The following is a 54,490-nucleotide window of genomic DNA, read 5'->3' on the forward strand; positions in this document are numbered from 1 at the left end:
GTTTCATGGGTTTCATGGGTTTCATGGGTTTCATGGGTTTCATGGGTTTCATGGGTTGAAAGGGAGAAATGTATCACACAATACACACCCTGATTTTAAGAGGTGATTTTTGCAAATTGAATAAAGGCAAGGCAATCATCAGTAAGCATATCAAGCACATTTTGAAGAAGGCGAGCTAGTGAAGGATTCAATTGTTCGGTTTTATGGGGCAAATGCTATTGACGATAAAATTGCAGCCTTGCAAGGCATTATGGATTAACGCGCAAGCAGTCGTCGTGTTAGTAGTGATTGCATGTCCCGACGACCATCAACGATCAGGTAAATAATGACTTGCTGATTGATGATGCGATAAATCAGGCGGTAGGGTTTAAAAAAGACCTGTCGGTATTCTCTGATGCCCAGTGCGGCCAGCTCTTTTGGAAAGCTGCCTCGTTCTGGAAAGTGGCTCAGTTCACCCACAGCTTGCAGTAGTTGATCCAGTAGGTGATCAGCTTTCAGTGGGCTGTCGAACTCGGTAAGGTAGCCATGAATACTTTCGAGATCCTGTTCTGCTCCTTCGGTAAGCAGGATCTCATAAGAGCTGGTTGCCTTGGATGTTTTGTTATTCATCAACTGCTGAATTACGGGATTTCAGGCGACTGACCACATCTGCCAGTGGTCGGGTTTTACCTGCTTCCACCTGCTCATTTCCAAGTGCCAAAATTTTGAGCAATGCCAGGGTTTCCTGAGTTTCTTCCCAGGAGGCAACATCCTGTAAAACAGCTCTGGCTTCGCCATTCTGTGTAATCAGCAGCGGTTCACGCTGCTGAGCGAGTTGTGCAAGCACTTCGGCAGCATTGGCCTTGAGGTAACTGATGGGTTTGACCTGGGTTGAATAACGCATGCCCTGACTCCTGAATGATCAGGATTTAATTTAGTCCTTTTATGGTCTTTTTGCAAAAAAAGAGCCGGGGAGTTCCCGGCTCAAGAGGCTACTTCACCCACTATGCAAGCTTGTGATCCTTCAGGCTAGCAGGGCCTGAGGTTCGTGTGTATGGCAGTTTTTCGGGCAGACGCGGGCGCAGGAGCCGCAGCCGATGCAGTCGCTGGCATCAGCAATGACCATCACGCTGCGTACATCATCACTGTCATCGTCGTCATCGGGTTCACGTTCTTCGAGGTCAAAGACGTTGCGCGGGCAGACTTTAAAGCAGCGGCCACAGCCGATGCAGGTCTCTTCGTTGACAGCGGTGACAAAGGCGGGGGTCCACGCTTTGCCGCCCCGGGTCAGTCCGGTAATCAGGCTCATCAGGCGGTCTCCTGTTCTGCTGCTTCCAGTTGTTTGCGGGCATCGTCCCAGGCTTTGCAAGCTTCGTAGGTGGACTGTGCCATTTCGGGCAGTTTCTGGTATTCGCCGGGCAGGCCGTCTTCCACCAGATCGTGCAGTTGCATGGCCCACTCACCGGCAATGCGCTTGGCTTTGCGCATTTCCTTGTCGAGCTTTTTGAGTTCTTCGGGGGTCATGGGGTTCTCCTCATCTTTTTTTCTGAATCAGGCCGCTGCCGCATCCGGGTGGGCCTCAACCAGTGCCAGGGCACTGTTGATGATCTTGTCCGCATCGCTGCACATTTTTTCCAGCGATTCAAAACCGAAGCGGTGTACATCACGCAGTGAACGATCGACCACCAGCAGTTTGCCAACACTGATGATGACGCGGCCAAAACCTTCGTGAGTGATGCTGAACATGGGGGAGGCCATCTTTCCGCAGTCGGCTTCGACGCGCATGGCCATGGCGCTGTAATAAGCCTTCAGGCGGGCAATCAGTTCTTCATCGGGGTCACCGATGACCGGGATTTCGCGGCGCTGCTCTTTGGTGACCACATAGGGTTGCAGCAGCTCGGCAGGGGTCAGGCCATCGTTGACACCGTAGCTGTCAAAGGCGCGGGTCTGGCGCACCATTTCCGGAATGAAGGGGTGATCCGGTAAGGTGAGGGTTTCAGCAGTGACTGTCATGGGGTTGCTCCGTGAAAGGTGACAGGAAAACCTGGGGTGGACGGCGGCGGGCCAGCAGGCTGCTGAGGCAAACACCCAGTGCCAGCCCCAGGGCACCACCCAGCGCGGTGGCCAGATCCCCGAAAGGTGAGGCAGCCAGTGCCAGGCCAATCAACAGCAGGCAGGGCAGGGTGTAAGCCAGCAGGGTGACACGCAGCAGTTCTTCTTCAGCCACGTCGACATGCAGTCGCTGGCCTTCTTCAAAACGCATCTGTTGTTCTTCATCCAGGCTCAGCATCAGGCTGCGACGGCTGCCGCCACAAACCTTCTGCACGCCGCAGCTTTTGCATTGGGTCTGGCAGGTGGCCTGCATCATCAGTTCACCCTGTGCGTTGCGAATCACTTCACCTTCGGTGCGGATCATCTTCAGCCCTCCTCGCTCCAGCTTTCAGCGGCCATGTCGGCAAAACGGTTGTTGTGGCCGGAACGCTGCTGCTGGCGCAGGGAGCGTTGCATCCACACCGGTGGTTCCTGCTGCCATTCTTCGGTCAGCAGGCGTAACTGGGATTCGATGCTGAGGCCTTCATCCACCTTCAGTGGCTGGATATTGGCGGCCAGCAACTGACGGATGGCAGAGGCACCCACGGCGTTGCAATAAACGGCAGCACAGCCTTGCAGCAGGGCCACCTTGGCTTCCAGCTTGCCTTCATGGCCATCACGAGCAGTATCGCGGCCATGGAACTCGGCCACTTCGGCCAGTTGAAAGCTGTTCTGGCGCAGTTCGAAGATGACAAAGGCTTCGGCGGCACCAAAATGCTGGTTGATGGTCTGGCGATCGCTGCTGGCAAAGGCAATGCGCAGCACCGGTTGCTGGCTGAGCGGGGTCTGGTTGCTGACCAGTTTCAGGTGACGCATGATGTTTCTCCGCGGGCGTAGATGGAGGTGCGGGGCGCAATTTCGTGTTTGTGATGTTCGGACAACAGCAGATTCGCCAGTTCGGTCAGGGTGTTGCGGCTGCCGGAGTAACCGATCCAGAGGCGATGTTGGGCACCGAGGCGGTCATAAATTGGCCAGCCTGCCCGCAGCAGTGGCAAATCCAGTCGGCGTGAGGTTTCAGCGGCATGGGCGTTGCTGATCAACAGCTGGGCATGGCTGGCTGCGGCTTGTTGCTCCAGGTCTTCCAGATCACCGATCAACACCTCCTGGCAGTCCACTTCGGCCAGCAGTGCTGCATTGTGGGGTGCCACGGCAGCCACCACTTCTCCGCCCATTTCCCGTACCAGCCCGGTGAAGGAGTAGAGCAGGTCCGGGTCGGAGGCGATGGCGATGCGGGCAAAACCCAGCATGAAGTGGGTGTCCAACTGGGCATCCTGCAACTGGCTGCGCTGGCGCTCCAGACGAGCCGGAACCGGCTGACCGCTGATCCGGTGCAGGGTGTCGACCAGTTGATCCATGGCTTTTAATCCCATCAGGCTGCTGAAGCGGGTATCCGGTACACCGGTGCGCTGTTGCAACAGGTCGGCAGCCTTGTGCAGGGAGTGACCGACCACCAGGGTGTGTGTTGCCTGCCCCAGGGTTTTGAAGGCGGCCACGGGCGTGCCGCCCACGGTGACCGGTGAAAAATCCACATCCACCAGATGCCCGTCCAGCGAGTCGCTCAGGTCCGGCAGGATCACCGGCGTCAGTCCAAAACTTTCAATCAGGTCGCGCAGGTATTCCAGATCCGCCGCCGTCAGCATGGCTGAAGCCAGTACATTGATCTGCCGGGGTTGCTGGCCGACCTGGGTGGCATTGTCCGGTACCAGATAACGGATCATGGCTTCCACCGCCAGGGCATAACCACTTTCCAGACCGCCGCTGTAATCCGGGGTGATCACCGGCACCACCGGGGTGTCGGCCAGTTGTGGTTGCTGCTGATAAAAGCGTTTCACCAGGCCTTGAATGTCACTGCCCTGGGTTTCTGAAAGGCCGGTGGTGGGCAGGCCGACCAGTGCCGGCTGGCGCTTGCTGATGACGGTTTCCAGCCCTTTGAAGACGTTGTCGTCGGCTCCCATCACCGTGGTGGTCTGATCCATGGCGGTGGTTTGCAAGGGGATGGGTTCACGGAAGTGGCGCACAAAAAACACCTTGGCAAAGGCGCTGCAACCCTGTGAGCCGTGCAGCATCGGCAGGCTGTTGCTGATGCCGAGAAAGGCCAGAATGGCGCCCACTGGCTGGCTGACCTTCAGCGGGTTCACCGCCAGGGGTTTGTTGCGCTTGATGATTTCAGCCATGTTGCACCTCTCCCTGGTTATCTCCAGTGTCAGCGCTATCTGAATGCCAGGGTGCCGGTTGGCGCAGGCCTTCCCAGATCGGGGATTCCATGGTCAGGCAGAGCTGGCGGGCCAGCTCCAGCATGCCGTCGTAACCGGCATAACCGAATTCACGCTCCTGGTTGATGTCCAGAAAAGGAATGCGTGCCTTCAGGGCGGTGTACATGTTGCGCCCTCCGGCAATCAGCAGGTCGGCGCGGTAATCGCGGATGGTGTCCAGCAGCGCACGGGGGCTGCCATCATCAATCATGCGGGCCTCTTCACCCATGATTTCACGGATGCGCTGTTTGTCTTCTTCGGTGGATTTTTTGGTGCCGGTGGCAACCACGGTCATGCCCAGATCCTGTAAGGCAGAAACAATCGACCAGGATTTCACGCCGCCGGTGTAGAGCAGTACCCGTTTGCCTTGCAGGCGCTGCCGCCAGGGTTCCAGCAACTGGTGAATGCGGGCTTCTTCACGGCTGATCAGTTGTTCGGTGCGCTGGGTCAGGCTGTCATCCTTCAGCAGGCGGGCAAAGGAGCGCAGGGCTTCGGAGGTGTCTTCCACACCGTAAAAGCTGCCTTCAAACCAGGGAATGCCGTACTGGTCACTCATCTTGCGGGCCACATTCAGCAGCGCCTTGGCGCAGACCACCATGTTGACTTCAGCATGGTGCATGGCCTGCACCTGATGGAAACGGGCATCACCGGACAGGGTGCAGATGATCCGCAGTCCCAGTTCATCCAGCAGCGGTAATACCTGCCAGAATTCACCGGCGATGTTGTATTCACCGATCAGGTTGATGTCGTGCACCTGGATGCCGGTGCGCTGGGCCGAGGCGGGAATGGGTTCCGGTTCACCGGTGCCGATCACGTATTTGAACATGGCTTCACCGGCCAGCCGGTTGCCAAGGTTTTTGGTGCCGTAAAAACCGGCGGAATCCACCGGCACCACGGCCAGTCCGAAGTGTTCACTGGCCGCCCGGCAGACGGCTTCAAAATCATCACCGATCAGTGCCGGAACACAGGTGTTGTAAACAAACACTGCTGCCGGGTTGTAGGATTCAATGGCCTGACGGATGCTGTGGAACAGGCGCTTTTCACCCCGCCCCATGATCACATCCTGCTCGTTCAGGTCGGTGGTCATGCCAATGCGGTACAGGCGCGGGCCGGAAGAGCGGGTGCCGCGGTTATCCCAGGAACTGCCGGCACAGGCAATCGGGCCGTGTACGATGTGGGCAACATCGGCAATGGGCAGCAGGGCAATCTGGGCGCCGTCAAAGGCGCAGCCACCATCGGAAGCACCGGGTTTGGCAGGGGCGCAGCCACTCTTGGCTTTGGTGTTGTGGTCGCAGGCGGGCTCGTCCATCAGCGCGGCCAGTTCTTTTGCTTGCATGGGCATCCCCCTGAGGTTGCGAGTCAGTGGGGGTGTTGCAAAGCCTGTGCCACGCCCTGGCCCTGCCGCAGAGGCAGGATGGATGCAGTGATCAGCGGTGTGTCAGGGCAGGTGGTTGTGTCGCAGTTGCAACAGCTGCAACAACCGGGTTGGTGATTGTCGGATACCTGACAATCAGCAGGCAGCCTGCTGCCAGAGCTGATCCAGCCCTTCCAGCCACTGCCCCAGTGTTTCCCAGGGGTTGTGATGCGGCAAGGAAGGCAGGTATGCCTGCAATTGCTGCTTTTCGGTTGATGTCAGGTGCAGGAAACGATCCAGGGATACCGCATCAATCCAGGGGTTGCCGGGGGCGGCGTATTCCCAGTCCAGCAGGGTCCAGTCATTTTCATGCAATAGCAGGTTGCCGCCATGCAGGTCATGGTGAGTCAGGCGGAAAGTCGACACCGGCCAGTTGGTTGTGGTCTGTATCAGTGATTCCAGCAGGGGTTGCAGCTCAGGCCGGGCACCTGCCTGTTGCCAGTAGTGCAGCAGCAGTACCGGGTAATCCAGCGGTGTTTCGTGTTCACAGGGGTGTTGCCAGAGTTGTGTCACCAGTTGCAGCAGTTGTTGCCGTTGCAGGCTGCTGAGGTGCTTGGCAAGGGGATGCTGGCCGCTGGCCTGTTGCATCAGCAAGCCCTGGCTGCTTTTCAGCGGCAGCAGACGGGGTGCCCAGCGATGATGTTGCAGGCTGGATAAGAGTCGCACTTCACGCGGGTGGTTGCTGCCGGGTGCCGCACCGAACTGGCGCCAGACCAGCGGACCTGACGCAGTGTGCAGTAACCAGTGACTGTTGCCGGTGCCGCGGGCCAGAAATGCCGGTGGCTGCAAAGGTTGCCAGGCAACTGGCAGGGGTGGCAATTGCAGCAGTGGCGAAGTGATTTTTGCGTTAGAATGCCCTGGTCTCATCGGGGTGCCCACGGTGATCTGCCGTGCGGCTGAGAAATTCTACCCGCTGAACCTGATCCGGTTAGCACCGGCGTAGGGAGTGGGATGGGCAAGGTCATTCTTATCATGAACAATCAAATCTCTGCTGTATTACAGCGCAGCCTGCTGTTGCTGGCGCTGTGTGTGTTTCCGGTCAGTTCACTGCTGGCTCAGTCATCCGGTGCATCGCTGCCGACATTGAATGTGTACACCTATTCATCCTTCACCAGTGAGTGGGGGCCGGGGCCGCAGTTGAAGGAGGCCTTTGAGTCGCACTGCAATTGTCGGGTGAATTATATCAGCAGTGATGATGGTGTCAGTCTGTTGAACCGGCTGCGTCTGGAGGGTGCCAATACTCGTGCCGATCTGGTGCTGGGGCTGGATGATGCGCTGATTGATGAAGCGCGTCAGTTGCGTCTGGTGCAGCCGCATGGGCTGGCGCTGGAGACCCTGGCATTAAAACCGGTGCTGAACTGGCAGGATCAGGATTTTCTGCCGTTTGATTACGGTTATTTTGCCTTCATTTATGATGCCCAGCGCACGCCTGAGCCGGTGGTATCAATGGCGGCATTGCTGGCCAGTGATGCACGGGTGATTTATCAGGATCCGCGCACCAGTACACCGGGGCAGGGGCTGCTGATCTGGATCAAGGCGGTGTACGGTGATCAGGCCGCACAGGCCTGGCGACAGATGCGCCCACGCACCGTGACGGTGACCAAAGGCTGGTCAGAGGCTTACACCCTGTTTCTGGAAGGGGAGGCCGACTATGTGCTGAGTTACACCACTTCGCCGGCTTATCACCTGCTGGTGGAAGAAGAAAGCCGCTACCAGGCTGCCCTGTTCAGTGAAGGCCACCCGATGCAGATCGAAGTGGCTGCCATCAGCCGTTACAGCCAACAGGCCGATCTGGCGCGGAATTTCCTGCAATTCCTGCTGAGTGAAGAAGCCCAGCAGATCATCCCGGTGACCAACTGGATGCTGCCGGTGCGTGAGGGTGTGGAGCTGCCCGAGGCTTTTGATCAGTTGATACAGCCGCAAGCCGTGGGTTTTTCACCACAACAGATCCGTCAGCAGCGCCAGACCTGGATTCGCGAGTGGCGCTCTGCCGTCAGCCAGTGAAACCTGATCGCGTTTTGTTGTGGCCAGTGTTGCTGCTGTTGTTTGGCAGCAGCGCGCTGGCGTTGTTGGCGCTGACTGGCTGGCAGCAACCCACCGATCTGCACTTGTGGCAGGACCCCTGGTTCTGGCAGGTGTTGCGTTTCACCTTCTGGCAGGCATTGCTGAGTGCCCTGTTTTCTGTGGTGCTGGCCTTGCCACTGGCTCGGGTGCTGGCGCTGGATTCAGGTTTACCGGGCAAGGCGGCTTTTCTGCGTTGGTGCCTGCTGTGTTTTGTGATGCCCAGCCTGATTTTGATCACTGGTCTGGTGGTGATGTTTGGGCATAGTGGTTGGCTGACGCCACTGCTGACAAGGCTGTTTCATTCCGGCTGGTCGCTCTATGGCCTGACCGGCATTCTGCTGGCTCATGTGTTTCTGAATCTGCCGCTGGCGGTGCGAGTGCTGAGTGCCCAGTGGAGCAGCATTCCATCGTCTGCCTGGAAAATGGCAGCCCAGTTGCAACTGACCGGTTTCAGGCGTTTTCTGCTGCTGGAGTGGCCCGCCCTGCGCGGGGTGTTACCGGCGCTGTCGGGTTTTATTTTCCTTTTGTGTTTCAACAGCTTTGCGGTGGTGTTGGCGTTGGGCGGTGGCCCTGGCGTTTCCACGTTGGAAGTGGCGATTTATCAGGCGCTGAAATACCAGTTCAATCCTTCTGAAGCCCTGTTTCTGGCGGGTGTGCAACTGCTGCTGGCCGGTGGTCTGTTCTGGCTGATCAGCCGCTGGGGCAAGCTGCAATGGCTGGCGGCACCCAGTGGTGAAACGGGTTGGCAACCGAGTCTGCCCGGTGTTGTTCGCTGGCTGGGTCGAGGGTACTACCTGCTGGTATTGCTGTTTCTGACCCTGCCGACCTTAAGCCTGGCACCGGCTGTGATCAGTCGTGGCTGGGCGCGTCTGCCCTGGTCTCAGCTGGGGCTGGCCAGTGGCTGGTCACTGATTTTTGCGCTGGCTGCCAGTTTGCTGGCACTGTTGATGGCTTTGCTGCTGGCCTGGGTGGCGGCAGAGCCTGCTCGGCGTGGCTGGTCAAAACTGGCTGAGCTGGCAGCGCTGCATCATCTGGTGGTGCCGGGTATGGTGCTGAGTGTGGGGCTGTACATCTTTTTCATGGCGCAGATCAACTGGCTGGACTGGGGCTGGGTGGCGGTGATCTGGTTGAATGCACTGGTGGCGCTGCCTTTTGCCTTTTCCCAGTTGAAACCGGCGGTATTTGTTTATCGCAGCAGTTATCAGAAACTGGCTGCCAGCTTGCAACTTGCGCCCTGGCTGCACTGGCAACGGGTGATTTTGCCCAGCCTGCAACCGGCCCTGTTGCGCGTGACCGGTTTGTGTCTGGTGCTGACGCTGGGTGATTTTGCCATCTTTGGCATCTTCGGACAGGCCGAACACCGCACCCTGCCCTGGCTGATTCACGAACTCGCCGGTGCTTATCGCTTGGGTGAAGCGGCACTGGCCTCCCTGTGGTTACTGGCACTGGCGTTTACGGGACTGTGGTTGCTGGAAAAAAAGCCCGGCAGGTGCCGGGCGGAGTGGGGAAGATGAGAGCAAAACAAAACACTGAATCAGTCGATCAGGGTGCTGGTTGGTGATGCTGGTGGAATACGGACTGACAGTGTTTTTTTTGAGTTCAGGATTCAGTGAGAGTTCCAATGATTGCTGAAATTGCACTAAGCTGGAGTTTTTCCTGACCCGCTTTGAAGTCAGGTTGTTATGTGGACTGGAGTTGCCCTTTTGTCTGAACTGAATACATCGCCCTTGCTGTACGTCAATAATCTGCGGTTGCGGGTGGGTGGCCATGACTGGCATCACCATTTGCAGGTGTTGCCGGGTGAGCTGGTGGTGGTGATGGGTGCCAGTGGCAGTGGCAAAACCTCTTTGCTGGAAGCCCTGGCTGGTTTTTTGCCCATTCAGTCCGGCAGCATTCTGATTGAGGGGCAGGCTATGGAGCAGTTACCACCCGAGCAGCGCCCGATCTCGCTGTTGTTCCAGCAGCAGAATTTTTTTGAGCACCTGCCAGTGATCGAAAACCTTCAGCTGGGCTTTCCGAAAGCCAGACCGAATGCTGCTCAATGGCAGGCGGTACTGGATGCCTGTCAGCTGTTGCAGGTGGAGGGTCTGCTGCAACGCCTGCCTTCGGAACTGTCCGGTGGGCAGAAACAGCGGCTGGCACTGATCCGCACGGTGCTGCGTCCACAGCCGGTGGTGTTGCTGGATGAACCCTTCAGTGCACTGGATGATGCCATGCGCCAAACCGCTGGGCAGTGGCTGAAACAGACCATCAAAGTTGCCGGACAGGTGGCCCTGCTGGTCAGTCACCGGCAAGAAGATGCCGACACCCTGGCAGATCAGTTGCTGCTGATCTGAAGCCAGGGGTCCGGAGCAGGCGACAAGTCACTTTTTACTGTATCATTAGCCCCATTTATTTTGCCTTATTCAGTCGTTTATCTATTCAAGAGTCTGATCCATGAGCCGTAAATTCAATTTCTGCGCCGGTCCTGCGGCGCTGCCGGAAGCCGTGTTGCAGCGTGCGCGCGATGAAATCCTTGATTGGCAAGGCCGCGGCCTGTCGGTGATGGAAATGAGCCACCGCAGTGATGAATTTGTCGGCATTGCCGAGCAGGCTGAAGCGGACCTGCGTGAACTGTTGAAAGTGCCTGCCAACTACAAGGTGCTGTTCATGCAGGGTGGGGCTTCCAGCCAGTTTGCCATGGTGCCGCTGAATCTGGGTGGCAAGGGTGGCACCGCCAACTACCTCTACAACGGCATCTGGGGCAAGAAGGCCATTGAAGAAGGTCAGCGTTATCTGCCCACGCACATTGCTGCCAGCAGCGAAGCCACCGGCCTGAGCCGTGTACCCTTTCAGAGTGAAATCCAGTTGAGTGCGGATGCTGCTTACCTGCACTACACCAGCAACGAAACCATCGGTGGACTGGAGTTTGATTACATTCCGGACGTTGCAGTGCCGCTGGTCTGTGACATGTCTTCGGACATTCTCAGCACCCCGCTGGATGTCAGCCGGTTCGGGCTGATTTATGCCGGTGCTCAGAAGAACATCGGCCCGGCCGGTCTGACGCTGGTGATTGTGCGGGATGACCTGCTGGATCAGGCGCAGGCCCAGATGCCGACCATGTTCAGCTACAAGACCTTTGCTGACAATGGCTCGATGTACAACACCCCGCCCACCTATGCCTGGTACCTGTCCGGTCTGGTATTCGACTGGCTGAAAAATGAGGTCGGTGGTCTGGACAAGATGGCGGAAATCAACCGCCGTAAAGCGCAGAAGCTCTATGCCACCATTGATGGCAACGATTTTTACAGCAACCCGATTGAGCCACAACACCGCTCCATCATGAACGTGCCTTTCCGTCTGGCCGATGCCAGCCTGGACAAGCTGTTCCTGCAACAGGCCGAGGCTGCCGGGCTGCTGAATCTGGCTGGTCACCGCAGTGTTGGTGGCATGCGGGCCAGCATTTACAATGCCGTGCCGGAAGCGGCGGTGGATGCCTTGATCGAATTCATGACCGACTTTGCCAGGAATAGAGGCTGAACCCAGATGAGTCAGGATAAATCACTGCCGGATCTGGCAGCAGTCAGAAAAGAAATTGATGCCATTGATCAGCAGTTGCAACTGCTGATCAATCAGCGTGCGGCCTGTGCTCAGAAAGTGGCTCAGGTGAAAATTGCCGAAGAAGGCGAAAATGCCTTCTTTTACCGCCCGGAGCGTGAAGCCCAGGTGTTGCGTAACATCATGGAGCGCAATCAGGGGCCTCTCTCCAATGAGGAGATTGCCCGACTGTTCCGCGAGATCATGTCGGCTTGTCTGGCGCTGGAGCGTCCGGTCAAGGTGGCATATCTGGGCCCGGAAGGTACTTTCACTCAGCAGGCCACCATCAAGCATTTTGGTCATTCAGCGGTTTGTGTGCCGATGGCCGCCATTGATGAAGTGTTCCGTGAAGTGGAAGCCGGCAGTGCCGATTACGGTGTGGTGCCGATTGAAAACTCCACAGAAGGGGTGATCAGCCACACGCTGGACAGCTTCATGGATTCCGGTCTGAAAATCAGTGGTGAAGTGGTGTTGCGCATTCATCAGCACCTGCTGGTGGGTGAAAACACCCGCCCGGAAAAAATCTCCACCATCTACTCCCATGCTTCTTCACTGGCGCAATGCCGCAAGTGGCTGGATGCTCACTATCCCGGTATCGAGCGGGTGCCCATGCCATCCAATGCCGAAGCAGCGCGCAAGGTGAAGGGTGAGTGGCACTCGGCAGCCATTGCCGGTGATATGGCCGCTGAACTCTACAACCTCAAGCGCCTGGCCGAAAACATTGAAGATACCCCGGACAATTCCACCCGCTTCCTGATCATCGGTCGTCAGACCGTACCGGCCTCCGGTGATGACAAGACCTCCCTGATGGTGTCGATGCGCAACCAGCCGGGTGCCTTGCACCAGATCCTGGAGCCCTTCAATCGCCATAACATCGACATGACCCGCATTGAAAGCCGTCCCAGCCGCTCCGGTGCCTGGAACTACGTGTTTTTCATCGACTTTTCCGGGCATGTGGATGATGCACGGGTGCAACCGGTGCTGAAGGAAATCGGTGAACGAGCAGCCGACATGAAGGTGCTGGGTTCTTATCCCAGAGGTGTTCTCTGATTCATTCGGGAGTGATGTGATGAGCTGTGATTTTTTAAAACTGGCCAATGCCGGTATTCAGGGGTTGATGCCTTACCAGCCGGGTAAACCGGTGGAAGAAGTGGCGCGTGAGCTGAATCTTGATCCGGACAGCATTGTGAAGCTTGCCAGCAATGAGAATCCTCATGGGCCGGGACAGCAGGCACTGAACGCCATTCAGCGTGAACTGACTGAGCTGGCACGTTACCCGGATGGCAGTGGTTATCGCCTGAAAGCGGCGCTGGCGCAGAAACTGGGATTAAGCCCTCGCCAGATCACCCTGGGTAACGGCTCCAATGACCTGCTGGATCTGGTCGGTCGTTGCTGGCTGGCACCGGGCCGCAATGCGGTGTACAGCGAATACGCCTTTGCCGTTTACCCGATTACCACCCAGGCGGCTGGTGCGGCACACAAGGTGGTGCCTGCCAGAGACTGGGGCCATGATTTGAATGCCATGGCACAGGCGATAGATGAAAACACCGGGGTGGTGTTCATTGCCAACCCGAACAACCCGACCGGTACCTGGTTGTCGGAAAAGCAGCTGCGTGAATTCATGGCGCAGGTGCCGGAACAGGTGCTGGTGGTGCTGGATGAAGCCTACTTCGAATATGTCGAGGAAAGTGTTTATCCGGATGGTGTGGCGCTGCTGCAGGATTATCCTAACCTGCTGGTCTGCCGTACCTTCTCCAAGGCTTATGGTCTGGCGTCACTGCGGGTGGGTTACAGCCTTTCCTCGGTGGGCATCGCTGAAACCCTCAACCGGGTGCGTCAGCCGTTCAACGTCAACTCACTGGCACTGGAAGCGGCACTGGCAGCGCTGGGTGATGAAGCGTACCTGCAACAGTCAGTGATCACCAACAAGGCAGGCATGCTGCAACTGGAAACCGCCTTTCGTGAGCTGGGCCTGAACTACATTCCTTCGGTCGGCAACTTCATCTGTGTGGATGTGGGTGATGCCGAGGCAGTGAATCAGGCGCTGTTGAAGGAAGGCGTGATTGTGCGCCCGTTGCGTCCTTACCGGATGAACAACCACCTGCGCATCAGCATTGGTCTGCCGGAAGAGAATCAGCGTTTTATTGATGCCCTGAAGAAGGTGCTCTGATTCGTGGTGCATAACAGGATCAATAAACTGCTGGTGGTGGGTCTGGGGCTGATTGGTGGTTCCGTGGCGCTGGCTGCACGTCGTGCCGGGTTTGCCGCTGAATACCTGGGGGTGGATCTGGCGCAGGATGAGCGTCAGGGTGCTCTCACTCTGGGGGTGGTGGATCGGGCCAGTGAATCCCTGGCCGAACTGGTGCCAGAAGCCGACCTGCTGGTGCTGGCGGTGCCGGTATTGGCCATGCAGCCGGTGTTGCAGGCCATCAAGCCGTTGTTAAAACCAACGGCGGTCATCACTGATGTGGGTTCCTGCAAGGCGGTGGTGCTGGATGCAGCAACGGCGGTGTTTGGCCAGTTGCCCCCCCGTTTTGTACTGGGCCACCCGATTGCCGGTGCGGAAAAAAGTGGTGTGCTGGCTGCGCGGGTGGAGCTGTTTGAACGCCGCAAGGTGATCCTGACTCCTGCCCCCGATAATGACCCTCAGGCACTTGAGCTGGTTCGCCAACTCTGGACAGCCTGTGGTGCCGAAGTGCTGGAAATGGATGTGACGCAGCACGATCAGGTGCTGGCACGCACCAGTCATTTGCCGCATCTGCTGGCTTTTTCACTGGTGGATACCCTGGCACGCCGGGACGAACGACTGGATATTTTCCGTTATGCCGCCGGGGGGTTTCGTGACTTCACCCGCGTGGCTGCCAGTGATCCGGTGATGTGGCGTGATATTTTCCTGGCCAACCGGGATGCCACCCTGGATGCACTGGACGAATTTCTCAACGGGGTGCAGCGACTGAAATCAGCCGTTGAATCCCGTGATGCGGAGGCGCTGGTGAGTATTTTCACCCGTGCCAAATCCGCCCGCGATTATTTTACTGCTTTGCTCAACGAGACGGGCTATCAGACCATGCAAAACAAGCGCATCAACTTTGTCACCCAGCCCGGCGGCGGTCCGGTTGCCGGTCAGATCCGGGTTCCCGGTGATAAATCCATTTCTCACCGCTCCATCATGCTGGGTGCTCTGGCCACCGGCATCACCCGGGTGAAGGGTTTTCTGGAAGGTGAAGACGCACTGGCAACCCTGCAGACCTTCCGCGATCTGGGGGTGCTGATTGAAGGCCCGCACAACGGCGAAGTGACCATTCACGGTGTTGGCATCAAGGGTCTGAAACAACCTCAGGGACCGCTGTATCTGGGCAACTCCGGTACTTCCATGCGCCTGCTGGCCGGTATTCTGGCAGCCCAGTCGTTTGATACCGAGCTGACCGGTGATGCATCCCTGAGCAAGCGTCCGATGGGGCGGGTGGCTGATCCGCTGCGCCTGATGGGTGCCGAGATCGAAACCGCTGAAGGCGGACGTCCGCCGTTGAAAATCAAGGGTGGTCAAAAACTCAAGGGCATCACCTATGACCTGCCAATGGCTTCGGCTCAGGTGAAGTCTTGCCTGTTGCTGGCGGGTTTGTGGGCTGAGGGTGAAACCCGTGTCACTGAACCCGCCCCGACCCGTGACCATACCGAACGCATGTTGCAGGGTTTTGGTTATCCGGTGTTCAAGCAGGGTGCCACTGCAGCCGTACAGGGTGGTGGTGAACTGACCGCCTGCGACATCGACATTCCGGCGGACATTTCCTCGGCAACCTTCTTTATGGTGGCCGCTGCCATCAGCCCCGGCAGTGATCTGACGCTGGAACACGTGGGCATCAACCCGACGCGTGATGGTGTGATCAATATCCTGCGCCTGATGGGCGCTGACCTGACCCTGTCCAATCAGCGTGAAGTGGGCGGTGAGCCGGTGGCCGACATCCGGGTGCGTTATGCGCCGCTGAAAGGCATCGATATTCCGGAAGATCAGGTACCGCTGGCGATTGATGAGTTCCCGGCATTGTTCATTGCTGCCGCCTGTGCCGAAGGCACCACCCGCCTGCGCGGTGCTGAAGAACTGCGGGTGAAGGAATCCGACCGCATTCAGGTGATGGCGGATGGTCTGCTGGCACTGGGTGTGGATTGCACCGTGGTGGATGATGGCATCGACATTCAGGGTAAGGGCAATGAAACCAATGTGTTTGGTTCGGCCAGCCTGCAATGCCACCACGACCACCGCATTGCCATGAGTTTTGCTGTGGCCGGTCTGCGGGCATCCGGCAGCATCACCATCGAAGACTGTGCCACTGTCAACACCTCCTTCCCCGGCTTTGCCGAACTGGCCCGCAGCGTGGGCCTGAAACTGGACGCCATCAGCGGCTGACCAGTCTGGCTGAGGCATCGAGTTGCTGGGCGGTCTGGTCGGTGAGTTTCAGCCAGACCACCAGCAGGGTGCCCAGTGCCACAAAACCTCCGGCAATCCATAGCCCCGTGTTGTAGTGACCGGACTGGGCCGCCAGCATGCCGGTTAGTGCCGGAGCAATCACCTGGGCACTGCCGTAAGACAGAGTCATTTTTCCCATCAGTTTGGCGGGTTTGGTGGGGTAAAGGCGACCGGCCATGGTCAGCACCAAGCTCACCGAACCAATAAAAGTGCCACCAAACAGCAGGGCACTGAACAGCACCACTGGCAGGCTGGGCTGGATCACCGGCAGCAGGATACCGGCAATCTGCAGCACCAGTGTCAGCAGCAGGGCATTCAGGTAACCGGTGAAACGGGCAATCAGATCCCACACCATCACGGCGGGTGCTGCTGCCAGCCCGATCAGTGCAAAAGCCATTGGCCCCATTCCCACCAGTTCCGGCTGTCGCTCCACAAAAGCCACAATAAAGGTGGCGGTGATCACATAACCGTAACCGGCACAAAAATAAGCCGCCAGCATCAGTCCCATAAAACGCCGGGTTGGCGGATTGTCAGTCAGGGTGCTGCCACTGCTGGTCAGGCTGGCATTTTCCGGGCGTGGCAGCCACCGCCAGGCGGGAATGGCCAGCAACAACCCCAGGGCGGATAACCACAACCACTGGGCATCCCATTGCTGGCTGAGGTGCATCATCAACTCCACTGACAAGGCCGCCACCACAATGCCAAAACCAACGCCGGCAAAGTGAATGCCCAGTTCACCACGATGATGGTGACGTATCAGCCAGTTGAGGATCAGACCGGAGGCAATCAGCATCGAACCGGCACTGGATAATCCGGACAGATAACGCAGAATCACCCACAGCCAGAGGTTTTCGGTGACTGCCATGGCCGCAGTGGTGATCACTGCCAGAATCAAACCAATGCGGTAGAGGGTGTCTTTTAATTTCAGGTCACTGATCGAGGCTGCCAGCAGGGCGCCACTCATGTAACCCAGATAATTCACGGCGGCCAGCCAGCCGCCCACGGCATCACCCATCCAGGTCTGGTCCTGCATCACGGGTAACAGTGGGGTGTAGGCAAAACGGGCAATGCCAATGCAGAGGATCTGACTGAAAACACCAGCCAGCAGTACCCGCAAACGGGGGGACGGAAGCATGTTGGTTATCCTTATTATGGACTTCGCAGTCTACACGTTAAACCACTGGATGCGTTCCGCCAAGAGAGGTGATTGACTGGTGAGTATCAGGAACACCCTGATTAATTACTTTGCTGGCTTATACCGTGTTGAAATTGGCTTCAAAATGCTCATTTACTCTGTGTAAACTCCACTTTTTCAGCCAATTTCGTCTTGCCTAACCTGCGCACGTGACATTAATCACAGGTTTCCTGGTATTACTTATTGGCTTTTCTGATTCTCATCAGTATTGGCGGCATGAAGTTTGGGATAGTCAAACTGCAATAGCTTGCCGCATCCGGCGGTCAGTGTCGACCAGTGCTCCAGATCCAGTGACAGGTGGGCAAAAGCCGAGGTGGGAAAATAATCCATCGGCTGTCCACTGATCAGTGCCGTCAGATCACTGAGACCGGGGTTGTGGCCGACCAGCACCAGATGGTTGATTGCATCGGGTGTGTCCTGGAGCAGTTGCAGCAGGGTTTCAGCTGTTGCTTCATAAGCCTGAGGAGCTGCCAGGCATTGATCATCCTGCAACTGCCAGGCGCGAACCAGCGGTTCACGGGTCAGGCTGGTGCGCAGTGCCGGACTGAATAACAGGCGATCTGGCCTTGGCAGATGGTGGCTGGCACGTTCTGCCAGTCCGGGCAGATCACGTTGTCCGCGTTTGTTCAATGGACGGTCAAAGTCACAGAGACCGGCTTCTTTCCAGCTGGATTTGGCGTGGCGGATCAAGGTCAGGTATTTCATTGCAGTGATTCCTTCAGGAAAGCGGTTCTGTCGTTGTATCTGTACCAAACATACACCATAAAAACCTTCAGGCGTTAATCAGCATCAGGGAGTAGAATAGACTCATCATTCCATTTTTTCGGAGCGAAGCATGCGGTTTCTGATTCTGGGTGCCGGTGGCATCGGTTGTTATTACGGGGCGCGTCTGCAGCAAGCCGGGCATCAGGTGGTGTATGTGGCGCGCGGTGAACACCTGAGAGCCATGCAGCAACAAGGCCTGAAGGTTGAGCATGAAAGTTTTCGTTTTGAAGCACCGGTGACTGCGGTGGATGAAGCTGCCCTGCTGGCAGATTACAGCGTTACGGATTTTGACCTGCTGCTGGTGTGTTTTAAATCTCAGGACACGGCTGCCTGGCTTGATCGTTGTCGTGACTGGTTACTGGCAGGTGCCACTCCACTGTTGTCGCTGCAGAACGGGGTGGATAATGAACCGGAGCTGGAGGCTGTGGTGGGTACTTCACGCACCCTGGGCGGTATTGCCCTGCGTATTGGTGGGCATATTGAAGCGCCGGGTGTGATCACAGCCAGTGGTCCGGCACAGATCATTTTTGGTGCCTGGCCGGATCAGACCAGTGGTCAGGTGCCGACCGACCAGTTGCAGGCCTTTGATCAGGCATTCCAGCAGGCGGGGATTCCTTCCCGCATCAGTGACCGGATTGCGGTGGAATTGTGGCGCAAGCTGATGCTCAACAATGCCGTGAATCCTTTGTCAGCTCTGACGCGACTGGATACCCAGACGCTCAGTACTCACCCCTTGTTTGGTGCTTCTGTGTATCAGTTGATGCAGGAAACGGCAGCCATTGCTGCTGCTGAAGGCCTGCCGATCGGTCAGCAGGATGTTGAGGAAATGTATCAATTGATCTGCAATTTTGATGGCATCAAAACCTCAATGCTGGTGGATCTGGAAAAAGGGCGTCCGCTGGAGCTGGATGGTATCAGTGGCACGCTGCTGAAGCGTGGTAAACGCCTGGCGATTAACACCCCGATGACAGCGCTGGTGTATGGTCTGCTCAGTCAGCAGCAGGAGTGCCATTGAATGCAGGGTTTGTGGCTGGCAGTGGCTGCTTATGTGATCTGGGGTTGTTTCCCGCTGTTTTTCAGTCTGCTGAACAGTGTTGCGGCGGGTGAAGTGTTGGCACACCGGGTGATCTGGTCACTGCTGGCAACCCTGCTGATCATCCTGCTGATGAAACGCAGGCAGCAGTTGTGGCAGCTGCTTCAGCAACCTCGTGCGCTGGGTTGGCTGGCAGTGACATCACTGCTGATCGGTTCCAACTGGCTGATTTTCATCTGGTCGGTCGGTCAGCAGCGGGTGATGGAAGCCAGTCTGGGGTATTTCATGACCCCGCTGGTCAGCCTGGTGCTGGCGCGGATTCTGCTGAAAGAGAAACTGCACATCTGGCAGGCGCTGGCGGGCTGGCTGGCAGCTGCAGCTGTGTTGTGGGAACTGTACAGTCTGGGCAGTCTGCCGTGGATTCCCTTGTCTCTGGCGCTGACTTTCGGGTTCTATGGTCTGGTGCGTAAACAACAGCCAGTGGATGGCATGCTGGGGCTGACGGTGGAAACCCTGTGGATGCTGCCTGTGGCGATGATGTGGCTGGGCTGGATGTTGTGGGCAGGGCAGAACCTGCAGTTTGGCGAATCCATGCAGTTGTCCCTGTTGTTGATGGCTTCCGGGGTGGTGACTGCCACACCCTTGCTGTTATTTGCTGCTGCGGCCCAACGACTGGATCTGTCGGTGGTGGGTTTCATCATGTACATCAACCCGACCATGCAGTTTATTTCAGCGGTGCTGATTCTGAATGAAGACTACCCGCCACAGCGCCTGATCACCTTTGCTCTGATCTGGGCAGCGATGCTGTTGTTCATGTGGGGGCTGTGGCAAGCACGGCGGCAGCTTGCCTCAGCTCCCTGACATTTACTCCTTCGGTGGTTTTGGCCGCATGCTGCGAAAGGCGTCCATCAGTTCAATCGGTAGCGGAAAGACAATGGTGGAGGAGTTTTTATTGCCCATGTCATTGAGGGTCTGCAGGTAACGCAGCTGCAGTGCAGCCGGGTTGCCTGACATCACATGGGCGGCCTCCACCAGCTTCTGGGAGGCCTGCAGTTCACCTTCGGCATGAATGATCTTGGCACGACGTTCACGTTCAGCTTCAGCCTGACGGGCGATGGCACGGATCATGTTTTCGTTCAGATCAATGTGTTTGATTTCAACATTGGCCACCTTGATGCCCCAGTCCTCTGTCTGGACATCAAGAATTTCCTGAATGTCATCATTCAGCTTGTCGCGTTCGGACAGCATTTCATCCAGTTCGTGTTTGCCCAGTACCGAGCGGAGCGTAGTCTGTGCAAGTTGGCTGGTGGCAACCACGAAATTTTCTACCTGAATGATGGCTTTCTCCGGATCAACCACTCGGAAATAGAGCACTGCGTTGACCTTTACCGTGACGTTGTCCTGCGAAATCACATCCTGTTCCGGGACGTCCATGGTGATGACGCGCAGATCGACCACATCCATTTTCTGCAGGCCGGGAATTACAATGACCAGTCCGGGGCCTTTGACACGTTGGAAGCGTCCGAGGAAAAAAACCACCCCGCGCTTGTATTCCGGCAGGATGCGGATGGATGCAGCCAGCAGCATCAATACCAGAGCCAGCGGGGTGAGGTAACTGAATAGCATGATCAGACTCCTTCAAGGGTTGAATCGAGCAAAGTGACCTGCAGGGTTAATCCCTGCAGGCCGGTGATTTTTAATGGCTGGCCAGCCTGTACTGGAACCTTGCTGACGGCTTTCCATATTTCACCGTGCAGGCGGACACGACCGGTATGTTCAAAATTTTCCATTGCCACACAGGTTTCTCCGGTCATGGCTTCTTCACCAGTTCGGGGTCGACGCCTTCGCAGTTGGGTAAAGCGGGTCACAATCCACAGCAGAAACACCCCGGCAGCCAGGGCAGTTCCACCGATCAATGGTAGGGACACTGCCAGCTCAACACTGTCCATCAGCATGATGGAACCGGCAACAAACGCAGCGATGCCTCCCACACCCAGAATACCGAAGCTGGGTATGAAGGCTTCTGCCACGATCAGGATCAGACCAAGGAACACAAGAGCAAGTCCGGCATAGTTCACGGGGAGTACCTGGAAAGCATAAAGGGCCAGCAGCAGGCACAGGGCACCCAGGGTGCCGGGAACCAGACTGCCAGGGTTGGAGAACTCAAAAATGAGGCCGTAAAAACCGAGGATCAATAAAAAATAGGCCACACTGGGATCACTGATCACCGATAACAGCCGGGTACGCCAGTCAGGGTCCAGTCGTTCCAGCAGCAGCCCGCCGGTGTCGAGGGTCAGGCGGCGGCCTTCAGCCATCACCACTTCACGCCCATGCAGCTGATCCAGCAGTTCGGCAGTGTTGTAAGCGAGCAGGTCAATCACCTGCTGCTGCAGTGCTTCCCTTGCGGTCAGGCTGACCGCATCACGCACTGCAGCTTCAGCCCAGTCAGCGTTACGCCCATGGCGTTCAGCCAGGTTGCGAATGGTACTGACAGCATCCTCCAGCACCTTGCGTTCCATGGCTGTACTGCCGCGGCGTTTGCCTGTTTCATCGGTGGTTTGCTGATCCTGGTCCTTTTGCTGCTGGTCGGATTCCGTCTCCTGGCCGGGCAAACCACCACCCATGCTGACCGGAGTGGCTGAACCCAGGTGGGTATTGGGAGCCATGGCTGCAACATGACTGGCGTAAAGCAGATAGGTTCCGGCACTGGCTGCCCTTGCACCTTCCGGAGCCACCCAGGTGACCACCGGTACCGGGCTGGCCAGTATCAGGGCAATCATGTCACGGGTGGCGGCATCCAGACCACCGGGGGTATCCAGTTGCATGATCAGCAGGCGGGCCTGTTGTTTTTCAGCCTGCTGCAGGCCGCGGCGCAGGTATTCAGTCGCCGCCGGGGTGATGGCACCTTTCATCTGTAGCAGCAGAGCTGTCGGGGCATCCTGTCGAGCTGGGCTGGCTTGGGTGCTTGTTAGGCTGCTGGCTAGCAACAGGATCATTCCACTAAACAGTAACACCAGTGGTAAAGATCTGAACAATGAACGGTTCATCAGTAACTCCTGAAATTTCTGTCTTCATCCTAGTTGAAAGCGCAGGGCTTTGCCTTCATATCTGTTAGAATGGTCAGTCTTCTGCCTGAATACTCTTCTGCACTCCAATAAAGTCGAGACAATGAAAGCACTTACCATCAGTAATCTTCAGAAAACCTATGACAACGGACACGAGGCCTTGAAAGGCATCAGTCTGGACGTTGCCGAAGGTGATTTTTTTGCCCTGCTCGGACCTAATGGTGCCGGTAAATCCACCACACTGGGTATTGTCTGCTCTCTGGTTCGCAAATCGGCAGGCAAGGTCAGCATTTTTGGTGTCGACATCGATCAGGATTTTGCCCTTGCCAAACAATTGATTGGTGTGGTGCCCCAGGAGTTCAATTTCAGTGTCTTTGAGAAGGTGGAAGACATAGTGCTGACGGCGGCCGGTTACCAGGGCTTGACTCAGGCTCAGGCGCGCCCGCGGACCGAACAATTGCTGCGCGATCTGGGGCTGTGGGAAAAGCGCAAACAGCAAGCGCGGATGTTGTCCGGTGGCATGAAGCGCCGTCTGATGATTGCCAGGGCGCTGGTGCATAACCCTAAATTGCTGATTCTCGACGAACCCACTGCCGGTGTGGACATCGAATTGCGTCGCTCCATGTGGAGTTTCATGCAGGAAATCAATCGTCAGGGCACCACCATCATTCTGACCACTCACTACCTGGAAGAAGCGGAGAACCTGTGCCGCAACATTGCCATCATCGACAAGGGTGAAATCGTCAAGAACACCAGTATGAAAGCCCTGTTGAGTGAGCTGAACAGCGAAACCTTTGTGTTGGACTTGACCCAGCCGGTACAGGCTGCACCTCAGTTGGATGCCTTTGTCAGCCGCTTAAAGGATGATCACACGCTGGAGGTGGAAGTGCGCAAGGGACAGAGCATCAGCCAGGTGTTTTCTGCCTTGCAGCAGCAAGGCATTGAGGTATTGAGCCTGCGCAACAAGGCCAACCGACTGGAAGAACTCTTTGTATCACTGGTGGAAAAAACCGCCGCCAGTGATTTTAAAGCGGACCAACCGACTGCAAAAGTGAGCACCTGATGAATCCTGCACGTCTTTACTGGGTTGCCTTCACCACCATCCTGATCAAGGAAGTGCGGCGTTTCACCCGCATCTGGGCCCAGACCTTGTTGCCACCAGCCATCACCATGGCGCTGTATTTTGTGATTTTCGGCAACCTGATTGGTACCCGTATTGGTGAGATGGGCGGTTTCACCTACATGCAGTTCATCATGCCCGGACTGATCATGATGTCGGTGATCACCAACAGCTATTCCAATGTGACGTCTTCCTTTTTCAGCAGCAAGTTTCAGAAGTCGGTGGAAGAAATGCTGGTGGCACCGGTGCCTGGCTGGGTGATTTTGGGTGGTTATGTGCTGGGTGGTGTGGCGCGCGGCTTGCTGGTGGGCCTGATTGTGACGCTGCTGGCGCTGTTTTTCACCGAGCTGACCGTCCACAACCTGTTTGTCACCATGACCGTGGTGTTTCTCACGGCGGTGCTGTTTGCCATTGGCGGGTTCATCAATGCGCTGTTTGCCCGGTCTTTTGATGACATTGCCATCATTCCGACCTTTGTGCTGACACCGCTGACTTATCTGGGTGGGGTATTTTATTCGATCCAGTTGCTGCCGGACTTCTGGCAGGGTGTGTCACTGCTGAACCCGGTGCTTTATATGGTCAACACTTTCCGTTATGGCATTCTGGGGGTTTCAGACATCAACCACTGGGCGGCGCTGGGCACCATCGGGCTGTTCATTCTGGTGTTGTTTTCGCTGGCACTCTGGTTGCTGGAGCGAGGGCGGGGTATCCGTCAGTAATACCCCGCAACGGGATCATTTTTTATCATCGTCCTTGAGGAGCTCTTCCTCAAGGTCGCTGAAATCAAAGTCATCCAGACTATCCAGCGTGGCCTGCAGGGTATCTTCCGGAAGTTCCGGCTCTTCACCGGGAAGTGCCAGATCGTCGTCAGCGGCATCTTCGTCAGTTTCCAGGCCATCCAGATCATCCAGGTCAAACTCTTCCACGTCATCAGCCTCTGCCAGAACTGCATCCAGGTCCGGCTGGCTGACCAGCTCATCACTGGCCATGGCGGCAGCGGCTGCCGGTGCAGCTGCAACGGCGGCTTTACGGGCTGGTGCAGCTGCTGGAGCAGGTTTGTCATCCAGTATCATGCCCAGGCAATCACCCAGCGCAATCAACAACTCTTGCTGTTGCTGGCATAACGCACGTGCAGCCGGTGCTTCAGATGCGATGTCACTGACATTCTGCAGACTGCGATTCAGCAGCAGCTCAGCCTGCTGGTGATCAAAACTGATATCACCCTGCTCGATGTCGAGTGATTTCTGCCCACTCGCACCGGTTGATTTAAAGCCTTCCAGTTCCTTGATCAGGCGGTTTCTCTGCAGTCTCAGGTAAAAGATGATACCGAACAGAAGGATTCCCAACTGAGCCAGCAGAACAACTGCCAGGGGAGATAACACCATGTTATGCTTTCCTCAAAGGTGTCCATTATTGATGCGCGTCCGTAAAGATTAAGCTGCAAGGCTGCAGGCCGCAACCTGAGGGTCATTAAAAATTGCAAATCCGGAGTTAATTTATGCAAGCCATGGAGCTGTTGCTGAATCGTAATTCACATCCAAAGCTGACAGAGCCTGTACCCCGGGGGCTGGCTCTGGAACGAATTTATCAGGCAGCATTAAGAGCCCCTGACCATGCGGGACTCACCCCCTGGCGTTTTATTGAGTTCAGTGGTAAAGGTCTGGATGCGCTGGGTGAGATTTTTGCTGAAGCTCAGTTGCAGCAACAACCGGGCACAGATATCGAAGAGCTGAATCGACTGCGGATGATGCCTTATCGTGCTCCCTTGTTGATTGCTGTGGTGGCTCGTATTCAGGAACACCCCAAGGTGCCGGTATCGGAGCAGTTACTGTCAGCAGGTTGTGCCGCTCATGCACTGTTGCTGGCTGCTGAAGCGGAAGGTTTTGCAGGTATCTGGCGCTCTGGCTGGTTATGCTTTGATCCCCATGTCAAAGCCAGCTTGAAACTGGCCGCACAGGATGAGTTGGTGGGTTTTATTTATCTGGGAACACCGGCAGGGCGCCGGAAGCAGTTACCGGAGCGCCAACTCGCTGACTTTGTGGAGCGCTGGGTATGAAGCTGCAGGTTAAACCGGATTTTTTACCCTGGTTGAAACAGCACATCCCGTTGACACAACACATGGGCATTCATGGTCTTGAATGGCAAGACCAGATCCTGGTGTTTAACCTGCAGTTGGAGCCGCTGGTTAACGACAAGGGCACCGGTTTTGGAGGTGGTGTGGCAGGTTTGGCAACCCTGCTGGGCTGGTGTTATGTCAATCTGTTGCTCGACCAGGCTACGGGGCGCTGTCCGGTGGTGATCAAAGAGTCATCCAACCGCTTTGTAGCCCCCATCACCGGCGATTTTCAAATGCTCTGTTGGTGTGATGATCCAAAGGGCATGGAGAGCTTTCTGGAGCGTTACAAGAGCAATGGGCGTGCGCGCATGAGCCTGAATGTTGAAGCCCGGCAGGGCGATCAGTTGTGCTTCAGTTATGAAGGCGTTTATGTAGCGCTTGGAAATTCAACCTGATTGGTGTGGTTGGGGTTGCATTTTCTTAATGGAGTCAGTATCATGCGCGCCACTTGTTGAGAGGGAAACCCCCTTGATGAGTGAATTGCGGAGAGGTGGCCGAGTGGTCGAAGGCGCACGCCTGGAAAGTGTGTATACGGAAACGTATCGAGGGTTCGAATCCCTCCTTCTCCGCCAGAATTCAATAAAAAAGCACCCTTCGGGGTGCTTTTTTATTTGCCCCGCAAAACCCACAAGCTGTGCTGTGAAGCCCGCAAACAAAAAAGGCCCGGTTAAGGGGCCTTTTGAATCCTTCTGCCGGTGAGTCGTTTTGCTTGTAAAGCTCGGCAGGTGTTTGTTTTAGCCTGGATCACACAGGTCGCGCAGGTAACGAAACAGTTTGCGACTGTTGGTCGGTGGTTTGCCTGCTGCCTGTTCTTGCCTGGCATTACGGATCAGCTGGCGAATTTTCTGAGCTTCGCAGGCTGGCCATTCATTCATGAAATCAACCAGTGCATTGTCTTCTGCCAGCAGGCGCTCACGCCAGAGTTCCAGTTGCTGGAAGTGGCGGGCATGAGTTTCCGAACCGGCATCATAAATATCCATGGCTGCCTGGATGGCTTCATGATCCCGGCTGCGCATCAGTTTGCCGATGCGTTGCAGTTGTCTGCGGCGTGCTTCATGGGATGAGATGCGCTTGTATTCAGCCAGGGCTTCCAGCAGTTCCTCATCCAGCTGCAGGGTTTTAAGCTGGTTCTTGTTCAGTTCGAGCAGTTTTTTGCCGACTTCCTGCAGCGCTTGCATCTGGCGCTTGAGTTCGCTTTTGCTCGGCAGTTCATCCTGTTCGTGGCTTTCGTTGTGCATGTTTACTCTTCTTCGTCAAAACGGTCGAGGATCAGTTGTTCCAGTGCCTCAATGGCCTGGTTTTCATCCTCTCCGTTGGCGCGGATACTGAGTTGGGTGCCACAGGGGGCTGCCAACATCAGTAGTTGCATGATGTTGCGAGTGTTGGCCGTACGCTCACCCAGGCAGATTTCGGTCTGTGACTGGAACTGCTGGCATACCTGCACCACACGAGTGGCAGCCCGTGCATGCAGGCCGCGTTTATTGATCAGGGTGACTTTCTTTTCTTGCATACTGGAGCCTGTCAGTGGTCGGCAGCAGGTGATGGTGCAGCCAGCTCACGATGACGGATTTGCACGTCGTCATGCAGTTGACGGAAATGCTGTCCAAGGCGTTCAGCCAGATAAACTGAACGATGCTGTCCACCAGTGCAACCGATACCTACAGTGATGTAGCTGCGGCTGCTTTGAACATAACGCGGTAACCAGTGGCTGACAAACTGACTGATGTCGTTATACATCTGTTCTGGCAGTTCATATTGTTCAAGAAAGCTTGCAACTTCAGGGTCCAGCCCGGTTTTGTCCCGTAGTTTGATGTCCCAGAAGGGGTTGGGTAGACAACGCACATCAAAAATCAGGTCAGCATCCAGGGGAACGCCACGCTTGAATCCAAACGATTGGAACAGCAGGGTACTGGTCTGGTGTGGTCGACGGGCAACCTGTTCAGCAATGGTGTTGCGCAATTCGTGAACAGAAAGTCGGGTGGTGTCCAGTGTCAGCTGTGCCAGGCTGGCCAGTGGGTCCAGCAGTTTCTGTTCTTCCTCTATGGCTTCGTTCAGCGACAGCTGGCCATCACGGGTCAGTGGATGACGCCTGCGAGTGGCTGAAAACCTTTCCATCAGGGTTTTTGCATTGGCATTTAAATAAACCACCAGGACATCCACACCATCCGCATTCAGTTCACGCATGATGGTGGGGAAGTGGTCTAAATCTCTGGACAGGTTACGGGCATCAATGCTGACGGCAACCCGGCTGAGGTTTTCCTGCACACGGGCCTGTTCGGCCAGTGGAATCAGCAGGCCAGCCGGCAGGTTGTCGATGGCGTAGTAGCCCAGATCTTCCAGTGCATGCAAGGCAGCACTTTTGCCAGAGCCAGAACGTCCGCTGATGATGACAAGTTGCATGGCTCCGGGCCTCCTTCCTTGCATGGCAGTTGACGTGCTCAGGATGGAATGGGTGCGGTGATCAACTGATGCAGTTGTTCCGGCTGATCAGTTTTACGCAGCTCTTTACGCAGTTCTTCATCGGAGAAGCGTTCAGCCAGCAATGCCAGGGTCTGAAGGTGGGCTTCGTTGGCTTCTTCAGGAACCAGTAGCAGAAAAATCAGATCAACCGGTTGGCCGTCTATGGCGTCAAAGTCGATTTTGTCGCGCAGGCGGATGAAGGTGCCAACTGCCTGGTCGCAATGGCTGATGCGGCAGTGTGGCAATGCCACACCCTGCCCGATGCCAGTGCTGCCCAGTTTTTCCCGTGCAATCAGCCGCGAGAAAACTTCTTCGGCATCCAGCTGCGGAATCTGCTGAGCAATGAATTTACTGAAATATTCCAGTACACGTTTTTTGCTGCCCCCGGGCACCCCAAACAGGGTGCGCTCAAGGGTCAGGATTTCGTTGATCTGCATGGCGGGCAGGGAGACCGGGTCAGTGAGTGGCGCCTTGATGGCGAGCCTGGGTTTTTTCCTTGTGTTTGATCAGCTGACGGTCCAGCTTGTCAATCAGCTCATCAATCGCAGCGTACATGTCTTCCTTTTCTGCACTGCCGTGGATTTCACCGCCAGCTACGTTCAAGGTAGCTTCGGCAATCTGGCGCAGCTTATCGACAGTAAGGGTGACCTGAACATTGGAAATTTGATCAAAGTGGCGTTCCAGCTTGGCGAACTTGGACTCGACGTATTCACGCAGTGCAGCAGTCAGTTCGACGTGATGACCAGTGATGTTCAGTTGCATGTTGGGCTCCTGGTTTTATTGGGTTTTACAATTTCATTGTAACCCTTTTTGCCATAAAGCAAAGCCCCGTTGCCGGATGTTTCCGGCAAAAAAGGGCTTGACAATCAGGCTTAACGCAGGCGTTTACGCTCGCTGGAAGGCGGGATGTTCATGGCTTCGCGGTATTTTGCCACAGTGCGGCGGGCAATCTGGATGCCGGAGTCAGCAAGCAGGTCTGCCAGTTTGCTGTCGGATAGGGGTTTGCGTGGTGGTTCGGCAGAAATCAGCTTTTTCAGCATGGCCCGAATGGCGGTGGATGAGGCTTCACCACCTTCAGCGGTGGATACATGGCTGGAGAAGAAGTATTTCAGCTCAAAAATACCGCGTGGTGTGTGAATGTATTTTTGAGTGGTGGCACGGGATACGGTGGATTCGTGCATTTCGATGGCAGTGGCGATGTCGGCCAATACCATGGGTTTCATGTATTCTTCGCCTTTTTCGAGGAAGTCCTGCTGTACTTCAACAATTTTGCTACCAACTTTTAGCAGGGTTTCGCTGCGACTTTGCAGGCTTTTGATCAGCCACTGGGCTTCACGGTAATGATCTTTTAAATATTGATTGGTGTCGCTGGAGTCTGCACGCCGAATCAGGTCGGCATAGTGAGGTTGAACGCGAAGTTTTGGCAGGGTTTCCGGGTTCAGCTCCACACGCCAGCCATGGCGAGTGCGACTGACTAAAAGATCAGGAACAATGTAGCTGGATGCTTCACTTTCAATGCTGCTGCCGGGGCGGGGGTTCAGCTGCTGGATCAGGGTGATGATTTCATGCAGCTCATCTTCACTGTTCAGTTTCAAACGACGCAGCAGGAAGCGGTAGTCACGGCTGGCCAGCACTTCAAGGTATTGGTCAACCAGTTTGCGGGCACAGGCCAGGCGTGGCGTATCGGCAGGCAGTTGCTCCAGTTGCAGTAGCAGGCACTCACGCAGGTCGCGTGCGCCAATCCCCGGTGGGTCAAAACGCTGGACCAGTTTCAGTACAGCAATGACTTCATCCGTTTCCAGATCACTGAACATCGGGTCCTGGCTGCGCAGTGCTTCACAGATCACTTCCGGGTCTTCGGTCAGGTAACCTTCCGGACTGATGCTGTCAATCAGGGTTTCACCGATCAGGCGATCATGTTCGTTATGCAGGTTAAGGTTGAGCTGCCACAGCAGGTGGTCAGCCAGGCTGGTTCCAGCGGTGTCTCGCTCAAACTGGTCGCCCATATCCTCGCCACTGCCGGAGGGCGGGGAGTAGTCATGGCTGAAGACATCATCCCAGGCAGTATCAACAGGCAGCTCACTGGGCAGGTGATCTTCATCCCACTCTTTCATTTCCGTTGGAGCACTGTCTTGAAGGGCTTCAGCCTTTTGTGCTTCGCGGGTGGAGGTGTCAAAAGGGTCTGCCTGAGGGGCTGGCGGATAATCCTCGTTCTCTTCCAGTTCCAGTAGTGGATTGGACTCCAGTGCCTGCTGGATTTCCTGTTGCAGGTCCAGTGTGGAGAGCTGCAACAGGTAAATGGCTTGTTGCAACTGGGGGGTTATAACCAGGTTCTGGGAAAGATTCAGCCCGAGGCTGGGTTTCATCGACATGGGTGTTCAGCTACTCATCAGGTGCCGCAAAAATATCCGGGTGGCCAACTCAGCAATTTTTATGCCATGGCTCATGAACACTTTATATCTTAAATTGCTCGCCCAGGTAAACCCTTCTGACATCAGCATTGGATAGAATTTCTTCAGCATTGCCCTGGGCTATCAGTGCACCTTCGCTGACAATGTAAGCACGTTCACAGATTTCCAGTGTTTCACGCACATTATGGTCGGTGATCAGCACCCCGATATTGCGGGCCTGGAGTTGGCGAATGATGCCCATGATTTCGGCGACCGAGATGGGATCAACACCGGCAAAGGGTTCATCCAGCAGGATGAAGTCGGGTTCGTTGGCCAGGGCGCGGGCAATTTCAACCCGCCGTCTTTCACCACCCGACAGGCTCATGCCTTTGTTCTTGCGAATGTGGGTGATGGAAAATTCTTCGAGCAGTTGCTCCAGCAGGGACTGGCGCTGTGCCTTGTCCAGCTCCTTGCGCAGCTCCAGAATGGCCAGAATGTTGTCTTCCACGCTGAGTTTGCGGAATACCGAAGCCTCTTGCGGCAGGTAGCCCAGGCCTGCGCGGGCACGACCATGCATTGGCAGGCGCGTGATGTCACGGTCATCCAGCAGGATTTTTCCGGCATCGGCTTTCACTAGCCCGACAATCATGTAAAAAGAGGTGGTTTTGCCGGCGCCATTAGGGCCCAGTAACCCAACAATTTCGCCCTGACGCACATCCAGGCTGATGTCTCGGACCACCTTGCGGCCCTTGTAACTTTTTTGCAGGTTGCGGGCAGTCAGGCTTTTACTCATTGCTGGTTCCCTTCTGGCTGAATGGTGGCTTCGCGTCGTCTGGGGGTAAGAATGACCTCAACACGACCGGCATCACTTTCAGCCTGTTCTGCCTGAATGTCCTGGCTGAGCAGGTTGTAGGTCAGGCGGTGACCACGAAAACTGTCTTCGCCCTGAACCAGGCGGGCATTGCCGGTTAACACAACACGATCTTGTGCGGGTTGGTAGTCGATGGTTTCAGCCCAGGCCTCCACCTTGGGTTCTTCTGCCCTGGGTCGATCGCGCATATAAGCCAGCTCGCCGGGTGAGCTGGCGGTTGCCCGCTCCAGTGCGCCGTCCTCACCCCGATGTAACTCCAGAAGCTCAGCTTTGATTTTCAGTTCACCCTGGGTGACTTCCACCTGGCCGGTGTAGGTTGCCAGTTGTTGCTGATTATTCCACTGCATGCGTTCTGATTGAACCTGGACCGGTTTTTCACGATCTTCCGGAAGCGCCAGGGTCAGTGAACTGTATGCCAGCAGCAGACTTAACAGGAGGCCTGGCTTGTAAAAGCGGGATGGAGCAAGAAGCGCATCCTTCATGGTAAAGGCTCCTGAGAAGGCGGGTTCGTCAGGTAGCTGCCGCTGACCTGTTGCAGGATTTCTGCCAGTCCGGTTTGCATGTCAACGGCAAGTCCAATGCCTTGGGTGACTCCGCCGGGGCTGGTGAAGTGGACCGGGTCAGGGGTGTTTGCCTGTTGTGCATTGGTATCAACCCACAGGCGGTTGGTGGTGAATTCGGGCAGGTAAGCAGATTCCGGATCGATGGGTTGGAGTATCACCTGTTCTTCCAGGTAAAGTTCCTGGTTGCTGCGATACTCTGCACGCAGGGCCTGCAGCCGCCAACTTTGACCCGACTCACCATGATGATAAACCACTGGTAGTTGCATCAGTGCCAGGTCGTTTTCCGGATAGTGGGTGACCTGTTCTGCATGGATCACCTGCAGTAATCGCCCTTCTGCATCAAAGCGGGAAAGGCGAGCCTGTTCGATGTAATAATCCGGCTCACCATGTTCACGTGGCAGTGCTGTGTAGGGTGGGGTTTGGGTGCTTTCCTGCAGCCATACAATCACTCCGCCCAGCAGCAATAGAGCCAGTACGCCAGCCAGTCGACGCATGCCCGGAGTGATGAGGCTGTTAAGGCGAGTGATCAGGCCCGGCATAAATCAGTGGCTGCGCTGGCTGTAAAGGTAGTGGTTGAGGCAGGCTTGCCAGTTGCCCTGAGCTTTCATGATCAGGTCAGTCAATTCACGCACCGCACCCTGACCGCCGGCTCGCTGAGTGACATAGTCACTGTGCTGGCGGATATAGTCGGGAGCATTGGGTACGCTGGCACCAAAACCGGCTTTGCGGATGGCGGCCAGGTCCGGCAGATCGTCGCCACAATAGCCCACCTGATTCCAGTCAAGTCCGAGCTTGGCAACCAGCTCACTCAAGGCGTTGATCTTGTCTTCACGGCCCTGCATCACGTTGTTGATTTTCAGGGCCGCAGCGCGCTGGCTGACAATGCTGGAGTCGCGCCCGGTGATAATGGCAACTTCAACACCGCTGGCCTGCAGCAGTTTGATGCCCTGACCATCCTGAGTGTTAAAGGCTTTGGTTTCGCTGCCGTCAACATGAAAAAAAAGACTGCCGTCAGTCAGCACACCGTCAACATCCAGCACCATCAGACGCAGGGGGCGAAGTTTTTCCAGCAGGGCATCAGAAATTTCCATGGGTACTCACTCAGAGTTCAGTGCTACAGGAGTTGAAGACTGCAAAAGAGGCAGGACTATATCAGATAACCCCGGCTCGCAGCAGGTCGTGCATGTTGAGTGCGCCAACAAGCCGGTTATCGGAGTCTGTCACCGGCAGGGCGTTGATCTTGTTTTCTTCCATCAGGTGCACTGCTTCTGCTGCCAGCAAGTCTGGCTGGATACTTTTGCAGCCGCGTGTCATGACATCACTGACACTTAAACTGTGAAAGTCAATCGCCTGATCCAGCGTGCGACGCAGGTCACCGTCGGTATAGACACCCAGCAGCTGCTTCTGTTCATCAGCAATGCAGGTGAAACCCAGGCCTTTGCGAGTCATTTCCAGTAATGCTTCGCGCAGACTGGTAGCCGGGGTCACGCAAGGAATGGTGTCGCCCGCATGCATGATGTCGCTGACGCGCAATAACAAGCGGCGACCCAGGCTGCCACCCGGGTGAGACATGGCAAAATCATCCGGGCCAAAGCCTCTGGCTTCCAGCAGGGCGATGGCCAGTGCATCACCCAGTGCCAGGGCAGCGGTGGTGCTGGAGGTGGGGGCCAGGTTCAGTGGGCAGGCTTCACGGCTGACGGCCACGTTCAGGTGCAGGGTGGCTTCACGTGCCAGGGTGGATGCAGGTGCACCGGTCATGCTGACCACGGGGATACCCAGGCGCTTTAATAAGGGTAATAACGAGGTGACTTCCTGGGTTTCGCCTGAGTTGGATAATGCCAGCACCAGGTCATTACGCGTCACCATGCCCAGATCGCCATGGCTCGCTTCACCGGGATGCATGAAAAATGCGGGGGTGCCGGTACTGGCAAGCGTGGCAGCAATTTTGTTGCCAATATGGCCGGACTTACCCATGCCAGTGACAACAATACGTCCTTGACACTTCAGCATCAGTTCGCAGGCTTCACTGAAGGTTTGGTCAAGATGGCCAAGAATTTCCTGCAGGGCTTCTATTTCCAGTTGCAGGGTGCGCCGTGCAGCGCTCAGGTGGTCACTTGTTGTCATGCGTCAGGGTAGGTCCATTGATGGCGTCAGGTGCAAAAGCGGCAGTCCAGACTTGTGCCGGGTGCCGTGAGTCTTTAGATTATAACTTTTTTCAATTGTACATCCAGCCGGAGAACCGGATGCAGGATTATCTGGTCGAAGTGGACAAGCTGTGTTTCAGTCGCGGTGATAACCCCATTTTTTCGGGTGTGAACCTGCGCCTGCAAAAAGGCAAGATCACTGCAGTCATGGGGCCAAGTGGCACTGGAAAAACAACACTGTTGCGTTTGCTTGGTGGGCAGTTAAAGCCTGATCAGGGTCAGATCAAGGTGTTCGGACAGGAAGTGCCCAGGCTGGGGCGCAGGCAATTGTTTGCGCTGCGAAGCCGCATGGGTATGTTGTTCCAGTCAGGTGCCTTGTTTACCGACATGACGGTATTCGAGAATGTGGCATTTCCCCTGCGGGTGCACACCAGTCTGTCTGAGCAGATGATTCGTGATCTGGTGCTGATCAAGCTGGAGGCGGTGGGATTACGGGGTGCCAGGCATCTGATGCCTTCTGAACTGTCTGGCGGCATGACGCGCCGGGTAGCACTGGCACGAGCCATCGCTCTGGACCCTGAGTTGCTGATGTACGATGAACCCTTTGTTGGCCAGGACCCCATTTCCATGGGGGTGCTGGTGCAGTTGATCAAGCGCTTGAATCAGGCGTTGGGGCTGACATCCGTCATTGTTTCCCATGACATTGCTGAAACCCTGTCGATTGCTGATTACGCCTATATTCTGGCCGGTGGCAAGGTGATTGCTGAGGGTACTCCTGCTGAACTGCAGGCTTCTGAGCAGGCTGATGTTCGTCAGTTTGTGGCTGGCCTGCCAGATGGTCCGGTGCCTTTTCATTATCCAGCTCCGAGTTTTCGGGATGATCTTTTTGCCTCTGAAGGAGTGGCAAATGCTTGATTGGTTAGCAGGGCTGGGACGAAGTGGGCTTCTGGTGATTGCTGCACTGGGGCGCTCAGGCGTTTTCCTCATGCAATCACTGGTTGGCTGGCCGCGCAGCAGCGAAGCCTTTCGCCTGTGGGTTCAACAGGTTTATGCGGTGGGTGTGCTGTCGCTGATCATCATCCTGGTCTCCGGCTTGTTCATTGGCATGGTGCTGGGTTTGCAGGGTTACACCATTCTGGTGGATTTTGGTGCTGAGCAGGCACTGGGGCAGATGGTGGCGCTGAGTTTGACGCGTGAGTTGGCTCCGGTGGTTGCTGCATTGTTGTTTGCCGGTCGGGCAGGTTCTGCACTGACTGCCGAGATAGGTTTGATGAAGGCCACCGAGCAGTTATCCAGCATGGAAATGATTGGTGTTGATCCACTGCGCCGTATTGTGGCACCCCGGTTATTGGCCGGTTTTTTTGCCCTGCCGATTCTGTCGCTGATTTTTGCCATGGTGGGCATTGGTGGCGGCTGGTTGGTCGGTGTTGACTGGCTGGGTGTTGACCCCGGTGCCTTCTGGAGCAACATGCAGTCTGCCGTGGGGTTTCGTGAGGATGTGGTCAACGGGCTGATCAAGAGCCTGGTGTTTGCCTTTGTGGTGACCTGGATTGCGGTATTCCAGGGTTATGATCTGGTGCCCACCTCGGAAGGCATCAGCCGAGCCACCACCAAGACCGTGGTTTATTCATCACTGGCAGTGTTGGGTCTGGATTTTGTCCTGACTGCCCTGATGTTCAGCAATTTGTAAGGAATGGAGTTAAGCATGCGTAATCAGCGCTGGGTGGAAGTGTCAGTGGGTGGCTTTATGCTGCTGGGTTTGCTGGCGCTGGTGTTTCTGGCCTTCAAGGTTAGCGGCCTGACTTATGATCCGGGGCGCAGCAACTTTGAAGTGGAAGCTTTTTTTGGTGATATCGGGGGGTTGAAACCTCGCTCCAAGGTCACTTTGGCGGGTGTGGTGGTTGGCCGTGTGACCAGTATAGAACTGGATGAAGAGTGGTTTGAAGCACGGGTGGTCATGCAGCTGGATGAGCGACTGAAAGGGAAACTGAGCCTGGATACTGCAGCAGCCATACAGACGTCTGGTTTGTTGGGAGACAACTACATTAGCCTGACACCAGGCATTGATGATGAAATGCTGGTGCATGGCGGTACGCTGAGAGACACCCAGTCAGCATTGATTCTTGAGCAGTTGATAAATCAATTCATTACCAACTCAACAAGGGACTAACACCGTGAACCAGCATTTGCAGCAACAACCCGGCAGTGGAAGGCTGCTGGTAACCTCCCTGCTGTTTTTCGGTCTGGTTTCCATCAGCCTGTTGCAAGCCAGAGCGATGGCAGAGGTTCGCTCACCCTGGCAGGTGGTGGAGGCCGGCATTGCAGACCTGACCGTCGCATTTGAAGAGAACAAGGGGCAATTCAATCAGCATCCAGACCAGCTTTACAGAGCACTGGATGATGCCATGGAGTCTTACGTCGATTTCCGTTACATCAGTGCCAGGGTGATGGGTGGGCGCTATTTTCGGGCGGCCACACCTGAACAGCGCAGCCGTTTTGCGGAGGTGTTCCGCAGTACCCTGGTGCGCACCTTCGGGCAGGGTTTGATGAACTTTGATTACCAGGCTTTTGATCTGGTATTCCGTGAGCGTCCGGCACGTTTTGAAGATCAGGATAATGTTGAGCTGGAAGTGGTGGCTGCAGATGGTAAACGCTACCCGGTGGTGTTCACCCTGCGTCGTCACAACGATGAATGGAAAATCATTAATCTGATTGTGAACGGTGTGAACCTGGGTTTGACCTTTAACAGCCAGTTTGATCGTGCCATGCGTGAACATAACCGGGATTTTGATCGTGTGATAAATAATTGGTCACCGGATCAGGCACTGGAAGAAATTCAGTCGCAGGATGAGGATGCATGAAAGCCCGGTTAAGTTCCCTGGCGCTGGCTACCTGGAAACTCAGTGGTGAAGTGGATCGGGATCAAGCTGCTGCACTGGTTGCGGCGCTTGAGATTCGCACGGGTGAAAACCCCTGTGTTGATTTGCTGGAGGCCAGTGGGGGGGCGGCCCTACTGCTGGTGTTGTTGTCCTGGTATCGCGAATGTGAAAACCGGGGTGTTAAGCTGACGCTGACCAATCCCTCCGAGCAGTTGATGAAAGTGGCAGAGTTGAGTGATCTGCATCAACTGCTGCCTTTTACCCGCCAAACAGCTGCTGGTTGACAGTCGTGGCTGCCCTTGCAGCCGGTTTTCGGTTATCATGCCAGCCCTGAATTTTTTGCAATTTAAACCCAGGCTCCCCCGGGGAGTGACTGATGAGGAACTGCCATGCAAGCTCAAGCGCTCAAAGAACTGCTGGAAAGCCGCCTGCCCCAGTGCGAGTTCATCGTAAAGGGTGAGGATGGTCGTCACTTTGAAGTGATCGCCATTGGTGAAGTGTTTGCCACCCTCCCTAGCCCGGTGAAAAAGCAGCAGCTGGTTTTTGCTGCTCTGAGTGAAGAGTTTGCCAGTGACAAGCTGCATGCCATGGCGTTAAAAACCTACACTCCCGAACAGTGGGAAAAAGCCAAAACCCTGATGGTTTTTTAAGGTTTCTTCATGGATAAACTGATGATCACCGGCGGTGCACCGCTGGACGGCGAAGTCTGGATTTCCGGCGCCAAAAACTCTGCCTTGCCGATTCTGGCTGCCAGCCTGCTGGTGAAAGGTCCGGTTTCTATCGGCAATTTGCCACACCTGCATGACATTACCACCATGATTGAGCTGCTGGGTGGTATGGGTGTGCAGGCCGTTGTGGATGAAAAGATGTCGCTGGAGCTGGATGCCGGGCACCTGAAAAATTGCCGTGCCCCCTATGAGCTGGTGAAAACCATGCGCGCCTCGATTCTGGTGCTGGGCCCACTGATGGCCCGTTATGGTGAGGCTGAGGTGTCTTTGCCGGGTGGTTGTGCCATCGGCAGTCGCCCGGTCAACCTGCACCTGAATGGCTTGAAGCAGATGGGTGCCGAAATCCGTGTTGAAGAGGGTTACATTCGCGGTAAGGTGAATGGACGTCTGAAGGGCGCGCGTATTGTTTTTGATACGGTTACCGTAACCGGTACCGAAAACCTGATGATGGCGGCAGCGCTGGCAGAAGGGCGTACCCTGCTGGAAAACGCAGCCCGTGAACCGGAAGTGGTGGATCTGGCCGAGTTCCTGATTGCCATGGGTGCTGACATTCGTGGTCATGGCACTGACACCATTATCATTGAAGGTGTTGAAGCGCTGAAAGGCTGTCATTTTGATGTCATCGCTGACCGTATTGAAACCGGTACCTTTCTGGTTGCGGGTGCAGCTACGCGCGGCCGAGTCAGGGTTAAACAAACACGTCCGGATATTCTGGATGCGGTACTGGTCAAGCTGGAAGAAGCCGGTGCAGACATCACAACGGGTGATGACTGGATTGAACTGAACATGCATGGGCGTCGCCCCAAGGCTGTGAGCATCAAAACAGCGCCTTACCCGGCTTTTCCGACGGATATGCAGGCCCAGTTCATGGCATTGAATGCTACCGCTGAAGGCACTGGTACAGTCATTGAAACCATTTTCGAAAACCGCTTTATGCATGTGCAGGAAATGCAGCGCATGGGTGCGGATATTCTGGTGGAAGGCAACACAGCCATCATTCGTGGTGTTGAGCGCCTGACCGGTGCGCCGGTAATGGCCACTGATCTGCGGGCCTCTGCCAGCCTGGTGATTTCAGCGCTGGTGGCTGAAGGTGAAACCCTGGTTGACCGTATTTATCACATTGATCGGGGTTATGAGTGCATCGAGGAAAAATTGATGTTGCTGGGTGCACGTATCCGACGCATTGCTTCCTGAATTAGTTAAAGATCAAGAGATACTCATGCCACAAAGCCTGACGCTGGCCCTTTCCAAGGGCCGTATTCTGGATGACACCCTGCCACTCTTGGCTGATGCCGGTATTCACCCTGCAGAAGACATCAACAAGAGCCGTAAGCTGATTTTTGACACCAACCTGCCAGGTGTGCGTTTATTGGTAATCCGTGCCACTGATGTGCCCACTTATGTATCGCTGGGTGCGGCGGATCTGGGGGTGTCTGGTAAGGATGTGCTGATGGAACATGGTGGTGAAGGCATGTATGAGCCGCTGGATCTGCGGATTGCTGCCTGTCGCCTGATGACTGCGGCCATCAAGGGTGCTCCCAGGCCTGAAGGGCGTCGTCGGGTGGCCACCAAGTTTGTGAATACGGCCAAGCGTTGGTACGCCGAGCAGGGCATTCAGGTGGATCTGATCAAGCTGTATGGCGGTATGGAGTTGGCTCCCATCATGGGGTTGGCTGACGAAATTGTGGATATTGTGGATACCGGCAATACCCTGCGAGCCAATGGCCTGGAGCCACGCGAATTCATTGCAGATATATCTTCTCGTCTGGTGGTGAATCAGGCCTCCATGAAAATGAAGTACCGGCAGATTCAGCCTTTGCTGGAGCGTCTGACCGCCGCAGTTGAAGCACGTACCGCCTGAAGTGCCTGCAAGATTTTCCTGTTTTGAGATGAGGTAAACCCATGACGCTTGCCATTAGAAGACTGAAAGCCTCGGATGCTGATTTTAATGCCACCCTGGACCAGCTGTTGGCCTGGGAGGGTGTGTCCAGCCATGATGTGCAGCAGCGTGTGGATGACATCATTCAACAGGTTCGTGTACAGGGTGATACAGCGGTATTGGCTTATACCCAGCAGTTTGATCGTCACCCGGCGACTGATTTTAATGCGCTGGTGGTGAGTCAGCAGCAGCTGGAAGCTGCGTTTCATAGCCTGCCACAAGCGCGACGTGAAGCTTTGCAGGCAGCGGCAGACCGCGTGACTGCCTATCACGAGCATCAGCGCCAGGGTTCCTGGGAATACACCGAAGCTGATGGCACGTTACTGGGTCAGCAGGTGGTGCCACTGGATCGTGTTGGTGTTTATGTACCGGGTGGTAAAGCGGCTTACCCTTCATCGGTTTTGATGAATGTACTGCCTGCCAAGGTTGCCGGGGTAAAAGAAATCATCATGGTTGCACCGGCTCCCGGCGGTGAACTGAATCCATTGGTGCTGGGTGCAGCCTGGTTGTGCGGTGTCACCAGGGTATTTGCCATCGGTGGTGCTCAGGCGGTTGCTGCACTGGCTTATGGCACAGAAAGTGTGCCGCCAGTCGATAAGATTGTGGGGCCGGGCAATATTTATGTCGCCACTGCCAAGCGTGCGGTATTTGGCAAGGTTGGCATCGACATGATTGCCGGACCTTCCGAGATCCTGGTGGTTGGTGATGGCCAGACCGATCCGGACTGGATTGCCATGGATCTGTTTTCTCAGGCTGAACATGATGAAGATGCTCAGTCGATTCTGGTGAGCTGGGATGCAGCCTGGCTGGATCAGGTGGAGGCAAGCATCAATCGCCTGCTGCCGGAAATGGAGCGTGCTGACATCATTCGCACTTCGCTGGAAAGCCGTGGTGCCCTGATTCAGGTGGCATCGGAAGCTGAAGCGCTGGACATGATCAATCGGATTGCACCGGAACACCTGGAGTTGTCGGTAGCCGATCCAAAAGCCTGGCTGCCGGGTATCCGCCATGCCGGTGCCATTTTCATGGGGCGTTACACGGCTGAGGCAGTGGGTGATTATTGTGCCGGTCCGAATCACGTGTTGCCCACTTCGGGAACCGCGCGCTTTTCTTCACCGCTGGGAGTGTATGACTTCCAGAAGCGTTCTTCACTGATCTTCTGTTCTGCCGAGGGTGCAGATACCCTCGGACGGATTGCTGGTGAGCTGGCGGATGGCGAATCACTAACAGCCCATGCCCGATCTGCTCGTTATCGGGTAAAGCGCTGAAATCAGCTTCAAGAATCTCTTGATGAAGCTCATCTTGTCGATCCACTGATGAGCTTTGCCTTGGTGACCCGCTGATCAGCCTGTTCTTGGTGATCCGCTGATTAGCTTCTTCTAGGTGACCCGCTGGTTAGCCTCTTCTGGGTGAAGAAGGGCGCTGCCCGATAGTAGCCGTCAGGTTACGACTGCGCCCTTCTCTCACGACTTCCAGAGTGATCTGGGTTTCAGGTCTGAGGCTGGCTATAAAGTTAATGGTTTCGCGTGCGCCACTTACACGTTGGCCGTTGATGGCAACAATCACATCACCGGGCTGCAGGCCCGCGTTATGAGCCGGCCCATTACGCAGCAGTCCGGCAACCAGTACCCCGCGCGGACTATCCAGACGCAAGGATTGAGCCAGTGCCGGGGTCATTTCCTGTACCTCAATGCCCAGCCAGCCACGTACCACAAACCCTTCATTGATCAGATCCACCATGATCTGTCTTGCCAGGTTGGATGGAATGGCAAAACCTATGCCCTGGGAGCCGCCACTGCGACTGAAAATGGCGGTGTTGATGCCCAGTAACTGGCCGTAAGGGTTGATTAATGCACCACCCGAGTTGCCGGGGTTGATGGCCGCATCAGTCTGAATGAAGTCTTCAAAGGTATTGATGCCCAGACTGTTGCGACCCAGTGCACTGACAATGCCCTGAGTGACGGTTTGCCCGACACCAAAAGGATTGCCGATGGCCAGCACCACATCACCCACTTCAAGGGTGTCAGAGGATGCCAGGGCAATAGCGGGCAGGTTGTCCAGCTCGATGCGCAGTACTGCCAGATCCGAATCCGGATCACTACCGATAATGCGTGCAAAGGTTTCGCGGCCATCGCGCAGGGCAACACGAATTTCATCCGCACCACTGACCACATGATGATTGGTGAGAATGTAGCCTTCACTGCTGACAATAACACCGGATCCCAGGCTGGATTGCATGCGCTGCTGGCGTGGTTGACCGCCCGGGCCAAAAAAATGCCGGAAAAAGGGATCGTTCATCAGGGGGTTGATCTGCTGCTCCACCACCTTGGTGGTGTAGATATTCACCACCGATGGTGCTGCCTGGCGCACGGCGCCGGCGTAAGAGACAGGGCCATCCTGACGAGGCACCAATATAGGCTCGCTGGTACGGATTTCAGCGCGGACATTATTGCTTGCACCCTGCTGCCCTGATAAGCCCGGAAAGGTCTGCAGCAGCAGTGCAGCCAGTAGTAGGCCACTGATTACGGGCCAGACGAGTTGGGGCTTCAGAAAACGCATTATAAAGAGTCTCTCGGCTAGGCTTGCTTCTTTTATCTTACAATAAGCGCATTGGGTTTGCTCTGATGTTGGGGCAAACTGGCAAAAAACCAAGTTGCAAAAGAAGCTGCAAAAGTTTGGTTGCAAAAGTTCAGGCAGCAAAATTCAGGTGGGAGGTGTTGTTGTGGTCAGGCTGGTAGATCTGGTGCAGTTGTTGGATTCTCATCTGGAAGTGGCCGCTTTCCAGGATTATTGCCCTAATGGATTACAAATTGAGGGCCGATCAGAAGTCCAGCGTGTGGTGACAGGTGTGACCGCCAGTCAGGCGCTGATTGATGCAGCCATTGCACGTGATGCAGATGCTTTACTGGTGCACCATGGGTATTTCTGGAAGGGTGAATCCCTGCCTTTGACCGGTATCAAGGGGCGGCGTGTGGCCAGTTTGATGCAGCGTGGCATCAGTCTGCTGGCTTATCATTTGCCGCTGGATGCTCACCCGGTGCATGGCAATAATCAACAGTTGGCGGAAGTGTTGGATTTGGACGTCACTGGCAGTATGGAGGGTGGTGGCTGGTCGTTTGGTTTAACCGGTCAGTTACGCCAGGCTTGGGAGGCTCGTGACCTGGTTGTGCATCTGGAGCAGCGACTGGGGCAGCGCCCTTTGCATTTACAGGGTCATGATCGACCGATTCGAACCCTGGCCTGGTGCACCGGCGCTGCTCAGGGCGGCATCGTGCGTGCAGCGGAACTGGGGGTGGATGCTTACATCAGTGGTGAAGTCAGCGAGCAGACACTGCATCAGGCCAGGGAGTTGGGTATTGATTATTTTGCTGCCGGTCACCATGCCACCGAGCGTTATGGCGTTAAAGCGCTGGGTGGCTGGTTGGCAGCAAATCTGGGCATCGAGTGTGAGTTTGTGGATATTCACAACCCGGTGTAATTCAAGGCTGGGCCGGCTTTGGCGGCCCGCCTGGGAAGCCTCTGATCAGTTGCGCGGTGGCTCAAACACTTCTGGTTTCAAACCAAAATCCTCAGACAGGGTGCCGCGCGCCTTGTCTGAAGCGTAGTCGCGTGGTGGTTCAACAAGGCTTTCTTCTGTTGTGGTTGCGCTTTGAGTTTTGCTGGTCTTTTCATTAGTGTTGGTCAGTTTTTTAATGACACCCTCATCACTGCACAGCCGTCCGGCATCATTCAGCAACTGGTCTTCCATGTCTTTCAGTTGTTTGCTCATGGAGGAAAGACCGTCAGCGGTACGAGCAAAATGGTCGTTGAGACTTTCTTTGAGCTGGTTAAGCTCCAGTTCACGTTCAGTCAGCTGATGACGAATCCGGATGCTATTGGCCACACTGGAGTTCATTAGATGATAGGCCAGTGCGCCCAGGCCGGCGCCGATCAGAAAGGCGGTAATCACATAAACCCATTGAATATCGGCAAAAGTCACACGCAGCTCCTCAGCAAAGGGCGGCAAACTCCGCCCGGATGGTTACCCGTGCATTATATCGGCCAGTACAGACTTGTGGTCAAGACCTGAGGTATCCAGACACAATCCATTGGTCGCACGGGGTTGGGAGGGTGGGGTGAGTTGCGTATAATCAGCCGATTTTCCTGCAACAACCAGTGAATACAGAAAAGGTGAAGTACAGATGACTCCAATGGAGCGTTATCAGCAGGACCTTCAGCGAGAAGACTTCAAGTCGGATCCAGCGCAAAAGATGGCGGTGGAGCACTTGCAAAGACTGCATGATGAATTGGTGGCAAACAAGCCTGCGCGCAGCGGTTTATTGTCGCGTCTGACTGGGCGTGGCAAGAAGGCGGAGCCCATCAAGGGGCTCTATTTCTGGGGTGGTGTGGGTCGCGGTAAAACCTACCTGGTTGATACCTTCTATGAGTGTCTGCCGTTTGACCAGAAAATGCGTAATCATTTTCACCGCTTCATGCAGCGGGTGCATGCGGATCTTAAAAGATTTGATGGTCAGCCCAACCCGCTGAAGCTGGTTGCCAAAGAGTTGGCCAAAGAAATTCGGGTGCTTTGTCTGGATGAGTTTTTTGTCAAGGACATCACTGATGCCATGATCCTTGGCAACCTGATGGAGGCGCTGTTTGAAGAAGGTGTGGTGCTGGTCACCACCTCCAATATTGTGCCTGACGGCCTCTACAAAGACGGTTTGCAGCGTGCCCGTTTTTTGCCGGCGATAGATCTGCTGAAGCGTTATACCGAAGTAGTGAATGTGGATAGTGGTGTTGATTACCGTCTGCGTACCCTGGAGCAGGCAGAAATTTATCACTCACCATTGGATGCAGAAGCGGATGCCAGCCTGAATCGCAGTTTTGAAGCGATGGTGATGGTGGAGGGGCAGCGTGATCTGGCGATAGATATTAATGGTCGTCCGATTGTTGCCCGGCGTTGTCATGATCAGGTGGCCTGGTTTGATTTTTCGACGCTTTGTGATGGCCCCCGTAGTCAGTACGACTACATTGAGCTGTCAAAAATTTTCCAGACCGTGCTCTTGTCCAATGTGCCGCAACTGGGCCGGGAAAAAGATGATCAGACCCGCCGCTTCATTAACCTGATCGACGAGTTTTATGATCGTAACGTCAAGGTGATCATTTCTGCGGCAGTACCAATTGATCAATTGTATACCGGCGGCAATCTGGCTTTTGAAATTGAGCGTACCAAAAGTCGCTTGCTTGAGATGCAGTCGCACGAGTATCTGGGGCGTGAACATAAACCCTAGGGGCTGGACGCAGCGCTTATGCTGGTATAGAATTCGCGCTCCTGAAAAGCTTGTATTCTTCAGGTCCAGATGTTGTATGGAAGGCTTAGGCTTCGGTACAACCAATAAAAATAGGTATTGATCAGTGCGATCTGGGGTTTCCCAAGTCGTGAAGGTCCTACTGAGGTTATTGATTTAATGAAAACTTTTTCCGCAAAACCAGCTAGCGTAAAGCGCGACTGGTACGTGGTTGATGCCACGGACAAAACGCTGGGTCGCCTGGCAACTGAACTGGCCCGCCGCCTGCGTGGCAAGCACAAGCCTGAATACACCCCGCACGTTGATACTGGCGATTACCTGGTGATCATCAACGCCGAGAAGGTGCGTGTGACTGGCAACAAGTCCAAGGACAAGATGTACTACCGCCACACCGGTTTTCCCGGTGGTATCAAAGAAATGTCTTTTGAAAAGCTGATTGATCATGCGCCTGAGCGTGTCATTCAGGGTGCAGTGAAGGGTATGCTGCCCAAGGGTCCTCTGGGTCGTGCCATGCTGGCCAAGCTGAAGATTTATGCCGGCGCTGAACACCCCCATGCTGCCCAGCAACCGCAAACTCTGAATATCTAACGGAAGGGTCGTCATGTCTGCTAATCTAAACTACGGCACCGGCCGTCGCAAAACCTCCACTGCCCGTGTATTTCTGAAGCCCGGCAGTGGCAAGATCTCTATTAATGGCTCCAGCCTGACTGAGTATTTCGGTCGCGAAACTTCTCGCATGATCGTGATGCAGCCGCTGGAACTGACTGGTAATGTTGAAAAGTTTGACCTGTTCATCACTGTTGCTGGTGGTGGCTCCAGTGGTCAGGCTGGGGCAATTCGCCACGGCATCACCCGCGCCCTGATGGATTATGATGAGTCCCTGCGCAGCAGCCTGCGTGCCGCTGGATATGTGACTCGTGATGCGCGTATGGTTGAGCGTAAGAAGGTGGGTCTGCGTAAAGCTCGTAAGCGTCCGCAGTACTCCAAGCGTTAATCGATGGGTCCGGCTCAGGCCACCCGCAAGAAACGCCCGGCCGCTGTTGGTTGGGCGTTTTTTTTTGCTGCGACAAGCAGCTATACCACTAATTCATTATCTTTAATAAGGTCGCCTTTCTTGTGTTAACTGGCGCTTTTTTTTAAGATACGGCCTATTTGAAAAATGGTTCGGGACGCTATGGCGTACCTGAATGAAGTTTTGTCGATGGGGAGAACCTTCAATGAGTAATGATGGCGTGAACAAGGGGCGGCGACGCTTCCTCGTTGGTGCGACATCCGTCGTAGGGGCGGTGGGCGCAGTCGGGGTTGCGGTACCTTTTGTGGCCTCCTGGAATCCCAGTGCCAGGGCTCGTGCTGCAGGTGCACCGGCTCGTGCTGATATTTCCAGGCTGGAACCAGGTCAGCAGATGACTGTTGAGTGGCGTGGTCGTCCGGTATGGATCATCCACCGTACACCGGAAATGCTGGAAACTTTGGCACAGGTTGAAGACCGTTTGTCGGATCCCAACTCCGATGTGTCCAGTCAACAGCCCGTGTATGCCAAAAACCGCACTCGCTCCATCAAGCCGGAGTACGCGGTGGTGATTGGTATCTGTACCCACCTGGGTTGTTCACCAACCTATCGTCCTGAGGTTGCTCCTGCTGACCTCGGCAGCACTTGGTTGGGTGGTTTCTTTTGCCCCTGTCACGGTTCACGCTTTGACCTGTCCGGTCGCGTATTCCGCAACCAGCCGGCACCGACTAACCTGGAAGTGCCTCCCTACAGCTACCTGGACGAGAATACCATTATCATTGGTGTCGATGAGGAGAACGCCTGATGGGTAACCCGAATCGCGCAAAGGCTGAAAAAGGTCTGATGCGGTGGATTGATGACCGCTTCCCTGCAACCCAGCTGTGGCAGGATCACCTGAGCAAGTATTATGCGCCCAAAAACTTTAACTTCTGGTACTTCTTTGGCTCTCTGGCACTGTTGATGCTGGTGAACCAGATCCTGACCGGTATCTGGCTGACCATGAGCTACAATCCTTCCGCTGAAGGTGCCTTTGCCTCCATGGAATACATCATGCGTGATGTAGAGTATGGCTGGCTGATTCGCTACATGCACACTACCGGTGCATCGGCTTTCTTTGTGGTGGTTTACCTGCACATGCTGCGCGGCATGATGTATGGCTCCTACCAGAAGCCACGTGAGCTGATCTGGATTTTTGGTATGACCATCTATCTGGCGCTAATGGCTGAAGCCTTCATGGGCTACATGCTGCCCTGGGGTCAGATGTCCTATTGGGGTGCCCAGGTTATCATCTCCCTGTTTGGTGCCATTCCGCTGATCGGTCCTGATCTGGCGCAGTGGGTACGTGGTGACTACCTGATCTCCGGTATTACCCTGAACCGCTTCTTTGCCCTGCATGTGGTTGCTCTGCCAATCGTGATTCTGGCGCTGGTGGTACTGCACATCATTGCCCTCCACGAAGTGGGCTCCAACAACCCGGACGGTGTTGAGATCAAGGAAAACCTGGATGAGAACGGTGTGCCGAAAGACGGTATTCCTTTCCACCCCTACTACACCGTGAAAGACATTGTGGGTGTGGCAGTGTTTGCCTTTGTATTTGCCATCGTGGTGTTTTACTTCCCTGAAATGGGCGGCTTCTTCATTGAGCATCCGAACTTTGAGCCAGCCAACCCGCTGAAAACTCCGGACCACATTGCCCCGGTATGGTATTTCACACCCTTCTACGCCATTCTGCGCGCGATTACCTTCTCGCTGTTCGGTCTGGATGCGAAGTTCCTGGGTGTTGTATTTATGGGTGCTGCCATTGCTGTACTGTTTGTACTGCCCTGGCTGGATCGTAGCCCTGTTAAATCCATCCGCTACAAAGGCTGGATGAGCAAGGTTGCACTGGTTCTGTTCTGCATCAGCTTTGTAGTTCTGGGTATTCTGGGTGCGCTGCCGTCTACTCCCGGCCGTACCGTAGTAGCACAGATTGCAACTGCAGTGTATTTCCTCTACTTCGTTCTGATGCCTTTCTACACCAGAATTGAGAAGTGCAAACCAGTTCCAGAAAGGGTGACCGGCTGATGAAAAAGCAACTGATCGCATTACTGGTGGCTCTGGTGCCGGCTCTGGCACTGGCTGCCCCATCCGGCAGACTGGATCCGATGAAGCCGGATATCTATAACTTTGAATCCCTGCACAATGGTGCGCGCCTGTTCGTGAACTACTGCATGGGCTGTCACTCAGCGGAGCATCAGCGTTTTGCCCGTACTGCTGAAGATCTGGGTATTCCACAGGAAGTGATTGAGGAGAACCTGATCCTGAGCCCGCAACTGGCCTACAACGATCAGATGCGCATTGGCATGACTGCATCTGACGCTGCTGCCTGGTTTGGCACGCCGCCGCCGGATCTGAGCCTGATGACACGCTTGAAGGGTGCGGATTATGTCTACAGCCTGCTGCGTGGTTATCACCTGGATCCAAGCCGTCCATTTGGTGTGAACAATACCGTGTTTGCGGATATCGGTATGCCACATCCGCTGCTGGACCTGCAGGGTGAGTATGAGCTGGTTTGTGATCCAAATGCTGTAGAAGCTCGTACTGTTGATCCACTGAAAGGTACTGTTGCTAACCCGCGCGACTGCTTCCGTGAAGTACGTGCTGGCAGCCTGTCTCCGGCTGAGTATGATCGTGCAGTTTATGATCTGACCAACTTCCTGGTGTATGTAGCTGAGCCCAGTAAGTATCAGAGTGATCGTCTTGGTCCAAAAGTGCTGATCTTCATCTTTGTATTCTTCATCTTTGCGTACCTGCTGAAGAAGGAATACTGGCGGGATATCAAGCATTGATCAGCTTGTTGTGGCAGAAATGCGCAATGTGATGTAAATGCTGGCAAAAAGCGCGCGATTATCGTGCGCTTTTTGCTTTTTGCGGCCCTGAAAGGTTATAGTAACGGGCTGGATGATTAGTGAGGATTTATCAATGGGCGTTGTAACCAAGCGTTCTTCCATGACCTTTTTCTCTGATGGTTCCGACCATTACAGTCATAGGGTACGTATTGTACTGGCAGAAAAAGGCATTACTGTTGATTTGCTGGATATCAACCCCACCAACAAACCGGACGAGCTGGCAGATCTTAACCCCTACAACAGTTTGCCAACCTTGCTGGACCGTGATCTGGTGCTTTATGAGTCGAAGGTGATGATGGAGTACCTGGATGAACGTTTTCCTCATCCACCTTTGTTGCCAGTGTATCCGGTTGCTCGTGCACAGAGTCGTCTGTGGGTGCACCGCATTGAAAAGGAATGGAGTCCCCTTGTTGATTTGTTAACCAGTGATGAGAGCGCCAAAAAAGTGGATAAGGCACGCAAAGAGCTGCGAGAAAGCATCATTGGGGTTTCACCAATCTTTGTTGACCGCCCTTTCTTTATGAGTGATGAGTTCAGTCTGGTGGATTGTTGTGTATTGCCAATCCTCTGGCGTTTGCCCTTTTTTGGTATTGATCTGCCAGAAAAGCAGGTAAAACCTCTGCTGGATTATATGGAACGTTCTTTCAGTCGGGATGGCTTTATTGACAGCCTGTCTGAAGCTGAGCGGGAAATGAGATAACAACAGGTATTACTGAAATGACTGCTTCAAGCCGCCCCTACCTGCTCCGTGCTCTTTATGAGTGGTTGCTGGACAATCAATTGACACCTTATGTCATTGTTGCTGCTGATATGGATGGGGTGGTTGTACCCAGAGCTCACGTTCAGGATGGGCAGCTGGTATTGAATATTTCACCGGATGCCACACGTGATTTACTGATTGATGATCAGGCGCTGGCATTCAGTGCCCGTTTTGGCGGGGTGCCGATGCAGCTTTATATCCCCGTTGATGCTGTGTTAGCCATTTATGCGCGTGAGAATGGAGCAGGCATGGTGTTTGGTCAGGAGCCGCGGCTGGTTGAATCGCAAGTTGCTGCGGCCGTTACTGCAGATGCTGGATCTGAAACATCAGCAGAGGATTCGACAGTCGAGGCAGCCGGTCAGGCAGCTCGTAGCCGCACTGTTTCCCATCTGAAAGTCGTTAAATAGCTGCGGCGGATTAATGTCCGCCGAACAGTTGTTCATCAATCAAGTCACACAGGCAGTGGATCACCAGCAGGTGAACTTCCTGAATACGAGCTGTCACCTTGGCGGGAACCCGGATTTCACAGTCTTCCTGGGTCAGTAACGCCGCCATATTGCCACCATCCTTGCCAGTCAGTGCAACAACCTTCATATCCCTTTCGTGAGCAGCCTGAATGGCCTGAATGATATTGGCCGAGTTGCCGCTGGTGGAAATGGCCAGCAGGATATCGCCTGGCTGACCCAGCGCACGAATCTGTTTGGAAAAGATTTCGTTGTAGCTGTAGTCGTTGGCAATGGAGGTCAGTGTTGAAGTGTCGGTGGTGAGTGCCATGGCGGGCAGGCTAGGGCGCTCGCGCTCAAAGCGATTGAGCATTTCAGATGAAAAGTGTTGTGCATCACCTGCTGAACCACCATTACCACAGCTAAGGATTTTACCTTCGTTTAACAGGGTTTCGACCATCATTCTGCTGGCTTGCTCAATCAGTGGCGGCAAAACCTGGCTGGCCTGAACCTTGGTATCAATGCTGTTGTGGAAGTGTTGTACAATACGTTCAGTAAAACTCATGCTTGCTCCTGTGGCTGCTGTGCATCTGGTTGCTGGATTAAAAGGCGTTTTTGATCCAGTTGTCGCATAGAGGGTTTCCGCTACTGTCCGGTGACAAGGTCACGGCATCAAAACGACAGGCGGGCTGGGTATTCAGTCGTCCCAAATAAAATGCTGCTGCTCTTTGCAATTTTAGCTGTTTGTTATGATTGATACTGGCTGCAGCACCACCATAGGCGCTACTGCTGCGAAAGCGCACTTCTACAAACACCAGTTGCTGTCCGTCGCGCATGATCAGGTCAATTTCACCCATGCGGCAGCGGAAGTTTTTTTCAACCAGTTGTAATCCATGGTTTAGCAAATAGCTACAAGCCACTGCCTCAGCCTGTTGGCCAATGATCTGGCGGCTGATCTTTCCCTGATCTTTCATGCTTTCAGTCCGGTAGTATCTGGTCAACCAATTGCTGTTGTTCAAAAGCGCTAGCGGTGAGTGGTTGTGGGCGGCCATTAATAAACTGGGCCCATTGCAGCTCACGTTGAATGCGACGGTTCTGCTGGCTGAGGCGTCCTGTTGCACCCTGGATGCGGCTTTCTGGCAGGGCTTCAAGCAGTGGCAGACGTTGTGCCAGCAGATAGGCGTCAGCGCCCATGGCATAAAGTCGGCCATAACGGCTCATGGCCTCCGGCCAGATCTGGCGCATTTCACGCGCCAGGGGGTCGCCACTGTCGAGATACCAGGGAATGTCACAGAAAGCGATGCCGTTCATGTCCCGGTCAAGGGAAGGGTTTGCCTGGCCGCTGAATACTGATGAGGTGGCCAGTACTGGTAGGCCGGATGCCATCAGGAAGCTCAGAGCTGGCTTAATCTGACGAGCGGTGGCTGGGTCGGCATGCAGGAACAGGAAGTCGCTGTCCTCGCGTGGGCGTGGAACAAAATGGGGGCGCTGGCCAAGCAAACGAGTCAGGCGTTGATGGCGTTGCTGGCTGTGCTGCACTTCCAGTAGTTGTCTGAGTGAGGCGTCCAGGGTCAGATTTTCACCGAACTGGCGGGTATGGCTGATCTCGCCGCCCAGTTCCTGCCAGGTTTTGATGAAACTGGCCTCAACCCGGGTACCCCAGCTGCTTTCCGGGGTTAATACCAGTGCACGGCGAAAACCACTTTGCCAGGCCTTGATGGCCACCTGCTGGGCTTCGTTCTCTGCGGACAGGCCAAACTGGAACATGTTGCGACTGGGGGTGGTGTCATCATTGCCATAGTTCAGTGCCAGTGTTGGCAGCGGCAGACTGCGACGTCGTTCCAACAGGTCAACCTGGGCTTTGGCCAGGGGGCCAATCACAACTTCGGCGCCGTCACGCTGCGCCATGCGATAGAGGTCGTCTAAATTGTTGGCCTGGGAGTCGTAAAAGCTGAGGCGGGGTGGATCCAGGTAGCGGCGTTGAGCATCCAGATGGCGGCTGATCAGTGCATCACGGATGGCTGCAGCTGCTTCTGCCAGGGGGCCGCTTTCCGGAAGGAACACGGCCAGATGTTGAATACGCTGTTCGCTGAGTTTTACCAGTAGTTTGATGTCTTCTGGCAGGTTGTTGCGTGCAGGGTGTTGTGGCCAGCGGCCAAGCCATTTGTCCAACAGGGTATTGATCTGTTGTGGCGATTCGGTGGCTGAATGGCGAATCAGTGCAAGCTCCATCCAGCCAAGCAGCAAGAGCTGGCGTTCCTGTTGGGTGAGTTGACGCAGCTCTTCACCGCTGAGCTGATTGAGGTTACTCCATAGCTGTTGCTGCGCACTGGTGCGCTGTTCGTCGCTTGTGGCGAGCAGGGTTTGTCGATGGCGTTGCTGTACAGCGCTGGCATAAAAACCGGTCAGTAAAAAGGCATCCGCACGGTAACCGGCCAGGCGGTATTCCTGTTGTTGATCCAGACGCGGCAGTTGTTGGCTGAAACGATCGATCAAACGTAAAACGACCCAGCCATCATCCAGCGCCAGGCCACTGATGGCTGCAGTTTCCAGCGCCTGCCAGTGAAAGCTGGCGGGAATCAGTTGAATCTGCAAGGATTGGATCAGGTCCAGGCTTTCCTGAAATCTTTGTTGCTGTGCTAAGATTCCCGCTGCATCCAGCCTGACCAGCTGTGCCTCAACTTCGGGATTGGCGTGAGGCGCGCGGTCTTCTGATACCACAACACTGGTTCGTAATGGCAGTTGGCCTGATGGCTCTTTGGTGGCGCAACCGGCCAGCATGACCAGTAGCAGGCATAACATGCCTGCGCGGCAGGCTGAAAAATTCAATGTCACTCTGGTTGATCCTTTCATGACCCACAAAACCCAGGACGCTGAACCGCTGGATGATCAAGCGGCAGATCCGGCAGCAAGCCGTGAGCATAACAAAAAAACAGCGGCTTTGTATGTTGTTGCCACACCCATCGGAAATCTGGACGACTTCACTGATCGTGCACGCAACATATTACAACAGGTCGACCTGATTGCGGCAGAGGATACACGCCACACAGGTCGATTGCTGGACCATTATGGCATTCGTGCGCGACTGGTCTCCTTGCATGATCACAATGAGTCTGGTCGGGCAACTCAGCTCTTGTCCCATCTGCAGGCCGGTGCATCGGTAGCACTGGTCTCGGATGCCGGAACCCCCTTGATTTCTGATCCGGGTTTTCATCTGGTGCAGGCTGTACGTGAGGCAGGGTATCCGGTGGTTCCGGTTCCCGGTGCCTGTGCGTTGATTGCGGCATTAAGTGTGTCGGGATTGCCAACAGATCGATTCTTTTTTGCCGGTTTTCTGCCGGCCAAAGATCAGGCACGGCGTGATCAGCTGCAGGCTTTGCAGCAGCAGCAAGGCACGCTGGTGTTTTATGAGTCCCCCCATCGTATTCTGGATAGTCTCAAGGCCATGGCAGAAGTGCTGGGCAAGGAGCGCAGGGCATGTCTGGGACGCGAAATCACCAAGCGCTTTGAAACTTTTTTAAGTGGCAGACTGGACGAGCTGTTGCAGCAGGTGCTGTCAGATGCCAATCAGCAGAAGGGTGAGTTTGTATTGCTGGTAGAGGGGTTTACCGGCCAGTCTGCGGATCAGGCCTGGGTAGAAGCTTGTCGCTGGCTGCAGGAGTTACAGCAGGAAATGCCACCATCCAGGGCTTGTGCATTAGTGGCGCGTATGACCGGAGTGAAGAAAAAAGCACTGTATCAATGGATGCTGGAGCAGGAGGCAAGTGGCAGCGCTTGAGGCGAATGGCGTTTGTCTATATCCTTGCGCAGCGGAAGTCGGCTGGACAGTCGCTGCCGCTGCTTGCAGCGGGGGAGGAAAGTCCGGGCTCCAAAGGGCAGGGTGCCAGGTAACGCCTGGGGGGCGCAAGCCTACGGAAAGTGCCGCAGAAAACATACCGCCGATGGCTTTTTTCTTCGGAAAGGAGCACAGGTAAGGGTGAAAAGGTGCGGTAAGAGCGCACCGCACGGGTGGTAACACGCCGTGGCAGGGTAAACCCCACCTGGAGCAAGACCAAATAGGAACCCAACAGGCGTGGCCCGCGCTGGGTTCGGGTAGGTTGCTTGAGCGCAGGAGTGATCCTGTGCCTAGAGGAATGACTGTCCTCGACAGAACCCGGCTTACAGGCTGGCTTCCGCTTTTCCAAATTCTGAACCTGTCCCGAGTGCATTATGTCCACAATCAAGGCTGACACGGATCAGCACCTCAGTGTCCTGCTGGAGGAAGCAGTCAACGCCTGGATGACCCGGCCGGATGGCTGTTATGTGGATGGTACTTTCGGTCGAGGCGGCCATAGCCGCCACCTGTTGCAGCGCCTGAATGAAAAGGGCTGTTTGCTGGGCATCGACAAGGACCCCCGCGCCCTTGAAGCGGGTACCCTTCTGGCGCAGCAGGATTCCCGTTTTGTGATTTGCCATGGCTCCTTTACTGAGTTGCCCCGCTTCATTGATCAGCAGGGCTGGACTTCAGGTGTCGATGGCATCCTGGTGGATCTGGGTGTTTCATCGCCGCAACTGGATGATCCAGAGCGTGGTTTCAGTTTCATGCAGGATGGTCCGCTGGATATGCGTATGGATACAACGCGTGGACAAAGTGCTGCTGACTGGATTGCCACTGCTTCTGAAACTGAAATCAGTGATGTGCTGTTTCATCTGGGTGAAGAACGTCATTCCCGGCGTATGGCGCGGGCAGTGATCCGTGCCCGTCAGGAGCAGCCCATTACCCGCACTGGCCAGTTGGCTGAAATCATCAAGGCGGCCAATCCCAGTTGGGAAAAGCACAAACACCCAGCCACTCGTGCCTTTCAGGCGATACGCATCCACATCAATCGTGAGCTGGATGATTTGCGTGACCTGCTCGATCAGGCAACTGAGTTGTTGGCACCGGGCGGTCGGCTGGTGGTGATCAGCTTTCATTCACTGGAAGACCGGATGGTCAAACGCTTTATGCGTG

The 54,490-nt window shown here is 55.2% G+C and carries 64 protein-coding genes, 1 tRNA gene, 1 other RNA gene and 1 riboswitch (1 of these 67 running past the window's edge); of the genes, 35 read left to right on the top strand and 31 right to left on the bottom strand.

Going from position 1 to position 54,490, the window contains the following annotated elements; genetic code table 11:
* Positions 1-255: 255 nt before the first annotated feature.
* From BT114_RS01050 to BT114_RS01095, 10 genes are all read right to left on the bottom strand, one after another.
* Positions 256-609, bottom strand: coding sequence for a type II toxin-antitoxin system RelE/ParE family toxin (locus BT114_RS01050; protein WP_072324460.1), 354 nt, complete (start codon positions 607-609; stop codon positions 256-258).
* Positions 602-883 (bottom strand): type II toxin-antitoxin system Phd/YefM family antitoxin, encoded by a 282-nt coding sequence (locus BT114_RS01055; RefSeq protein ID WP_072324461.1) that lies wholly within the window; start codon positions 881-883, stop codon positions 602-604. Before BT114_RS01055 ends, BT114_RS01050 begins: the two co-directional genes overlap by 8 nt.
* 120 nt (positions 884-1,003) lie before the next feature.
* On the bottom strand, positions 1,004-1,288 hold the full coding sequence (fdxB, locus tag BT114_RS01060) for a ferredoxin III, nif-specific (RefSeq protein ID WP_072324462.1): 285 nt from the start codon (positions 1,286-1,288) through the stop codon (positions 1,004-1,006).
* Positions 1,288-1,503 (bottom strand): CCE_0567 family metalloprotein, encoded by a 216-nt coding sequence (locus tag BT114_RS01065; protein WP_072324463.1) that lies wholly within the window; start codon positions 1,501-1,503, stop codon positions 1,288-1,290. The genes fdxB and BT114_RS01065 overlap by 1 nt, the downstream gene beginning before the upstream one ends.
* Positions 1,504-1,530: 27 nt before the next feature.
* Positions 1,531-1,992, bottom strand: a complete 462-nt coding sequence (locus BT114_RS01070; protein ID WP_072324464.1) for a NifX-associated nitrogen fixation protein — start codon at positions 1,990-1,992, stop codon at positions 1,531-1,533.
* Complete coding sequence (locus tag BT114_RS01075; protein WP_072324465.1) at positions 1,976-2,395, bottom strand: SoxR reducing system RseC family protein; 420 nt, start codon at positions 2,393-2,395, stop codon at positions 1,976-1,978. The genes BT114_RS01070 and BT114_RS01075 overlap by 17 nt, the downstream gene beginning before the upstream one ends.
* A gap of 2 nt (positions 2,396-2,397) precedes the next feature.
* Positions 2,398-2,886, bottom strand: coding sequence for a NifB/NifX family molybdenum-iron cluster-binding protein (locus tag BT114_RS01080; protein WP_072324466.1), 489 nt, complete (start codon positions 2,884-2,886; stop codon positions 2,398-2,400).
* Entirely contained in the window at positions 2,874-4,244 is a 1,371-nt protein-coding gene (gene nifN, locus BT114_RS01085) for a nitrogenase iron-molybdenum cofactor biosynthesis protein NifN (RefSeq protein ID WP_072324467.1), read from the bottom strand. Before nifN ends, BT114_RS01080 begins: the two co-directional genes overlap by 13 nt.
* A complete protein-coding gene (gene nifE, locus BT114_RS01090) occupies positions 4,237-5,658 on the bottom strand; it encodes a nitrogenase iron-molybdenum cofactor biosynthesis protein NifE (RefSeq protein WP_072324468.1) in 1,422 nt (473 codons plus the stop codon). The genes nifN and nifE overlap by 8 nt, the downstream gene beginning before the upstream one ends.
* A 174-nt stretch (positions 5,659-5,832) precedes the next feature.
* Positions 5,833-6,603 (bottom strand): phosphotransferase family protein, encoded by a 771-nt coding sequence (locus BT114_RS01095; protein WP_072324469.1) that lies wholly within the window; start codon positions 6,601-6,603, stop codon positions 5,833-5,835.
* A riboswitch (TPP riboswitch) is annotated at positions 6,594-6,699 on the top strand. Its footprint overlaps the gene before it by 10 nt.
* 9 nt (positions 6,700-6,708) lie before the next feature.
* Here BT114_RS01095 and thiB point away from each other — a divergent pair.
* The 7 genes from thiB to BT114_RS01130 all read left to right on the top strand — a co-directional run bounded on the left by thiB (position 6,709) and on the right by BT114_RS01130 (position 15,781).
* Positions 6,709-7,740: a thiamine ABC transporter substrate binding subunit gene (thiB, locus tag BT114_RS01100; protein WP_084661830.1), complete on the top strand. Its 1,032-nt coding sequence runs from the start codon at positions 6,709-6,711 to the stop codon at positions 7,738-7,740.
* Entirely contained in the window at positions 7,716-9,314 is a 1,599-nt protein-coding gene (locus BT114_RS01105) for an ABC transporter permease subunit (RefSeq protein WP_084661762.1), read from the top strand. Before thiB ends, BT114_RS01105 begins: the two co-directional genes overlap by 25 nt.
* Before the next feature lie 189 nt (positions 9,315-9,503).
* Positions 9,504-10,136, top strand: coding sequence for an ATP-binding cassette domain-containing protein (locus tag BT114_RS01110; protein ID WP_177247016.1), 633 nt, complete (start codon positions 9,504-9,506; stop codon positions 10,134-10,136).
* 100 nt (positions 10,137-10,236) lie between these two features.
* A complete protein-coding gene (serC, locus tag BT114_RS01115; RefSeq protein WP_072324470.1) occupies positions 10,237-11,319 on the top strand; it encodes a 3-phosphoserine/phosphohydroxythreonine transaminase in 1,083 nt (360 codons plus the stop codon).
* A 6-nt stretch (positions 11,320-11,325) separates the two neighbouring features.
* Positions 11,326-12,426, top strand: coding sequence for a prephenate dehydratase (gene pheA, locus BT114_RS01120; RefSeq protein ID WP_072324471.1), 1,101 nt, complete (start codon positions 11,326-11,328; stop codon positions 12,424-12,426).
* A gap of 19 nt (positions 12,427-12,445) precedes the next feature.
* Positions 12,446-13,546, top strand: coding sequence for a histidinol-phosphate transaminase (hisC, locus tag BT114_RS01125; RefSeq protein WP_072324472.1), 1,101 nt, complete (start codon positions 12,446-12,448; stop codon positions 13,544-13,546).
* Positions 13,547-13,552: 6 nt separating this feature from the next.
* A complete protein-coding gene (locus BT114_RS01130) occupies positions 13,553-15,781 on the top strand; it encodes a bifunctional prephenate dehydrogenase/3-phosphoshikimate 1-carboxyvinyltransferase (protein ID WP_072324857.1) in 2,229 nt (742 codons plus the stop codon).
* Here the strand turns inward: BT114_RS01130 and BT114_RS01135 are convergent.
* Together BT114_RS01135 and BT114_RS01140 are read right to left on the bottom strand one after the other, a co-directional pair.
* On the bottom strand, positions 15,771-16,976 hold the full coding sequence (locus BT114_RS01135) for a YbfB/YjiJ family MFS transporter (RefSeq protein ID WP_072324473.1): 1,206 nt from the start codon (positions 16,974-16,976) through the stop codon (positions 15,771-15,773). The two genes, BT114_RS01130 and BT114_RS01135, sit on opposite strands and share 11 nt — an antisense overlap.
* 240 nt (positions 16,977-17,216) lie before the next feature.
* Positions 17,217-17,741: a SixA phosphatase family protein gene (locus BT114_RS01140; RefSeq protein ID WP_072324474.1), complete on the bottom strand. Its 525-nt coding sequence runs from the start codon at positions 17,739-17,741 to the stop codon at positions 17,217-17,219.
* A gap of 130 nt (positions 17,742-17,871) precedes the next feature.
* Here BT114_RS01140 and BT114_RS01145 point away from each other — a divergent pair, with 130 nt between their 5' ends.
* Together BT114_RS01145 and rarD are read left to right on the top strand one after the other, a co-directional pair.
* Positions 17,872-18,816, top strand: a complete 945-nt coding sequence (locus BT114_RS01145; protein WP_072324475.1) for a ketopantoate reductase family protein — start codon at positions 17,872-17,874, stop codon at positions 18,814-18,816.
* Complete coding sequence (rarD, locus tag BT114_RS01150; RefSeq protein ID WP_072324476.1) at positions 18,817-19,695, top strand: EamA family transporter RarD; 879 nt, start codon at positions 18,817-18,819, stop codon at positions 19,693-19,695.
* A gap of 3 nt (positions 19,696-19,698) precedes the next feature.
* On the opposite strand, the gene BT114_RS01155 is transcribed toward rarD, so the two are convergent.
* Both BT114_RS01155 and BT114_RS01160 read right to left on the bottom strand, forming a co-directional pair.
* Positions 19,699-20,460, bottom strand: coding sequence for a slipin family protein (locus tag BT114_RS01155; protein WP_072324477.1), 762 nt, complete (start codon positions 20,458-20,460; stop codon positions 19,699-19,701).
* Positions 20,461-20,462: 2 nt separating this feature from the next.
* The gene (locus BT114_RS01160; protein ID WP_072324478.1) at positions 20,463-21,881 is read right to left on the bottom strand and encodes an NfeD family protein; all 1,419 of its coding nucleotides are present in this window, start codon (positions 21,879-21,881) and stop codon (positions 20,463-20,465) included.
* A 121-nt stretch (positions 21,882-22,002) separates the two neighbouring features.
* Between BT114_RS01160 and BT114_RS01165 the strand changes: the two genes are divergently transcribed.
* Both BT114_RS01165 and BT114_RS01170 read left to right on the top strand, forming a co-directional pair.
* Positions 22,003-22,962: an ABC transporter ATP-binding protein gene (locus tag BT114_RS01165; RefSeq protein WP_072324479.1), complete on the top strand. Its 960-nt coding sequence runs from the start codon at positions 22,003-22,005 to the stop codon at positions 22,960-22,962.
* Positions 22,962-23,738, top strand: coding sequence for an ABC transporter permease (locus BT114_RS01170; RefSeq protein WP_072324480.1), 777 nt, complete (start codon positions 22,962-22,964; stop codon positions 23,736-23,738). Before BT114_RS01165 ends, BT114_RS01170 begins: the two co-directional genes overlap by 1 nt.
* A 15-nt stretch (positions 23,739-23,753) precedes the next feature.
* Here BT114_RS01170 and BT114_RS01175 read toward each other — a convergent pair whose 3' ends face one another.
* Positions 23,754-24,404, bottom strand: coding sequence for a hypothetical protein (locus BT114_RS01175; RefSeq protein WP_072324481.1), 651 nt, complete (start codon positions 24,402-24,404; stop codon positions 23,754-23,756).
* Between the two features lie 113 nt (positions 24,405-24,517).
* On the opposite strand from BT114_RS01175, the gene BT114_RS01180 reads away from it, so the two are divergent.
* From BT114_RS01180 to BT114_RS01190, 3 genes are all read left to right on the top strand, one after another.
* Positions 24,518-25,075, top strand: coding sequence for an NAD(P)H nitroreductase (locus BT114_RS01180; protein WP_072324482.1), 558 nt, complete (start codon positions 24,518-24,520; stop codon positions 25,073-25,075).
* Entirely contained in the window at positions 25,072-25,530 is a 459-nt protein-coding gene (locus BT114_RS01185; RefSeq protein ID WP_072324483.1) for a YiiD C-terminal domain-containing protein, read from the top strand. Before BT114_RS01180 ends, BT114_RS01185 begins: the two co-directional genes overlap by 4 nt.
* Positions 25,531-25,619: 89 nt before the next feature.
* A tRNA-Ser gene (locus BT114_RS01190) sits at positions 25,620-25,707 on the top strand.
* A 162-nt stretch (positions 25,708-25,869) separates the two neighbouring features.
* Here BT114_RS01190 and yjgA read toward each other — a convergent pair.
* The 11 genes from yjgA to BT114_RS01245 all read right to left on the bottom strand — a co-directional run bounded on the left by yjgA (position 25,870) and on the right by BT114_RS01245 (position 33,543).
* Positions 25,870-26,373 carry a ribosome biogenesis factor YjgA gene (yjgA, locus tag BT114_RS01195; protein WP_072324484.1) on the bottom strand — a complete coding sequence of 168 codons (504 nt, stop codon included), beginning with the start codon at positions 26,371-26,373 and terminating at the stop codon, positions 25,870-25,872.
* Positions 26,374-26,375: 2 nt separating this feature from the next.
* Positions 26,376-26,645, bottom strand: coding sequence for an HPr family phosphocarrier protein (locus BT114_RS01200; protein WP_072324485.1), 270 nt, complete (start codon positions 26,643-26,645; stop codon positions 26,376-26,378).
* Positions 26,646-26,656: 11 nt separating this feature from the next.
* The gene (rapZ, locus tag BT114_RS01205) at positions 26,657-27,535 is read right to left on the bottom strand and encodes an RNase adapter RapZ (protein WP_072324486.1); all 879 of its coding nucleotides are present in this window, start codon (positions 27,533-27,535) and stop codon (positions 26,657-26,659) included.
* 38 nt (positions 27,536-27,573) lie between these two features.
* Positions 27,574-28,032 carry a PTS IIA-like nitrogen regulatory protein PtsN gene (ptsN, locus tag BT114_RS01210; RefSeq protein WP_072324487.1) on the bottom strand — a complete coding sequence of 153 codons (459 nt, stop codon included), beginning with the start codon at positions 28,030-28,032 and terminating at the stop codon, positions 27,574-27,576.
* A gap of 19 nt (positions 28,033-28,051) precedes the next feature.
* Positions 28,052-28,357 carry a ribosome hibernation promoting factor gene (gene hpf / locus BT114_RS01215; RefSeq protein WP_072324488.1) on the bottom strand — a complete coding sequence of 102 codons (306 nt, stop codon included), beginning with the start codon at positions 28,355-28,357 and terminating at the stop codon, positions 28,052-28,054.
* A gap of 110 nt (positions 28,358-28,467) precedes the next feature.
* A complete protein-coding gene (locus BT114_RS01220) occupies positions 28,468-29,967 on the bottom strand; it encodes an RNA polymerase factor sigma-54 (protein ID WP_342715626.1) in 1,500 nt (499 codons plus the stop codon).
* Positions 29,968-30,049: 82 nt separating this feature from the next.
* The gene (lptB, locus tag BT114_RS01225) at positions 30,050-30,778 is read right to left on the bottom strand and encodes an LPS export ABC transporter ATP-binding protein (protein WP_072324490.1); all 729 of its coding nucleotides are present in this window, start codon (positions 30,776-30,778) and stop codon (positions 30,050-30,052) included.
* Positions 30,775-31,338, bottom strand: a complete 564-nt coding sequence (gene lptA, locus BT114_RS01230) for a lipopolysaccharide transport periplasmic protein LptA (RefSeq protein WP_072324491.1) — start codon at positions 31,336-31,338, stop codon at positions 30,775-30,777. The genes lptB and lptA overlap by 4 nt, the downstream gene beginning before the upstream one ends.
* Positions 31,335-31,958, bottom strand: coding sequence for an LPS export ABC transporter periplasmic protein LptC (gene lptC, locus BT114_RS01235; RefSeq protein WP_072324492.1), 624 nt, complete (start codon positions 31,956-31,958; stop codon positions 31,335-31,337). Before lptC ends, lptA begins: the two co-directional genes overlap by 4 nt.
* Positions 31,959-31,961: 3 nt before the next feature.
* Entirely contained in the window at positions 31,962-32,510 is a 549-nt protein-coding gene (locus tag BT114_RS01240; protein ID WP_072324493.1) for a KdsC family phosphatase, read from the bottom strand.
* Positions 32,511-32,571: 61 nt separating this feature from the next.
* Positions 32,572-33,543, bottom strand: coding sequence for a KpsF/GutQ family sugar-phosphate isomerase (locus BT114_RS01245; RefSeq protein ID WP_072324494.1), 972 nt, complete (start codon positions 33,541-33,543; stop codon positions 32,572-32,574).
* A 119-nt stretch (positions 33,544-33,662) separates the two neighbouring features.
* Between BT114_RS01245 and BT114_RS01250 the strand changes: the two genes are divergently transcribed.
* From BT114_RS01250 to hisD, 9 genes are all read left to right on the top strand, one after another.
* Positions 33,663-34,478, top strand: a complete 816-nt coding sequence (locus tag BT114_RS01250; protein ID WP_072324495.1) for an ABC transporter ATP-binding protein — start codon at positions 33,663-33,665, stop codon at positions 34,476-34,478.
* Positions 34,471-35,253, top strand: a complete 783-nt coding sequence (gene mlaE, locus BT114_RS01255) for a lipid asymmetry maintenance ABC transporter permease subunit MlaE (RefSeq protein ID WP_072324496.1) — start codon at positions 34,471-34,473, stop codon at positions 35,251-35,253. Before BT114_RS01250 ends, mlaE begins: the two co-directional genes overlap by 8 nt.
* A 15-nt stretch (positions 35,254-35,268) precedes the next feature.
* Positions 35,269-35,733: an outer membrane lipid asymmetry maintenance protein MlaD gene (mlaD, locus tag BT114_RS01260; RefSeq protein ID WP_072324497.1), complete on the top strand. Its 465-nt coding sequence runs from the start codon at positions 35,269-35,271 to the stop codon at positions 35,731-35,733.
* A gap of 4 nt (positions 35,734-35,737) precedes the next feature.
* Positions 35,738-36,424, top strand: coding sequence for an MlaC/ttg2D family ABC transporter substrate-binding protein (locus BT114_RS01265; RefSeq protein ID WP_143142741.1), 687 nt, complete (start codon positions 35,738-35,740; stop codon positions 36,422-36,424).
* Positions 36,421-36,726: an STAS domain-containing protein gene (locus BT114_RS01270; RefSeq protein ID WP_072324498.1), complete on the top strand. Its 306-nt coding sequence runs from the start codon at positions 36,421-36,423 to the stop codon at positions 36,724-36,726. Before BT114_RS01265 ends, BT114_RS01270 begins: the two co-directional genes overlap by 4 nt.
* 105 nt (positions 36,727-36,831) lie before the next feature.
* On the top strand, positions 36,832-37,092 hold the full coding sequence (locus BT114_RS01275) for a BolA family protein (protein WP_072324499.1): 261 nt from the start codon (positions 36,832-36,834) through the stop codon (positions 37,090-37,092).
* Positions 37,093-37,101: 9 nt separating this feature from the next.
* Positions 37,102-38,364, top strand: a complete 1,263-nt coding sequence (gene murA / locus BT114_RS01280) for a UDP-N-acetylglucosamine 1-carboxyvinyltransferase (RefSeq protein WP_072324500.1) — start codon at positions 37,102-37,104, stop codon at positions 38,362-38,364.
* A 25-nt stretch (positions 38,365-38,389) separates the two neighbouring features.
* Positions 38,390-39,031 (top strand): ATP phosphoribosyltransferase, encoded by a 642-nt coding sequence (hisG, locus tag BT114_RS01285; RefSeq protein ID WP_072324501.1) that lies wholly within the window; start codon positions 38,390-38,392, stop codon positions 39,029-39,031.
* Positions 39,032-39,072: 41 nt separating this feature from the next.
* Positions 39,073-40,377, top strand: a complete 1,305-nt coding sequence (gene hisD, locus BT114_RS01290) for a histidinol dehydrogenase (RefSeq protein WP_072324502.1) — start codon at positions 39,073-39,075, stop codon at positions 40,375-40,377.
* A gap of 127 nt (positions 40,378-40,504) precedes the next feature.
* On the opposite strand, the gene BT114_RS01295 is transcribed toward hisD, so the two are convergent.
* A complete protein-coding gene (locus tag BT114_RS01295) occupies positions 40,505-41,668 on the bottom strand; it encodes a Do family serine endopeptidase (RefSeq protein ID WP_177247017.1) in 1,164 nt (387 codons plus the stop codon).
* Positions 41,669-41,831: 163 nt separating this feature from the next.
* Between BT114_RS01295 and BT114_RS01300 the strand changes: the two genes are divergently transcribed.
* Entirely contained in the window at positions 41,832-42,587 is a 756-nt protein-coding gene (locus BT114_RS01300) for a Nif3-like dinuclear metal center hexameric protein (RefSeq protein WP_072324860.1), read from the top strand.
* 45 nt (positions 42,588-42,632) lie between these two features.
* Here BT114_RS01300 and BT114_RS01305 read toward each other — a convergent pair whose 3' ends face one another.
* On the bottom strand, positions 42,633-43,088 hold the full coding sequence (locus BT114_RS01305; protein ID WP_072324861.1) for a Z-ring associated ZapG family protein: 456 nt from the start codon (positions 43,086-43,088) through the stop codon (positions 42,633-42,635).
* 202 nt (positions 43,089-43,290) lie between these two features.
* On the opposite strand from BT114_RS01305, the gene zapE reads away from it, so the two are divergent.
* The 8 genes from zapE to BT114_RS01345 all read left to right on the top strand — a co-directional run bounded on the left by zapE (position 43,291) and on the right by BT114_RS01345 (position 49,464).
* The gene (gene zapE / locus BT114_RS01310) at positions 43,291-44,382 is read left to right on the top strand and encodes a cell division protein ZapE (RefSeq protein ID WP_072324503.1); all 1,092 of its coding nucleotides are present in this window, start codon (positions 43,291-43,293) and stop codon (positions 44,380-44,382) included.
* Between the two features lie 177 nt (positions 44,383-44,559).
* A complete protein-coding gene (rplM, locus tag BT114_RS01315; protein ID WP_072324504.1) occupies positions 44,560-44,988 on the top strand; it encodes a 50S ribosomal protein L13 in 429 nt (142 codons plus the stop codon).
* 13 nt (positions 44,989-45,001) lie between these two features.
* A complete protein-coding gene (rpsI, locus tag BT114_RS01320; protein WP_072324505.1) occupies positions 45,002-45,394 on the top strand; it encodes a 30S ribosomal protein S9 in 393 nt (130 codons plus the stop codon).
* 223 nt (positions 45,395-45,617) lie between these two features.
* Positions 45,618-46,214, top strand: coding sequence for a ubiquinol-cytochrome c reductase iron-sulfur subunit (gene petA / locus BT114_RS01325; protein ID WP_072324506.1), 597 nt, complete (start codon positions 45,618-45,620; stop codon positions 46,212-46,214).
* On the top strand, positions 46,214-47,473 hold the full coding sequence (locus BT114_RS01330) for a cytochrome b (RefSeq protein ID WP_072324507.1): 1,260 nt from the start codon (positions 46,214-46,216) through the stop codon (positions 47,471-47,473). The genes petA and BT114_RS01330 overlap by 1 nt, the downstream gene beginning before the upstream one ends.
* Entirely contained in the window at positions 47,473-48,237 is a 765-nt protein-coding gene (locus BT114_RS01335) for a cytochrome c1 (RefSeq protein WP_072324508.1), read from the top strand. The genes BT114_RS01330 and BT114_RS01335 overlap by 1 nt, the downstream gene beginning before the upstream one ends.
* 133 nt (positions 48,238-48,370) lie before the next feature.
* On the top strand, positions 48,371-48,997 hold the full coding sequence (locus tag BT114_RS01340; protein ID WP_072324509.1) for a glutathione S-transferase N-terminal domain-containing protein: 627 nt from the start codon (positions 48,371-48,373) through the stop codon (positions 48,995-48,997).
* A 17-nt stretch (positions 48,998-49,014) separates the two neighbouring features.
* On the top strand, positions 49,015-49,464 hold the full coding sequence (locus tag BT114_RS01345; protein ID WP_072324510.1) for a ClpXP protease specificity-enhancing factor: 450 nt from the start codon (positions 49,015-49,017) through the stop codon (positions 49,462-49,464).
* A 10-nt stretch (positions 49,465-49,474) separates the two neighbouring features.
* On the opposite strand, the gene BT114_RS01350 is transcribed toward BT114_RS01345, so the two are convergent.
* The 3 genes from BT114_RS01350 to BT114_RS01360 are packed head-to-tail and all read right to left on the bottom strand — an operon-like array spanning position 49,475 to position 52,335.
* Positions 49,475-50,065: a phosphoheptose isomerase gene (locus BT114_RS01350; protein ID WP_072324511.1), complete on the bottom strand. Its 591-nt coding sequence runs from the start codon at positions 50,063-50,065 to the stop codon at positions 49,475-49,477.
* 37 nt (positions 50,066-50,102) lie between these two features.
* Positions 50,103-50,474 carry a YraN family protein gene (locus tag BT114_RS01355; RefSeq protein WP_072324512.1) on the bottom strand — a complete coding sequence of 124 codons (372 nt, stop codon included), beginning with the start codon at positions 50,472-50,474 and terminating at the stop codon, positions 50,103-50,105.
* Between the two features lie 4 nt (positions 50,475-50,478).
* Positions 50,479-52,335, bottom strand: a complete 1,857-nt coding sequence (locus BT114_RS01360) for a penicillin-binding protein activator (RefSeq protein ID WP_177247018.1) — start codon at positions 52,333-52,335, stop codon at positions 50,479-50,481.
* Positions 52,336-52,351: 16 nt separating this feature from the next.
* Here BT114_RS01360 and rsmI point away from each other — a divergent pair, with 16 nt between their 5' ends.
* The 3 genes from rsmI to rsmH all read left to right on the top strand — a co-directional run.
* Positions 52,352-53,278: a 16S rRNA (cytidine(1402)-2'-O)-methyltransferase gene (rsmI, locus tag BT114_RS01365; RefSeq protein ID WP_084661834.1), complete on the top strand. Its 927-nt coding sequence runs from the start codon at positions 52,352-52,354 to the stop codon at positions 53,276-53,278.
* A 34-nt stretch (positions 53,279-53,312) separates the two neighbouring features.
* An RNA gene (gene rnpB, locus BT114_RS01370) (RNase P RNA component class A) lies at positions 53,313-53,677 on the top strand.
* A gap of 32 nt (positions 53,678-53,709) precedes the next feature.
* A protein-coding gene (rsmH, locus tag BT114_RS01375) for a 16S rRNA (cytosine(1402)-N(4))-methyltransferase RsmH (protein WP_072324514.1) crosses the window boundary here: on the top strand, positions 53,710-54,490 show its 5' portion. 191 nt of this gene lie beyond the right edge of the window; the window shows 781 of its 972 coding nt (coding positions 1-781); the start codon lies at positions 53,710-53,712; its stop codon lies beyond the right edge, outside the window.

The organism is Marinospirillum alkaliphilum DSM 21637 (assembly GCF_900119735.1).
Classification (GTDB): Bacteria; Pseudomonadota; Gammaproteobacteria; order Pseudomonadales; family Halomonadaceae; genus Marinospirillum; species Marinospirillum alkaliphilum.

Coding starts and splice junctions, on each gene's coding strand:
- BT114_RS01050 (WP_072324460.1), bottom strand. CDS start 609: ATGAATAACAAAACATCCAAGGCAACCAGCTCTTATGAGATCCTGCTT.
- BT114_RS01055 (WP_072324461.1), bottom strand. CDS start 883: ATGCGTTATTCAACCCAGGTCAAACCCATCAGTTACCTCAAGGCCAAT.
- fdxB (WP_072324462.1), bottom strand. CDS start 1,288: ATGAGCCTGATTACCGGACTGACCCGGGGCGGCAAAGCGTGGACCCCC.
- BT114_RS01065 (WP_072324463.1), bottom strand. CDS start 1,503: ATGACCCCCGAAGAACTCAAAAAGCTCGACAAGGAAATGCGCAAAGCC.
- BT114_RS01070 (WP_072324464.1), bottom strand. CDS start 1,992: ATGACAGTCACTGCTGAAACCCTCACCTTACCGGATCACCCCTTCATT.
- BT114_RS01075 (WP_072324465.1), bottom strand. CDS start 2,395: ATGATCCGCACCGAAGGTGAAGTGATTCGCAACGCACAGGGTGAACTG.
- BT114_RS01080 (WP_072324466.1), bottom strand. CDS start 2,886: ATGCGTCACCTGAAACTGGTCAGCAACCAGACCCCGCTCAGCCAGCAA.
- nifN (WP_072324467.1), bottom strand. CDS start 4,244: ATGGCTGAAATCATCAAGCGCAACAAACCCCTGGCGGTGAACCCGCTG.
- nifE (WP_072324468.1), bottom strand. CDS start 5,658: ATGCAAGCAAAAGAACTGGCCGCGCTGATGGACGAGCCCGCCTGCGAC.
- BT114_RS01095 (WP_072324469.1), bottom strand. CDS start 6,603: ATGAGACCAGGGCATTCTAACGCAAAAATCACTTCGCCACTGCTGCAA.
- thiB (WP_084661830.1), top strand. CDS start 6,709: ATGAACAATCAAATCTCTGCTGTATTACAGCGCAGCCTGCTGTTGCTG.
- serC (WP_072324470.1), top strand. CDS start 10,237: ATGAGCCGTAAATTCAATTTCTGCGCCGGTCCTGCGGCGCTGCCGGAA.
- pheA (WP_072324471.1), top strand. CDS start 11,326: ATGAGTCAGGATAAATCACTGCCGGATCTGGCAGCAGTCAGAAAAGAA.
- hisC (WP_072324472.1), top strand. CDS start 12,446: ATGAGCTGTGATTTTTTAAAACTGGCCAATGCCGGTATTCAGGGGTTG.
- BT114_RS01135 (WP_072324473.1), bottom strand. CDS start 16,976: ATGCTTCCGTCCCCCCGTTTGCGGGTACTGCTGGCTGGTGTTTTCAGT.
- BT114_RS01140 (WP_072324474.1), bottom strand. CDS start 17,741: ATGAAATACCTGACCTTGATCCGCCACGCCAAATCCAGCTGGAAAGAA.
- BT114_RS01145 (WP_072324475.1), top strand. CDS start 17,872: ATGCGGTTTCTGATTCTGGGTGCCGGTGGCATCGGTTGTTATTACGGG.
- rarD (WP_072324476.1), top strand. CDS start 18,817: ATGCAGGGTTTGTGGCTGGCAGTGGCTGCTTATGTGATCTGGGGTTGT.
- BT114_RS01155 (WP_072324477.1), bottom strand. CDS start 20,460: ATGCTATTCAGTTACCTCACCCCGCTGGCTCTGGTATTGATGCTGCTG.
- BT114_RS01160 (WP_072324478.1), bottom strand. CDS start 21,881: ATGAACCGTTCATTGTTCAGATCTTTACCACTGGTGTTACTGTTTAGT.
- BT114_RS01165 (WP_072324479.1), top strand. CDS start 22,003: ATGAAAGCACTTACCATCAGTAATCTTCAGAAAACCTATGACAACGGA.
- BT114_RS01170 (WP_072324480.1), top strand. CDS start 22,962: ATGAATCCTGCACGTCTTTACTGGGTTGCCTTCACCACCATCCTGATC.
- BT114_RS01175 (WP_072324481.1), bottom strand. CDS start 24,404: ATGGTGTTATCTCCCCTGGCAGTTGTTCTGCTGGCTCAGTTGGGAATC.
- BT114_RS01180 (WP_072324482.1), top strand. CDS start 24,518: ATGCAAGCCATGGAGCTGTTGCTGAATCGTAATTCACATCCAAAGCTG.
- BT114_RS01185 (WP_072324483.1), top strand. CDS start 25,072: ATGAAGCTGCAGGTTAAACCGGATTTTTTACCCTGGTTGAAACAGCAC.
- yjgA (WP_072324484.1), bottom strand. CDS start 26,373: ATGCACAACGAAAGCCACGAACAGGATGAACTGCCGAGCAAAAGCGAA.
- BT114_RS01200 (WP_072324485.1), bottom strand. CDS start 26,645: ATGCAAGAAAAGAAAGTCACCCTGATCAATAAACGCGGCCTGCATGCA.
- rapZ (WP_072324486.1), bottom strand. CDS start 27,535: ATGCAACTTGTCATCATCAGCGGACGTTCTGGCTCTGGCAAAAGTGCT.
- ptsN (WP_072324487.1), bottom strand. CDS start 28,032: ATGCAGATCAACGAAATCCTGACCCTTGAGCGCACCCTGTTTGGGGTG.
- hpf (WP_072324488.1), bottom strand. CDS start 28,357: ATGCAACTGAACATCACTGGTCATCACGTCGAACTGACTGCTGCACTG.
- BT114_RS01220 (WP_342715626.1), bottom strand. CDS start 29,967: ATGTCGATGAAACCCAGCCTCGGGCTGAATCTTTCCCAGAACCTGGTT.
- lptB (WP_072324490.1), bottom strand. CDS start 30,778: ATGAGTAAAAGCCTGACTGCCCGCAACCTGCAAAAAAGTTACAAGGGC.
- lptA (WP_072324491.1), bottom strand. CDS start 31,338: ATGAAGGATGCGCTTCTTGCTCCATCCCGCTTTTACAAGCCAGGCCTC.
- lptC (WP_072324492.1), bottom strand. CDS start 31,958: ATGCCGGGCCTGATCACTCGCCTTAACAGCCTCATCACTCCGGGCATG.
- BT114_RS01240 (WP_072324493.1), bottom strand. CDS start 32,510: ATGGAAATTTCTGATGCCCTGCTGGAAAAACTTCGCCCCCTGCGTCTG.
- BT114_RS01245 (WP_072324494.1), bottom strand. CDS start 33,543: ATGACAACAAGTGACCACCTGAGCGCTGCACGGCGCACCCTGCAACTG.
- BT114_RS01250 (WP_072324495.1), top strand. CDS start 33,663: ATGCAGGATTATCTGGTCGAAGTGGACAAGCTGTGTTTCAGTCGCGGT.
- mlaE (WP_072324496.1), top strand. CDS start 34,471: ATGCTTGATTGGTTAGCAGGGCTGGGACGAAGTGGGCTTCTGGTGATT.
- mlaD (WP_072324497.1), top strand. CDS start 35,269: ATGCGTAATCAGCGCTGGGTGGAAGTGTCAGTGGGTGGCTTTATGCTG.
- BT114_RS01270 (WP_072324498.1), top strand. CDS start 36,421: ATGAAAGCCCGGTTAAGTTCCCTGGCGCTGGCTACCTGGAAACTCAGT.
- BT114_RS01275 (WP_072324499.1), top strand. CDS start 36,832: ATGCAAGCTCAAGCGCTCAAAGAACTGCTGGAAAGCCGCCTGCCCCAG.
- murA (WP_072324500.1), top strand. CDS start 37,102: ATGGATAAACTGATGATCACCGGCGGTGCACCGCTGGACGGCGAAGTC.
- hisG (WP_072324501.1), top strand. CDS start 38,390: ATGCCACAAAGCCTGACGCTGGCCCTTTCCAAGGGCCGTATTCTGGAT.
- hisD (WP_072324502.1), top strand. CDS start 39,073: ATGACGCTTGCCATTAGAAGACTGAAAGCCTCGGATGCTGATTTTAAT.
- BT114_RS01295 (WP_177247017.1), bottom strand. CDS start 41,668: ATGCGTTTTCTGAAGCCCCAACTCGTCTGGCCCGTAATCAGTGGCCTA.
- zapE (WP_072324503.1), top strand. CDS start 43,291: ATGACTCCAATGGAGCGTTATCAGCAGGACCTTCAGCGAGAAGACTTC.
- rplM (WP_072324504.1), top strand. CDS start 44,560: ATGAAAACTTTTTCCGCAAAACCAGCTAGCGTAAAGCGCGACTGGTAC.
- rpsI (WP_072324505.1), top strand. CDS start 45,002: ATGTCTGCTAATCTAAACTACGGCACCGGCCGTCGCAAAACCTCCACT.
- petA (WP_072324506.1), top strand. CDS start 45,618: ATGAGTAATGATGGCGTGAACAAGGGGCGGCGACGCTTCCTCGTTGGT.
- BT114_RS01330 (WP_072324507.1), top strand. CDS start 46,214: ATGGGTAACCCGAATCGCGCAAAGGCTGAAAAAGGTCTGATGCGGTGG.
- BT114_RS01335 (WP_072324508.1), top strand. CDS start 47,473: ATGAAAAAGCAACTGATCGCATTACTGGTGGCTCTGGTGCCGGCTCTG.
- BT114_RS01340 (WP_072324509.1), top strand. CDS start 48,371: ATGGGCGTTGTAACCAAGCGTTCTTCCATGACCTTTTTCTCTGATGGT.
- BT114_RS01345 (WP_072324510.1), top strand. CDS start 49,015: ATGACTGCTTCAAGCCGCCCCTACCTGCTCCGTGCTCTTTATGAGTGG.
- BT114_RS01350 (WP_072324511.1), bottom strand. CDS start 50,065: ATGAGTTTTACTGAACGTATTGTACAACACTTCCACAACAGCATTGAT.
- BT114_RS01355 (WP_072324512.1), bottom strand. CDS start 50,474: ATGAAAGATCAGGGAAAGATCAGCCGCCAGATCATTGGCCAACAGGCT.
- rsmI (WP_084661834.1), top strand. CDS start 52,352: ATGACCCACAAAACCCAGGACGCTGAACCGCTGGATGATCAAGCGGCA.